Here is a 57,355-nt window from a genome sequence, read left to right as displayed (position 1 = left end):
CCACCAGGCACGGCGCATGTTCGCTGCCGTGGGCAACCACGTGCAGGCGCTGCACCGCAGTCGCATTGGCGGGCTGTCGCTGGGCGACCTGCCGGAAGGCGAATGGCGCGTGCTGGACGCCGCCGACCTGGAAACCCTGTTCAACGTGCCATGACCGTGATCGCTGCGCTGCCGTTCCTGCCCGAGGCGGTCATCTTCGACATGGATGGCCTGATGATCGACAGCGAGCGGGTATCCATCGCCTGCTGGTCGCAGGCCGCACGCGAGCTGCAACTGCCGTTTGCAGATGACTTCTGGCTGGGGCTGGTCGGGCTGGGCGACCGCGATTGCGAACAGCTGCTGCTGCAGCACGTCAACGCCGACCAGGTGGCCGCGTTGTACGCGCGGTGCCACGACCTGTACGAAGCGCGCACCCAGCAGGGCCTGCCGCTGCGCCCGGGCATCATGGAACTCCTGCAGCTGCTGCAGGCGCATGGCATTCCGCGCGCGGTGGCCACCAGCACCCGGCAGCCGCGCGCGTCGCGCAAGCTGGCCGCGGCTGGTTTGCTGCCGTACTTCGATCACGTGGTCACCAGCGACCAGGTGTCCCACCCCAAACCGGCGCCGGACATCTACCTGCTCGCCGCGCAGAAGCTGGGCAAGGACCCGTCACGCTGCCTCGCGCTGGAAGACTCCCCGGCCGGCACCCGCGCCGCAGTCGCCGCCGGCATGACCGCGATCCAGGTGCCCGACCTGGTTCACCCGGACGAAGCGCTGCGCGCGCTCGGTCACCGCATAGTCGATTCCCTGCACGACGCCCACGCATTGCTGCTGCCGCTGTTGCCTCGCTGAGACCCCTTACGAACCATCGATGCACGTACCCCGGTAGGGTCGCATCCCGATCGACCGCACGTGATGGTGATCGGTGCATTGGGGCATGACCTTGAAACGAAGACACAAAAAACCCGGCACGTGGCCGGGTTTTCTGTTCACGCGGAATAGCGGCCGTTACACCCGGCCAAACACCAGCGCTGCGTTGGTGCCACCAAACCCAAAGCTGTTGGACATCACCGTGTTCAGCTGCACGTCCTGGCTCTCGCGCACGATCGGGAACCCTTCCACCGCCGGGTCCAGTTCACCGATGTTGGCCGAACCAGCCATGAAGCCGTCGCGCATCATCAGCAGGCAGTAGATCGCTTCATGCACGCTCGCTGCGCCCAGCGAGTGTCCCGACAGCGCCTTGGTCGAGGACAGCGGCGGGATCGATTCGCCGAACACTTCGCGCACTGCCTTCAACTCGGTGACATCGCCCAGCGGGGTCGAGGTGCCGTGCGTGTTGAGGTAGTCGATCGGGCCGCTCACGTCCTTCATCGCCATGTGCATGCAGCGCACCGCGCCCTCACCGGACGGGGCAACCATGTCGGCACCGTCGGAGGTCACGCCGTAGCCGATCAGTTCGGCGTAGATGCGTGCACCACGCGCCACCGCGTGGTCGTAATCTTCCAGCACCAGCATGCCGCCGCCACCGGCAATGACGAAGCCGTCGCGGTCCTTGTCGTACGGACGCGACGCGGTGGCCGGGGTGTCGTTGAAACGGGTGGACAGCGCGCCCATCGCATCGAACATCACGCTCATCGACCAGTGCAGGTCTTCACCGCCACCAGCAAACATCACGTCCTGCGCACCGTGGCGGATAAGGTCCGCCGCCGCGCCGATGCAATGCGCCGAGGTCGCGCACGCGGCAGACAGCGAATAGCTCAGGCCCTTGATCTGGAATGCGGTCGCCAGGCATGCCGACACGGTCGAGCACATCGTGCGCGGCACCATGTACGGACCCACCTTGCGCACGCCACGCGCGCGCAGGATGTCGGCCGATTCCACCTGCCACTGGCTGGAGCCGCCGCCGGAACCGGCAATCAGGCCGGTGCGCGGATTCACCACCTGCGACTCCTCCAGGCCGGCGTCGGCGATGGCGTCGCGCATGGCGATGTAGGCGTAGGCAGAGGCATCGCTCATGAAACGCTTCAGCTTGCGATCGATCTGCGCGTCCAGGTCCAGCTCGATGTTGCCGCCCACGTGGCTGCGCAGGCCGGCTTCGGCGTGGTCGGGCAGGCTGCGGATGCCGGGACGGCCCTCACGCAGTGCAGAGGACACCGTGTCCAGATCGTTGCCCAGGCACGAAGTGATGCCCATTCCGGTAATGACGACGCGACGCATCAGAAGTTCTCGGTAGAAGTGAACAGACCTACGCGGAGGTCCTTTGCGGTATAGATTTCGCGGCCATCGACCAGCATGCGCGCATCGGACTGCGCCATGACCAGCTTGCGGTTGATGACGCGGGTGATGTCGATTTCGTAGGTGACAAGCTTGGCTTCCGGCAGCACCTGGCCGGTGAACTTCACTTCACCGCTGCCCAGTGCGCGACCACGGCCGGGCGCGCCCAGCCAGGTGAGGTAGAAGCCGGTGAGCTGCCACATCGCGTCCAGGCCCAGGCAGCCCGGCATCACCGGGTCGCCGATGAAATGGCAGCCGAAGAACCACAGGTCGGGGCGGATATCCAGCTCAGCACGCACGTAGCCCTTGCCGTGTGGACCGCCTTCATCGCGGATGTCGGTGATGCGGTCGAACATCAGCATCGGATCGTTGGGCAGGCGACCGCTGCCCGGCCCGAACAGTTCGCCACGGGCACTGGCCAGCAGCTGTTCGCGCGAGAACGCGTGGAGACGAGTCATGGAAAACGCAATCCTGAGGAAGGTGACATCGAGTGGCGCCGGCCCGGAGGCGGCGGATTGTTGCCAATGAAAGTGCCCAAGAGTGCAGCGTATTTTTCATTCAATCAAACGTTTTAACCGTACGCCGGCGTAGTGTTTTCAGCTTGAAAAACGCATGTTGTTGTTATGAAAAGACCATACTCAGGCGTGTGGCTGTAATCTGTTCATATCTCTACTTCCGCCCCAGGCCCTGAGCCACCGCCGTGTCCGCACAACGCAAGATCATCCACGTCGACATGGACGCGTTCTACGCGTCGGTGGAGCAGCGCGACGATCCGTCGCTGCGCGGCAAGCCGGTGGTGGTGGCGTGGAAGGGTGCGCGCTCGGTGGTCTGCGCGGCGTCCTACGAGGCGCGCGTGTTCGGGATCCGCTCGGCGATGCCGGCGCTGCGCGCGGAACGGCTCTGCCCGGACGCGGTGTTCGTGCCGCCCGATTTCGTGCGCTACAAGGCGGTATCGCGCCAGGTGCGCGAGATCTTCCTGCGCCACACCGACCTGGTGGAGCCGCTGTCGCTGGACGAGGCCTACCTGGACGTGACGGTGCACAAGGGCGGCATGACCGTGGCCACCGAGATCGCCCAGCAGATCCGCGCGCAGATCCGTGAGGAAACCCAGCTGACCGCATCGGCGGGCATCGCGCCGAACAAGTTCCTGGCGAAGATCGCCTCGGACTGGCGCAAGCCGGATGGCCAGTTCGTGGTGCCACCGCACCGGATCGAACAGTTCCTCACGCCGCTGCCGGTGAAGCGCGTGCCGGGCGTGGGCAAAGTGATGGAGGGCAAGCTGGCCGAGCTCGGCATCGTCACCGTGGGCGACCTGCGCGCGCTGCCGCTGGAGCTGCTGGAAGCGCGCTTCGGCAGTTACGGTGGCAGCCTGTACCGGCGTGCGCGGGGGATCGACGAGCGGCCGGTGGAGCCGGACCAGCAGGTGCAGTCGATCTCCTCCGAGGACACCTTCGCCGAGGATCTGCCGCTGGAGGCGCTGGAGCCGGCGATCGTGGAGCTGGCGGGGAAGACCTGGCAGGCCACCCGCAAAACCGACCGGGTGGGGCACACCGTAGTGCTGAAGTTGAAGACGTCGCAGTTCCGCATCATCACCCGCAGCTTCACGCCGGAGTCGCCGCCGGAGACGCTGGAGGAACTGCGCGATATCGCGCTGGCACTGCGCGCGCGGGTGGATCTGCCGGCGGAGACGCGCTATCGGCTGGTGGGCGTTGGGTTGGGTGGGTTCCGCGAGCGTGAAGGCGTGATGCAGCTGGGGTTGTTTGATCCGCTTAACGGGTGAGCGCTGGCGTGCGTGGCGGGGCGGTGCTGCTGCGATTCGGGGTCATGCCTTCGCCGGTGTGATCACCGTTATCGGCGGTCGATCGGGATGCGACCCTACCGCCAGAGTTTGCCGGGCGTTGCAGGCGAGCGGAGTCGTTCGGACGCGGCGGGATATCCCCGGTAGGGTCGCATCCCAATCGACCGCCGGTGGCAGGGCAACGCGCGGTAGGGCATGACCCCCAATCGAATCCGCACGTTGCCCCACCGACCTCAATACGCCACGGTCGCCACCTGCTTCACATACTGCGGCGACTCGATCTCGCTGACGAACGCATCAGCGTAATCGGCGTAGCTGATCCGGCTGTGCCCGTCGGCGCCGACCAGGAACTGTTTTGCCTGCGTGCGGAAGCCGCCCTTCTGCGGCCCCGGGCCGATTTCGGCGGCCGGCGAATAGAACGTCCAATCCAGGTCATCCACCTTCTGCAGCAGGTTGAACGCTTCGCGCGCGGCCAGCGCCACCGGCTTGTACGCGTCCGGGAAGCCCTCGGTGTCTACCAACTGCACGCCCGGCGCCACTTCCAGGGTGCCGGCGCCGCCGACCATCAGGAAGCGCGGCACGCCGGCTTGGCGGGCGGCCTTGACCAGTTCCGCGGTCACCGTGGTGACGCTGGACGGGTCGTCCCCCGGGCGCGGACCGAACGCGCTGGCCAGCACATCGTGGCCGGCGATGGCGGCTGCAAGGGCGTCGGTGTCGTCCAGCGCGGCCACGGCCAACTGGGCGCCGTCCAGCTCGCTGGGCAGGTCCGTCTTACGGCGCACGATGGCGGTGACCTGATGGCCACGAGCCAAGGCCTGGCGGGTGATTTCACGGCCGATGTTGCCGGTGGCACCGACGAGAGCGATCTTCATGGGGCGACGTCCGTAGGGGGGGGAAGGCCAGCTTATGCCTCGACGTTCAGTGAAACACCCCCCGCGATGGACCGATTCGTTGCACGGGTGCGCACTTACAATGCATGTTCCCCACGCAAGGCTCCCCCGTGTCCTATCCCTATCCGCTGGTCATCTTCGACCTCGATGGCACGCTCGTCGACAGCGCCGCCGATATCGCCGAAGCGCTCAACCGCACACTGGAAGACTGGCAGCTGCCCCGCGTGCCTGAAGCAACTGTGCTCACCTGGATCGGCGACGGCGTGCGCCGTCTGGTGGAACAGGCCTTCACTGCCGCCCACAGCGATATCGACCTTGCGAAGGTCATGCCCGGTTTCATGCGCCACTACGAAGCCTGCCTGCTGCGCAGCCCGCGCCTGTTCGACGGGGTGGTGCCGGCGTTGCAGGCACTGCAGGCGCGCAACGTTCCGCTGGCGATCTGCACCAACAAACCCGTGGCCATGGTCGGCCCGCTGCTCGCGCACCTGGGCGTGCAGGACTTTTTCGCGAAGGTGCTCGGCGGGGACTCGCTGCCCGAGCGCAAGCCCAGTGGCGAGCCGCTGCGGCACATCGCGGCCGCCTTCGACGTTGCGCCCGAAGCGGCGCTGATGGTCGGCGATTCGATCACCGATTACCGCGCGGCCGTCGATGCGCGCATGCCTGTCGCACTGGTGCGCTACGGCTACCCGCGCGGCCTGGACCTGGAAAATGTTGAAGCAGTAGCGGTGATGGACAACCTGCAGGAACTGCTTCGCTTGACGTAGTGCCGGCCTCTGGCCGGCACCTCACGATGCCGGCCATTGCGAACCGCCTTACTTCGGCTGGTACCGCACGCTCAACCGATACTCACGGCCCGGCTGGTTGAACCACGCCACCGTCTCGTACTCACGGTCGAACACGTTGCTCACCCGACCCAGCACCGACCAGTCGCGGCTGATCGCGTATTCCAGGCGCAGGTCCACCGTTCCGTATCCGGCCAGGCGCACCGTGTTGTCGGCGTTGTCATAGCGCTTGCCCGACCCGGTCGCGGTCACACCGGCGCGGAAGCCGCCGAAGCTGCGGTCGATATCCAGCCGCGCGGTGTCCTGTGCGCGACGCGCCAGCCAGTTGTCGAACTGCGCGCTGCCGTCGGTGCGGTTGCGCGGGTCGGTGTGGCTGAGCTGGGCGTTGAAATCGAAGCCGGCCAAGGTGATGAAGCCGGTCAGCTCGGCGCCGCGAATACGCGCCTTTTCCACCTGCGACATCATGAAGGTGGTGGCGTCGTAGGTGATCAGGTCGTCGATGCGGGTCTCATACACATCCAGCCCCCAACGCCATCCGGCGCCCTGCTGGGCAATGCCGAGGTTGGCGCTCTTCGACTTCTCCGGGTCCAGCCCCGGCACACCGCTCCACGGGTCATACAGGTCGCTGAAGGTCGGCGCCTTGAACGCGGTGCCGTAGCTCGCGTTCAAACGGAAGCCGCGCGCCAGGTCCATGCCCCAGCCCAGGCTGCCGGTGGTGTGGTTGCCGAACTGCTCGTTGTCGTCGTTGCGCAGGCTGGCCTGCAGCTGGTGCGCGCCGAAGCGGGCCTGGTACTGCACGAACACGCCGGTGTTGTCGCGGCTGTCGACCAGATAACCCGCGCTGCTGCCGTCCAGGTTGTCCTGGCTCCAGTCCACGCCGGCGCTGAGCAGCTGGCCTTCGGCGATGCCCACATCGGCCTGCACCGAAGCGCTGTCGCGATGGGTCTGCGCCGCGCCCAGCCAGGTGCTGTCGTTGTAGTTGTCCGACTCGTTGTCGGCGCGGCCGACGTTGGCGGTCAGGGTGAAGCGCTCGCTCGGGGTGTAGCGGACCTTGCCGCCGAGTACCTGCTGCAGCGTTTCCGAATAGTTGTAGTACCCGTCGTAGTGGTTCTCGCCTTCGGCGCGCAGCGCGGTGCCTTCCACCTGCAGCGTGTCGGTCAGCGAGTACCCACCGCGCAGGCTCATCGACAGGTTGCGGTAGCCATCACGGTCGGGTTCGTCCGCGCCGCAGCCGGCGAAGGTGGCCGCGTCGCCACGGCAGGCGTTGATGCCGTCGGTGTGCTGGTAGGCGATGTCGGTGCCGAACCAGCCGCGCGCGCCGGTGCCGCCGAAGCCGCCACTGGCTTCACGCAGGCCGTTGCTGCCACCGCCCAGCTGCAGGTGTGGGGCGAAGTCGCCGGCGTTGCGGCGGGTGAAGATCTGGATCACGCCACCGATGGCGTCCGCACCGTACAGGCTGGACTGCGGGCCGCGCACGATCTCCACGCGTTCGATCTGCGCCAGCGGCAGGTCCTGCAGCATGGCCAGGCCCAGGTCGCCGGTGTTGATGCGCACGCCGTCGACCAGCACCAGGGTGTGGGCCGAGTTGGTCCCGCGCAGGAACAGCGAGCTCTGCTTGCCCAGCCCGCCGCTGTTGTTGAGGTTGATGCCGGCACGGCCGCGCAGCAGGTCCTGCAGCGAAGGCGCCTGGCTGCGCTCGATTTCGGCGCGGTCGATCACCTGCGCCGGCGAGATGCTGTCGTGCAGGGCGATCGGGGTGCGGGTGGCGGTGACCAGGATCGGGTCCAGCGCGGCGGCATCGTCCTGTGCGGCGGCGAGCAGCGGCAATGCCGCGAGCACGGCAAGGGAAAGCGTTTGGATCTGCAGCTTCATCGTTGACTCCATGCACCGCGCACGCCCGCGCGGCAAGATTGGGGGCGGTGGTCAACGGAAGACACGCGACGGTGGGCAGCGCGCACGGCACCGCTTGCCGCCGCCATGCCCGCCGCATCGCAACCAGTCGTCTTCCAGGCCGGTCTCCGGGCTTGCGGGCCGATGGCGGACCATCGCACCAGGCGCCTTCCCATGCATGAGCACAGTGGCGTATTGCCTGGTGTTCCACGCTTACCGTTGCGGGGGCAGCGCCGGAGTGGCGGCAGGCAGGACCTGTTGCGTCACCGGCTTCCCGTTTCAACCTGCCGGCATGCGCCGCAGGTCACCTGAAAGTGCGCGCAGTGTAGAGCAAACCTTCGCGCCCGGCCCAGTGCAGTGGCGCGACCGGTTAGAATGCGCCTCGCTTTTTGCACGGGTTGCCGCACCAATGATCCTGGACCTGATCCGGCACGCCGCCACCGGTCGTGACGACCACCTGGATGGACGCACCGATCCGGCGCTGGAAGCTGGCAGCACCGAGGCGCTGTGCACGCGCTATGCCGACCTGGCCTGGGAGCGTGTGCTGTGCTCGCCGCGCCAGCGTGCCGTGGGTACCGCCGAGGCGCTGGCACTGCCGCGTGGCCTGGACGTGGAGCCTGACGAGGAATGGGAAGAGCTGGATTTCGGCGACTGGGACGGTCAACCGCTGGACGCACTGCCGATGCAGGCGCTGTCGGCCTTCCATCTGGACCCGCATGCCAACCCGCCGCCGCATGGTGAAAGCTGGGGCCATTTCGAGCGCCGCATCGCGCGTGCGCTGCACCGCCTGCTCGACGAACCCGATGCCGTACCGACCGTGGTGGTCAGCCATGGCGGCCCGCTGCGCATGGTGCTTTTGCAGGTGTGTGGCCTGCCGATGGCGATGTGCTGGGCGCTGCGCATCGACCACGGCACGCGCGTGCGGCTGCGCATCGAACGCGAAGGCGACGAACTCTGGGGCGAACTGTTGGAACTGGAGCAATCCGCGTAGCGACACGCCACGCGTGTCCCACGTACCGTCAAACCCGTTCGTCGTCCCCACCAGCAAACGACGCATCATCCCCATCGTCATCACTGACCACGGTCCGCTCATACACCGGCCCGGATGCCGGCGGCGCCTTCTTCAACGGGTTGTCGGCAATAATCGCCTCGTACTCGGCGACCAGTGCAGTACGCCGCGCTTCCGGCAATTCCTGCCAGTGGCAGTCCTGCAGCGCCCCCTCCAGCGAATACAGCAGGTTGAGGCTGGGCTTGAACCCCGCGCGGCGCACTTTTACGAACGCGCCCACCGCACCGGTCGCGGCCAGGTCCTCGGCGGTGCGCAGACCGACCTGGCGCAGCCAGGCTGCACTCTTGGGGCCGATGTTACGCAGCTTGACGCTCATCCCAGCGCCTCGACGAATACCGCGGCAATCGCCTCCAGGCCCGCCTGGTCGTCCGCATCGAAGCGCGACAGCACCGGGCTGTCCAGGTCGAACACGCCGATCAGGGTGTCGCCCTTGACCAGCGGCACCACCAGTTCCGACCGCGACGCCGAATCGCAGGCGATGTGGCCCGGAAACGCGTCCACGTCCTCGATGCGCTGGGTCACGCGCTGCGTGGCGGCGGCGCCGCACACGCCCTTGTCGAGCGGAATGCGCACGCAGGCCGGCAGGCCCTGGAACGGGCCGACCACCAGTTCGGTGCCGTCGTACAGGTAGAAGCCCACCCAGTTCAGCTGCGGCAGGGCGTGGTAGACCAGCGCGGACAGGTTGGCGGCATTGGCGATGCGGTCGCGTTCGCCGTGCACCAGGGCGCGGGCCTGGGCCAGCAGCTGGCCGTACTGTTCCGGCTTGCTGCCGGTGAGCGTGGAGGTATCGAACATGGCCGCAGTCTAGCAAGCGGGGCCCGGCACCGGACCGCCTGGTCGCGAAACGCTGCGGTGCCGTGATAATGCAGGCCCCTGTTCATCGGTCCGGCCATGTCCCCGTCCGCGCTCCCGCCTGCCTTTTACGTCACCGGCACCGATACCGGCATCGGCAAGACCTTCAGCAGCTGTGCCCTGCTGCACGCCCTGCGCCAGCGCGGCCACCGTGCGGTGGGCATGAAGCCGGTCGCCAGTGGCTGTGAGCTGACCCCGGAGGGCCTGCGCAACGAAGACGCCACCGCGCTTCTGGCCGCCAGCCAGCCCACCCCGGACTACGCCGACCTCAACCCGTACGCGCTCCCGCTGCCACTGGCGCCCGAGCTGGCTGCCGCTGCAGCCGGGGTGAGCCTGTCGCTGGCGCCGATCGAGGCCGCCTTCGCCCGGCTGCGCGCCCAGGCCGATACGGTGGTGGTGGAAGGCGTGGGCGGCTGGCTGGCGCCGCTGTCGACCACGCTGGACCAGTCGCACCTGGTGCACGCGTTGCAGCTGCCGGTGGTGATGGTGGTGGGCCTGCGCCTGGGCTGCCTGAACCACGCGCGGCTGACCGCGCAGGCCATCGCCGCCAGCGGCGCGTCCTGCATCGGCTGGATCGCCAACGAGGTCGACCCGCAGATGGAGTGCATCGACGACAACGTAGGCCTGCTGCGCGCACGCCTGCCGCTGCCGTTCTGGGGGCGCCTGCCGTACGCGCCGGGCGCGGACCCGGCGCAGCTGGCGAGGCACCTGCTGGGCTGACGTGGCGGCGCGCTCAGCGCGCCGACAGCGTCGACACCAGCCGTGGCTTCTCGCGGTACAGCTGCGGGTACATGCGCTGCAATGCCGCCACCTTGGGCTGGTCGTTGATGCGGATGTACAGCGACTCCGGGTGCAGGGTGAGGTAGTTCTGGTGGTAGCCCTCGGCGGCCTGGAACGGCTTGCCGCCATCGACCGTGGTCACCACCGGCGCCGCATACGCACGTGCCTGCTGCAGCTGCGCGATGTAGGCCTTGGTGGCATCGCGCTGCGCGGCATCGTCGGCATACACCGCCGAGCGGTACTGGGTGCCGCGGTCCGGGCCCTGGCGGTTGAGCTGGGTCGGGTCGTGCACCACCGAGAAGAACACCTGCATCAACTGGCCATAGCTGACCTGGCTGGGGTCGTAAGTCACCTGTACCGCTTCGGCATGGCCGGTGCCACCGCCGCTGACCCGCGCATAGTTGGCATCGGCCCGGCTGCCGCCGATGTAACCGGACACCGCGTTGTCCACGCCCTTGATGTGCTGGAACACGCCCTGCACGCCCCAGAAGCAGCCCCCGGCGAACACCACCTGCGCGCGTTTGCCCGGCAGCTTCAGATCCGCCGCGCCACTCGGTGCCGGCACCGCGACCACCTTTTCGGCGCCCGCGGCATACGCGGGACGGTCCAGGCTCAGCACGGCGGTGACCGTGAGTGCGGCGATCACGGCGGCGATACCACCGGCTACCAGTTTGTCTACGGAAAGTCGCATGGGTCTCTCCCGGTTCAACCGAAGGTGAAGGCGTAGGCGTGCACGCCGGGGTCAAGGAATTCGATCTCGAACGTGCGTTCGCCGACATCGCCGTCCTGGCGGATCAACTGGTACAGGCGGTGTTCCTTCACCACGCCGCTGCCATCGGCACTGCTGTCGCCACCGGCAGCCGCGCCGGGTGCGTGACCATCCAGGCGCACGCGGAATTGCACCGGCTTGCCATCCGCACCCGGGGCCAGCACCAGGTGCAGGTCACGCGCGTGGAAGCGGAACGCGATGCGGCCGCCGGCGCGCTGCAGCTGCGCGTCCTCGTCGCCCACCGTCCAGTTCCCGGCCAGTGCCCACTGGTTCAGGGCCAGCGACGTCGGCACGGTGTAATCCGCGGCCTGGTCGTTGCGCTGGCCACCCGGCGAGGCGAAATTCTCCGCACGGCCATGGCCCAGGTAGGTCTCCGGCGATTTCAGGTTGCGCATATCGGCCTGGCGCTCCACGCCTTCGCGCGGGGATGCGGCCGCCATGGCCATTGCCTGCGCCGGTTCGTCGGGCAGGGGCGCACCGTTCTCGCGCAGCAGCTGCCGGATGATCTGTTCGGACTGTTTGTAATTGCCTTCGCCGAAATGGTGCGCGCGGATCTGGCCCTTGCCGTCGATGAAGTAATGCGCCGGCCAGTAGCGGTTGTTGAAGCCGCGCCAGATCGCGAAATCGTTGTCGATCGCCACCGGGTAGGTGATCTTCAGCTCGTCCACTGCGCCCATCACGTTGCGCAGGTTGCGTTCAAAGGCGAACTCCGGCGCGTGCACGCCGATCACCACCAGGCCCTGGTCGCGGTAGCGCTGTTCCCACTCGCGCACGTAGGGCAGGGCGCGCAGGCAGTTGATGCAGGAGTAGGTCCAGAAATCGACCAGCACCACCTTGCCGCGCAGCCCTTCGGCAGTCAGCGGCGGGCTGTTGAGCCAGCCGGTGGCACCGGCAAGCGAAGGCAGGGTGCCTTCCACCGGCAACGGCGCACCGGGATCGGCCGCGCGCATCATCATCGCCTGGCCGGCCTGCGGGGTCTGGCCGGGCAGGGTATCGAGCAGGCCCTGCTCCAGCTTTGCGGTGCTGACCGTGGAAAGACGGGTCAGCACGCCGGTATCCCAGCCCATCGCAATTGCGACCACCGCCAACAGCGCGGCCACGCCGAGTCCACGGCGGATCCATTCACCGACGCCCAGACGCTGCTTGAGCGCCGTGAACACCCGCCCGCCGATCCAGATCGCCAGCGCCAGGGAGGTCGCTGCGCCCAGTGCATAAGCGAGCAGCAGGCCGCTGGTGCCCACGCTGGCGCCCTGCAGCGCCGCGCCGGTCAGGATCAGCCCGAGGATCGGTCCGGCGCAGGGCGCCCACAGCAGGCCGGTGGCCACGCCGATCAGCAGCGAGGTGCCGACCCCGCCACGCCCGGCATCGCTGGCCTTGTCGGCCGACGCGCTGAGCCGCGCGCCCAGTCGCTGGAACGGGGACAGCATCCGGTCGGCCAGCGCCGGCCACAGCAGTGCGATGGCGAACAGTGCCATCACCACCAGGGCGATCCAGCGCCCCACCTGGTTGGCCTGCGCCACCCACTGGCTGCCCACGGCCGCCAGGCTGGCCACCACCGCGAACATCAGCGCCATGCCGACCAGCAGTGGCAGCCCGCTGCGCAGGAACGGACGGTCCGAGCGCGCGAACACGAACGGCAGCACCGGCAGGATGCACGGGCTGAGGATGGTCAAAACGCCGCCAAGATAGGCCAGTACAAGCAGGATCATCATTGAGTCCTTGTAAACGGATGGATCGCGAATCCCCGGCGCTACGTCCGGTTCGGAATCCGCACGCGCGCTTCTTCATCAGCCGCGACGAAGTTCATCGCCACGCCGTTCATGCAGTACCGCAACCCGGTCGGGCGCGGGCCGTCGTCGAACACATGGCCCAGGTGCCCGCCGCAACGGCGGCAGTGCGCCTCCACCCGCAACATGCCCAGCGTGGTATCGCGGTCTTCGGCCACCGCGTTGTGCAGCGGCGCCCAGAAGCTCGGCCAGCCGGTACCGCTGTCGAACTTGGTGGAGGAGGAGAACAGCTCCAGCCCGCACCCGGCACAGGCGAACGTACCGCGCCGGTGTTCCTTGTTGAGCGGGCTGCTGAACGGACGCTCGGTGCTCTGCCGGCGCAGTACCGAATACTGCGCAGGGGTGAGCTGCTCGCGCCATTGCGCGTCGGTGCGCATCACTTCAAAGCGGCGCGAGGGCGCCGGGGCAGCCGGGGCGCTGGCACTGCAGGCGGTGAGCCCGAACAGCCCGGCGGCGGCGCCCAGGGCGCCCATGCCAAGCACTCTGCGACGGGTGAACTGCATGGCCGATCTCCAGCTCTGGATACGATGGGGCCATGCTGCGCCCGGGCCGATCAACGAATCCTCACGCAGGGTTAAATTTTCCGTGACACATTCAGGTCCGGATCCGACCACAATGCGGCTACCTTCCCGCCACTCCCCCGCGTGCCGATGAGCAGTGCAAAACAGGTCCTGATCGTCGAGGACGACGTCCACATCGCCAACCTGCTGCGCATGCACCTGCGCGACGAGGGCTACGAGGTCACCCACGCCGCTACCGGCGACGAGGGCCTGGCCCTGCTCGAAGCGCAGCCGTGGAGCGCGCTGGTGCTGGACCTGATGCTGCCCGGCGTGGACGGCCTGGAGATCTGCCGGCGCGCACGCGGCATGGCGCGCTATACCCCGATCATCATCACCAGCGCCCGCGCCAGCGAAGTGCACCGCATCCTCGGCCTGGAGCTGGGCGCGGACGATTACCTGGCCAAGCCGTTTTCGATGCTGGAACTGGTGGCGCGGGTGAAGGCGCTGCTGCGCCGGGTCGAGGCGATGGCGCAGAACGCGCGCATCGACGCCGGCGAACTGGCGGTGGCCGGTCTGCGCATCGACCCGGTCGCGCGCACCGCGCAGGTCGAAGGCCGCGCGCTGGAGCTGACCCCGCGCGAATTCGACCTGCTGTACTTCTTCGCCCGGCATCCCGGCCAGGTGTTTTCGCGCATGGACCTGCTCAACCAGGTCTGGGGCTACCAGCACGACGGCTACGAGCACACCGTGAACACCCACATCAACCGCCTGCGCAACAAGATCGAGCGCGACCCCGCTTCGCCGCAGCGCATCCAGACGGTCTGGGGTCGCGGCTACAAGCTGGTCGACGGCAGCGAGGCGGCGTCGGCATGATCCGGCTGAGTCTTTCGCAGCGGTTGTCGGTGGCGTTCTTCGCGCTGCTGCTGGTGTGCTGCGGCGCGTTGATGGCGATCCAGATGCGCAGCACCCGCGTGCACGAACAGGAAACCGTGCAGCGGCTCTCGCGCGGGTTGGCCGAACACATCGCGCGCAGTGGCGAACTGATGGACGGCGGCGGCATGCGCAGTGGCGAGGTGCGCGAGCTGTTCGGCAAGCTGATGGCGGTGAACCCGAGCGTGGAGGTGTACCTGCTCGACGACCAGGGCCGCATCCTCGGCCACGACGCGCCCAGCGGCCACCTCAAGCGCAACCGCGTGGACCTGGCGCCGGTGCAGGCGCTGCTGCGCGATGAACCGCTGCCGATCCTCGGCGATGACCCGCGCAGTGAAACCGGCCGCAAGGTGTTCAACGCCGCACCGCTGTTCGTGCAGGGGCGCCAGGCCGGCTACATCTACGTGGTGCTGGTGGGCGAGCAGCGCGAGGCACTGGCGGCCAACATCGCGGCCAACGCCTCGGTGCGCACCACGCTGTGGTCATTGGCGATCGTGGCGGTGATCGGGTTGCTGGCCGGCGCGGTGGCGTTCCGCTGGGTCACCCGTCCGCTGCGCCTGCTGACCCGGCGCGTGCAGTCCTTCGACGTGGACGCGGCCGCGCCGGCGCAGCCGGTACCGCCCACGCCGCTGCGCGCCGGTGAGCGCGACGAACTGGCGATCCTGCAGCACAGCTTCGGGCACATGGGCCAGCGCCTCAACGAGCAGTGGCAGCAGCTGCGCCAGCAGGACCTGCAGCGCCGCGAGCTGGTCGCCAACATCTCGCACGACCTGCGTACCCCGCTGTCGTCGCTGCATGGCTACCTGGAAACGCTGGCGTTGAAGGACGCCACCCTCAGTCCGGAGGAGCGCCAGCGTTACCTCGCCATCGCGCTGTCGCAGAGCCACAAGGTCGGCCGCTTGGCGCAGGCGCTGTTCGAGCTGGCGCGGCTGGAGCACGGCGGGGTGGTGCTGGACCGCCAGGCATTCTCGCTGCCGGACCTGGTGCAGGACGTGTTCCAGAAATTCGAACTGGCCGCACAGGCGCGGCGGCAGACGTTGTCTGCCGACATTCCGCCGGGCCTGCCGCCAGTGGACGCCGATCTGGCGCTGATCGAACGGGTGCTCACCAACCTGCTCGACAACGCGATCCGGCACACCCCGGAAGGGGGACGGATCACGGTGACGCTGCAGGCGGTGCAGGGCGAGGTCCAGGTCAGCGTGGCCGATACCGGCCCGGGCATTCCGGTGGCGCGGCGCGACGACCTGTTCCACACCCCGCCGGCGCTGGGCAGCGACCGCCCGGACAGCGGCGGGCTGGGCCTGCTGATCGTGCATCGCATCCTGCAGCTGCACGGGCGTGAGATCCGGTTGATGGAGAGCCGCGAGGGCGCGCTGTTCGTGTTCACCCTGCCGCGTGCATGACCGTGGTCATGGCGACCACCGGCACTGGGGGCGCGGTCCGCAACGGGTTGCAATGAAGCCTGCCGAAGCGCGAGGAATGACTGATGATCAGTGCCCCGAATTGCCGCCGCCTGGTCCTGTCCGCGCTGGGCCTGATGGCGTTGGCCTGCAACGCCGTCGCGGCCGATACCTGCCCTGACACCGCCGCCCTCGAACCGGCACGCGCGGTGGTGCGCGACCTGCAGCGGATCACCACCCCCAACGGCATCCAGGAGCACTACGCCACCCCCATCGGCGGGCTGCGCCAATGGCTGACCATCCGCGGCGACGACCGCGCCAACCCGGTGATCCTTTTCGTGCATGGCGGCCCGGCCAGCCCGGTCACCCCGAGCATGTGGCAGTTCCAGCGTCCGCTGGAGGAATACTTCACCGTGGTCGACTGGGACCAGCGCGGTGCCGGAAAGACGTATGCCGAGTCGCCGCCGGAACAGGTCGCACCGACCCTGACCATCGAGCGTTACGTCGACGATGCCATCGAAGTAGCCGAGCACCTGCGCACCCATCTGGGCCAGCCAAAAGTGATCCTGATGGCGCACAGCTGGGGCACCATCGTGGCGATGCAGGCGGCGCTGAAGCGGCCGGACCTGTTCCATGCCTACGTGGGCATCGGCCAGATCATCAACCAGCTGGAGAACGAGAAGATCAGCTTCGACTACGGGCTGGCACAGGCGAAAGCGCACGGGAACAGCAAGGCAGTGGCGGAGCTGGAAGCCATTGCGCCGTATCCGGGCAATACCCCGATCACGCGCGAACGCATCATCACCGCACGCACCTGGCCGCAGTACTACGGCGGCTTGACTGCGTACCGCGATGATTCGAAGTATTACTTCGGCGCGGCGAAACTGTCGCCCGACTACACGGACGCGGATCGCTGCAACATCGACAAGGGCAGCGTGCTGTCACTGGGGCCGCTGCTGCCGCAGATGTTGAAGGTGGATTTCAACCCGGTGAAGCGTTTCTCGATCCCGGTGGTGATGCTCATGGGCCGCCACGATTACACCACCCCGACCGCACCCACCGATCGGTGGTTGAAGAACGTGCAGGCGCCCTTCAAGCAGGGCGTGTGGTTCGAGCATTCCGCGCACATGGTGCCGTGGGAGGAACCGGGCAAGACGTTGATGACGCTCGTGCAGGTGGTGAGGCCGCTGGCGATGGACGCATCGCCTCGTTGATATCCGGCGCAAAAAAAAGACCCGACAGAGGGAGGGTTCTGTCGGGTCCTGGTCTGCGTGGGGGGAGGGACCCACGCAAATTCCGTTTGATGCAATGCAGCATACGCCGATCTTGGTGCATTGCAACAACTAATTTCTGAACCGGCGGGTGCTCAAACTATTCCGTTAAGGAACAACGGGTTGGCGCTCAACCGCGATACCGGCAGCCCGAGGTGCAGGTCTCATGCACCGTCACCTCGCTCAGCGCCGGCAGGCTGGGCTTGAGCTCGTTCCAGATCCACCGCGCCAGCACCTCGCTGGTCGGGTTCTCCAGGCCGGGGATGTCATTGAGGTAGTGGTGGTCCAGGCGGTCGTAGATCGGCTTGAAGGCCGCTTTGACGTCGCCGAAATCCATGATCCAGCCGGTGTGCTCGCCCGGCTCGCCTTCGACCTTCAGTTCCACCCGGAACGAATGGCCGTGCAGGCGTGCGCACTTGTGGCCCGGCGGCACGTTGGGCAGGCGGTGGGCCGCTTCGAGGGTAAAGACTTTGAAAATTTCCATGTCGACATTGTAAGGCCATCCAACAAAAACATATCCATCCGGATGAAGAGATGTTACTTTTCGTTATATCCGCATGAAGCGATGTTATTGGCCCGTTAAGCCCTTGGCATGGACTACTGCGGAACTACTCGCTCACTACCCCTACCGAGTTCATGCCCAAGCACACCCTTCTTGTAGCGGCGCTTTCCGCCGCTCTGGCTACGCCTTTGCCCGCATTTGCCGTAGACGCCGCCACCGCTGACGCCGCCAGCGACAGCAAGACCCTCGCCGCCGTGCGCGTCACCGGCTCCAACATCAAGCGCACCGACACCGAAACCGCCAACCCGGTGCAGGTGATCGGCCGCCAGGAGATCGAAGCCACCGGCAAGGCCACCGTGGCCGACCTGCTGCGCTCCATCAGCGCCAACACCGGCAACGCCGCCAACGAAACCACCAACAATGGCTGGGCCTCGGGTTCGGCCGGCATCGGCCTGCGTGGGCTTTCACAGAAGAACACCCTGGTGCTGCTCAACGGTCGCCGCCTGGCCAACTACGGCTTCCCGGCCGGCGGCCTGTCCGACACCTTCGTCAACCTCAACGCACTGCCGATGGTCGCGGTGGAGCGCATCGAAGTGCTCAAGGATGGCGCCTCGGCCGTGTACGGCTCCGACGCCGTGGCCGGCGTGGTCAACATCATCACCCGGCAGAACTTCGAAGGCGCCGAGCTCGGCGGCAGTGTCGGCACCGCCGACCAGGGCGGGCTGGACGAACAGAACCTCAAGTTCATCGGCGGCATCGGCGACCTCGAAGCCGACGGCTACAACATCCTGGTGAGCCTGGAAGGCTACAACCGTGAACGCCTCGACCAGGACCAGCGCGACCTGACCAAGTCAGGCATCTACACCGACAAGCCCGGCGGCCGCTGGAACGGCTGGTCGGCCAAGGGCGCGCGCTTCCTGGTCAATGGCACCTCGGTGCCGATGCTCGACGCCAACGGGCAGTGCCCGGAAAACACCACGCTGGTGCCCAGCGCGCCGATCGACGGCCTGCCCGGCAACACCTGCGGTTACAACCTGGCGCCGTACACCACGCTGATTCCCTCGACCAAGCGCTACCAGGCGTACGTCAACGGCACCTTCAAGGTGAATGACAACGTCGAGGCCTTCGGCGAAGTGATCTACAGCGAGATCAAGGGCGTGTCCTGGTTCGGCAGCAGCCCGTTCTTCACCCTGGAAAGCGGCCGTTTCGCGCTCAACGCCGACACCGGGCTGGCCGAGCCGGTCTCGTCCAACCTGCCGGCGAGCAGCCCGTTCAATCCGTATGGGCGCGCGATCCCGATCGAATACACCTTCTTCAACCTGGGCCCCAGCTTCAAGACCAACCGCTCCACCGCCTACCGCGGCGTGGTCGGGCTGCGCGGCAGCCTGCAGGACTGGGACTGGGAAGTGGGCGCGTTCGGCGCGCGCAGCAGCGAGCGCGAAACCGTCTCCGGCGGCTTCGCCAACCGCTGGACCCTGGCCGACGCACTGGCCACCGGCAGCTACAACCTGCTCAACCCCTCGGCTACGCCGCAGGCGGTGATCGACAGCATCAACCTGAGCACGCTGCGCCCGGCCGAGTCGGTGCTGCAGGGCGTGGACGCCAAGATCTCCGGTGGCCTGGGCAGCACCTGGGCCGGCCCGATCGGCTTCGCTGCCGGCGTGGAATGGCGCCGCGAAAAGCTGGACTCCGAGAACCCGTGGCAGATCGATGCCGGCCTGCAGATCCGCCCGGCCATCGCCGAAGTGCATGGCGAGCGCAAGGTCACCGCCGCCTATGCCGAAGTCAACGTGCCGCTGGCCGAGCGCCTGGAACTCCAGGCCGCCGCGCGCGCCGACCATTACAGTGATTTCGGCGACGCGTTCTCGCCCAAGTTGAGCCTGCGCTGGCAGCCGTGGGACATCCTGCTCGTACGTGCGGCTGCTTCCAAGGGCTTCCGCGCACCGTCGCTGTCGGAGAACTCCAACAGCACCAGCATCGCCTACGGCAGCGTGATCGACCCACGCGACCCGGACGTGCCCGGCTCGCGGCAGAACCCGACCTTCTTCACCGTCGGCAACAGCGACCTCAAGCCCGAGCGCACCAAGAGCTACAACCTGGGCGTGGTGCTTTCCCCGTGGAGCAACACCAGCCTGAGCGTGGACTATTACCGCATCGAGCTGGAGAACCTGGTCGGCACCAACAACACCCAGACCCTGGTCACCAATGACGTGCCCGGTGCGGTCACCCGCGACGAGCGCGGCAAGCTGCTGGCGGTCTTCAACCGTTACCAGAACCTGAGCGAGCTGAAGACCTCCGGCTTCGACGTGGAACTGCGCCAGCGCTTCCCGACCGAGCGCGCCGGTGACTTCACCCTCTCCACCGCGTTCACCCACGTACGCGACTACCGCCGCCCGACCGTGGTCGGTGGCCCGCTGGTGGATTACGCCGGCAGCAACCTCGGCGCCACGCTTCCGGCCAACAAGGCCACCACCTCGCTGGACTGGACCTGGCGCGACTTCCGTACCGCGCTGACCTGGTACTACACCAGCGGCTATGACCAGAAGGCGAGCGCGGCCGCTACCTCGGTGCAGGACCGGGTGGATTCGTACAGCCAGTTCGACCTGTACCTGGCGTACACCGGGCTGGAGAAGTTGACCCTGTACGCGAAGATCCAGAACCTGGCCGACGAGGAACCGCCCTACGACGCCTCGTTCCCGGGCATCCGTGCGCCGTACGACTTCAGCCAGTACGACCTGCGCGGTCGCTACTTCACTGTGGGTTTCGATTACCGCTTCTGATCTGGGGGTTGCTGTGTCCTTGTACCGTGGTGTGTCACGTCCCATCGCCTGGCTGTTGGGTTCGTTGTGGTTGCTCGCAGCGCCGGCGTTCGCACAGAGCGCGTATTTCTTCCCGAAGGCCGGCGATTTTGATCCGGCCATTCCCACCCCGCAGCAGTTCCTGGGCTATGAGATCGGCAGTCGCTACACGCGGCACGACCAGCTGGTGGCCTACTTCGACGAGCTGGCCAAACACTCGGACAAGATCAAGGTCGAGCGGATCGGCAGCAGCTATGAAGGGCGGCCGCTGCTGATCGCCACGGTGACCTCGGCGCAGAACCAGCAGCAGCTGGACACCCTGCGCCGCCAGCACGTGACCCTGGCCGACCCGGCGCAGCCGCTGTCGGCGGCGGGCAACAGCCCGGTGGTGGTGTGGTTGGGTTACAGCGTGCATGGCAATGAAACCTCCAGCGGCGAAGCCGCGCTGCTCACCGCGTACTACCTGGTGGCCAACCGCAGTGCGGAAACCGCGCAGTGGCTGGACCGCGCGGTGGTGCTGTTCGATCCGGCACAGAACCCGGACGGGCGTGACCGCGCGGCGAGCTGGCACAACGCCTATGCCTCTTCGCCGGCCTCTTCCGACCCGGCCGACAAGGAGCACGTGGAGCCGTTCCCGCAGGGGCGCACCAACCATTACTTCACCGACCTCAACCGCGACTGGCTGGCGCTGACCCAGCAGGACACGCGGCCGAAGATCGCGTACTTCCACCAGTGGTATCCCAACGTCCAGATCGACTTCCACGAGATGGGCAAGGACAGCACCTACTACTTCGAACCTTCGCCGGCGAGCATGCACAGCCCGCTGCTGCCGGCCTCGTCGTATGAGTGGAACAAGACCCTGGCCAAGTACCACGCGCAGTCGCTGGATGCGTTGGGTTCGCTGTACTACACCGGGGAAAACTTCGACAACTTCTCGCCGGTCTATGGCTCGACCTATCCGGACTTCCATGGCGCGGTAGGCGTCACGGTGGAGCAGGCCAGCTCGCGCGGGCGCGTGCAGGAATCGGTCAACGGCCTGCTGACCTTCCCGTTCACCATCCGCAATCAGGTCGCCACCGGGCTTGGCACCGTTCGCGGTGCGGTCACCGAGCGCGACGGCTTGTTGAAGCTGCAGAAGGAGTTCTTCCAGTCCGCGCTGAAGCAGGCCAACCAGCAGCCGGTGAAGGCGTTCGTGTTCGGCGACGCGCACGACCCGGGCCTGACCCGGCGCCTGCTCGACCTGCTGCTGCAGCACCGGATCACCGTGCAGGCATTGACCTCTTCCGTGACCGTCGACGGCCAGCGCTTCGACCCGGGCAGTGCGTACGTGGTGCCCACTGCGCAGCCGCAGTTCCGCCTGGTCCATTCGATCTTCGCCGAGACGCCGCCGATCAAAGGCGATGTGTTCTACGGCAGCACCTCCTACGCAATCGCGCCGGCCTACGGACTGGCCTTTGCCGGCAGCCGCAGCCGGGTGGATGCGGGCGAGCGCATCACTGCACTGCCGCCCGAACGCGGCGGCGTGAGCGGCGGCCAGGCGGGCTACGCCTACGTGTTCGACTGGCGCGACTACAACGCCAGCCGCGCGCTGTATGCGCTGCAGGCCAAGGGCGTGGTGACCCGTGCCGCGTTCCAGCCGTTCACGGCAGCGACCGCAGGCGGCGAGCAGGCCTTCACGCGCGGCAGCGTGGTGATTCCGGTGGCCGGGCAGACGCTGGCCGGCGACGCATTGCTGGCGGCGGTCGACGAGGTTGCGCGCGGCAGTGGCGTGCAGGTGCACGCGCTGGCCAGTGGGCAGAGCCGCGGCGGCATCGACCTGGGCAGTGACAGCGTCAAGGCGCTGCGCAAGCCGGCGGTAGCGCTGGTGATGGGCGAGGGCGTGAGTGCCACTGAAATCGGCTCGGCCTGGTTCGTGCTCGACCAGCAGGTGCAGCTACCGGCCAGCAAGCTGGACCCGGCACAGCTGGGCAAGGTCAACCTGGACCGGTACACCACCATCGTGCTGTCGGGTGGCACCTACGGCGGCGTGGACGCAGCTGCGGTGGCCGCGCTGAAGCGCTGGATCAATGCCGGCGGTTCGCTGGTGACCTACGGCAGTGCGGCCAAGTGGGCCATCGAGCAGAAGCTCAGCGATGAAGTGCTGGGTGCCGAAGAGAAGGAGCCCGACGGCGCCCGACGTGCCTTCGGCGACCAGCGCGATATCGCTGCCATCGAGCGTGTCAGCGGCAACATCCTCAGCGCCGACGTGGATACCAGCCACCCGCTGGGCTTCGGTCTGCCGCGAACGCAGCTTGCGGTGAACAAGGAAAACGGCATCAGCTTCAAGCCCAGCCGCAATGCGTTCTCCACCGTGGTGCGGATCGATGAGACGCCTCGGGTGAACGGGTATCTGTCGGAGAGCAACCGCACGCGCGTGGCTGGTGCCGCCTGGTTGCTGGTCTCGCCGCAGGGGCAGGGCAACGTGGTGCTGTTCGCGGACGATCCGGCGCACCGCAAGTACTGGCATGGTACCGAACGGTTGCTGTTGAACGCGGTGTTCTTCGGGAATCTGTTGAACCCGACCAAGCCGCGAGGGTAATGGGGCGACGCCCGGTGTGACGTTCCGTGGGACACGCGTGGCGTGTCCCACGGAACCCGTCAGAAAACCAACCAAACCGCCAATCACACGCAATGTGAAAAGTCCGTATTGCGAATCATTCGCAATACGCATACGATGTCGCCCGCCGGCCATCCCGCCGGCGCGAGCATCCGCCATGTCCCTCCGCCCTGTTGTTGCCTTCCTGCTGGCCGCGCTGGCGTTGCCCGCTGCCGCCCATACGCCGTACCTGGCTCCGGCCAGCTTCGAGGTCCGCCCCGACAGCGTGGTGACCCTGGACGCCTCGTTCGCCGAAACCTTCTTCGTACCCGAAGTGGTGTTCGACAACAGCGAGTTCGTGGTGACCTTGCCCGACGGCAGCACCCGCGCGCCGGACACCGTGCAGCGCCTGAAAACCCGCGCCGTCATCGAAACCACGCTGCCGGGCCAGACCGGCACCTACCGCTTCAGCACCGGCAACCGCCTCGGCGCGGTGTTCCGTACCTGGGACCTCAACGGCAAGCCCGGCTCCAGCCGCGACCCGGCCGTGCCGCTGCCCGCCGGCGCCAAGCTCACCAGCCACTACCAGAGCCTGTCGCGGTCGGAGGTGTACCTGACCGCCGGCGGCCCGACCACCGCTGCGCTCCAGCCGTACGGCACCGGCCTGGAACTGGTGCCGGTCACCCATCCCAGCGACCTCTATCGCGGTGAGCATTTCGACTTCCTCGTGCAGTACGACGGCAAACCGCTGCCGAACCAGAAGGTGGAAATGCACCGCGCACTCGGCGATGGCGCCCGCCAGCCCGCGCCGGAGACGCTGACCACCGACGCGCAGGGCAAGGCGCGCTTCGCGCTCGCCCAGGCCGGCAGCTACCTGGCGCTGATCCGTTACCGCGGCCCCGCCCCGGCCGGTGCGGCCGCACCGATGTACGGCAACAACTACACGCTTTCCTTCCGCGTGCTCGAACCGTAACCACCTACCTTCCAGGGGGAACACCATGAAGAACACCTTGCTCACCGCGGCCCTGCTGGCCGTGGTGCTGGCTCCGGCTGCGCACGCGCAGGCCCAGACCACCACCGCGCCCGCGCCTGCGACCGCCTCGCCGACAGCGGCCGCGTTCCTGAGCCAGTTTGCCGAAGAAGGCAGCGACAGCGTCAGCTGGGCCCAGTTCGAAGCCTTCCGCAAGGCGCGCTACGCCGCCACCGACAGCAACAACAACGGCAGCGTGGAGGAACAGGAATACGTGGACGAATACCTGCAGCGCTTCGACGTGCGCCTGGCCACCGCGCGCGCCGGCCACCTGAAGCAGACCGACACCCGCTTCAAGGCGCTGGACCGCGACAAGGACGGCGCGATCAGCCGCGCGGAGTACGACGCGGCCGGTGAACGTACCTGGGCCGGCTACCAGAAATCGCAGGAGGCCACGCGCGAAAGCGCTGCCGCCACCACGCGCGACCCGCTGAAGATGCCCACCTCGCATACCGCCAATGGCATGCTGGAGCTGTACGACGCCAACAAGGATGGCGTGGTCGACCGTGCCGAATTCGACACGGCGCGCGTGGCTACCTTCACCGCTACCGATGCCGACGGCAACGGAACGCTGAGCCTCGCTGAATACACCACCGAGTTCGAGACCCGCCTGGACCAGCAGCGCACCCGCTTGCGTGCCGATGCCGAGCGCCAGGCGCGCGTGCGTTTCGCCGCGCTGGACACCGACAAGGACGATCGCATGACCTTCGCGGAGTACCAGACCTCGGGCAAGCGCATGTTCAACCGTGCCGACAGCAACGGCGACGGCGTGGTGGATGCGCGCGATCCGGAGCCCAAGGCCGGCGCTCATTCGGCCAACGGCAACCGCTGATCCGCACCGTAGTGCCGGCCGCTGGCCGGCGCCACGCACCGCCTTACGCATACCGGTAGCGTCGGCCGTTGGCCGACCCACGTACCGCCTGGGCCGGCCAACGGCCGGCGCTACCAGACTCAGCACACGTATCTCACGCCCCCAAGCCCCGCACGGTCGACCGGACCGCCGCAGCCAGGAACGGCCAACACCGCCTTTCCCTTCTTTCCTGCGGAGCTTTCCCCAATGAAGTCGTCCCTCTCCCTGCTCACGCTGGCGGTAGCCGCGTGCCTGGCTGCCCCTGCCCACGCCGAGGCCCCGGCCGACGCCAGCACCCTCGACACCGTACGCGTCGAAGCCGAACGCGCCCAGCGCGCCAAGTCCGCCAACCAGAACGTCACCGTCCTGACTGCCGCCGACCTCGACGCTGAAATGGCGAACACCATGGAAGAAGCGATCCGCTACATCCCCGGTGTCAGCATCGTCGACATGGGCCGCTTCGGCGATAACGGCTTCAACATCCGCGGCCTGGAAAGCGACCGCGTCGCGATCACGGTGGATGGCCTGAGCCTGGGCGAGTCGGTGGAAACCGCGCGCTCCTACGAATTCTTCCGCGGCGGCCGCGGCGACGTGGACATCGACACGCTCAAGAGCCTGGCGGTGGTGAAGGGTGCCGACTCGATCAGCGCGGGCAGCGGCGCTCTCGGCGGCGCGGTCGTGTTCACCACCAAGGACCCGGCCGACTATCTCAACCCGGCAGGCAACGACACCCACTTCGGCCTCAAGGCGGGCTACTCCGGCGCCAACGACGAAACCATGGGCACGCTGACCTTCGCCAACCGCAGCGGCATCGTCGAGTCGATGCTGGTCTACACGCGCCGCGAAGGCCACGAATCCGAGTCGTACTACGACACCACCCACGACCGCACCGGCGTCGGCCGCCGCACCCCCGACCCGGTCGACAGCACCCGCGACAACCTGCTTGGCAAGCTCGACCTGCAGTTGAACGAAGCCAACACCCTTGGTTTCATGTACGAGCGCGGTCGTGCCACCAACGACGTGGACAACCTCTCGCGCGTGTACGCACCGGGCTACCTTACCCGTCAGGGCCACGACACCAATGACCGCGACCGTTACGGCGTGCACTACCAGTGGCTGGCCGAAAATGCCGTGTTCGACACCCTGGAAGCGCAGCTGGACCGCCAGGTCACCGAAAGCCGCGGCATCACCACCATCACCGCCGGCAGCGGCTGCCCGGGTGGCGCGATCCCGTGCCTGCGCAGCGAGAACCGCTCCACCGAGCAGACCCTGGACCGCGCCGCGCTCGACTTCACCAAGGCCTTCAGCACCGGCGGCGCGCAGCACGACCTGGTGTACGGCATGGCCTGGCAGCAGCGCGACGTGGACTTCACCGCCGTGGACACGCGCTGGAATGCGGCCGGCGCCATTGCGTCGGTAGAGGTTGACCCGCGCCAGGTGCCCAAGACCGACGTGGACAACTGGAACGTGTACCTGCGCGACAGCGTGCGCCTGTTCGACGAGCGCCTGACCCTGAGCGCAGGCGCGCGCTATGACCGCTACGACTATTCGCCGCAGGTGGACAGCACCTTCGTCGACCGCACCGGGACCGTACGTGATGTCTCGTTCGCGTCGCCCAGCTGGCAGGTTGGTGCGGAATTCCGCTTCCTGCCCGAGCACTCGCTGTGGGCGCAGGTCGGTCGTGGGTTCCGCGCCCCGTCGGTCGCCGACATGTATTCGCCGACCAGCACCACCACCCTGATCAACGCACAGACCGGGCAGCCGCTGGTGTTCAACGACACCGTCGCCAACCCGGACCTGTCGTCGGAGAAGAGCCTGAACGTCGAGCTGGGCTATCGCTGGAGCACCGACACTGCGCAGTTCGGCCTCTCGGTGTTCCGCGACCGCTACGACAACTTCATCGAGTACAGCACGCTGACCCAGCAGATTCCGGGCGGCTTCCGTACCACCGTGCGCGGCCCGATCCTGTACGAACGCGCCTACACCATGCCCACCAACGCAGGGCAGGTGACGGTGAAAGGCGTCGAGCTGGAAGGGCGCGTGCAGTTCAACGACGCGTGGTCGGCGCGCCTGGCCGCGTCGTACAGCGAAGGCAAGAAGCAGAACGGCGACCCGCTGGAAAGCATCGTGCCGGCCAGCGCGGTGCTGGGCGTGCGCTATGCGCCGTCGTCGGTATGGAATGTGACCGCAGCGGTGACCCACGCAGCGGCCAAGCACGCCGACGACGCCTACACCACCGCTGCCAATGGCACGGTCAGCACCCCGGCATGGCTGGACAAGGCCGACGGCTACACCGTGCTGGACCTGTTCGGCAGCTGGAACATCAGCGCGCAGTGGCGGATCAGCGCGGGCATCTACAACCTGACCGACCGCGAGTACTACCTGTGGCAGCGCGTGCGCGGCGTGTACCAGGGCAGCAACACGCTGTACGGGTACGTCAATGACGAAGGCATCGGGCGTTACAGCGAGCCGGGGCGGAATGCTCGCGTGACGGTGGCGTTCAACTGGTAACAAAAAAGGGCGACGCTATGCGTCGCCCTTTTCAATGTCGCGCTACCGGCCTGAATCAACCGGCGCGATGACCACCACCGCCCGGACCGCGTCCGCCACCGCCACGGCGCTGGCCCGACGGCGCACCGCCACGCGGCGCACCGTTACCGGCGCCACGGCTCGCACCGCGGCCGGCACCATCACGCTGGCCACCACCGCTCTTGGCACCGGCATGCGCATGACGCGGCGCTTCACCGTGCGGACGGCGTGCGTGCTTGCGCGGCGAACGATCGCCACCCGGCACTTCCGCCTTGCCCGGGGCGCTGTTGCCCCAGCGGATCGGGGTCTGCGGCTCGAAGCCCGGCACGTCGCGGATGTCCATGTCCTTGTCGAGCAGACGCACGATCTGGCGCAGCAGCTTGGCTTCGTCCTGCGCCACCAGCGAAATCGCCTGGCCGGTCGAACCATTGCGGCCGGTACGGCCGATACGGTGCACGTAGTCTTCCGGCACCATCGGCAGGTCGTAGTTGATGACCTTCGGCAGTTCGTTGATGTCGATACCGCGCGCAGCGATGTCGGTGGCCACCAGCACGGTCACGCGACCGGCCTTGAAGTCGCCCAGCGCACGCAGGCGCTGGCCCTGGCTCTTGTTGCCGTGGATGGCGGCGGTCTTGATGCCGGCCTTGTCCAGGAACATCGCCAGCTTGTCGCAGCCGTGCTTGGTACGGCCGAACACCAGGGTCTGCTCGCGGCTGTCCTGCGCCAGCAGGTGCAGCAGCAGTTCGCGCTTGCGCGCGCCATCGACCGGGTGCACGCGGTGCGTGATGGTTTCGGCCACGGTGTTTTTCGGGGTCACCTGGATCTGCGCCGGGTCGCGCATGAACTCCAGCGCCAGCTGCTTGATGCTCTCTTCGAAGGTCGCCGAGAACAGCAGGGTCTGGCGGTTCTGGCGCGGCAGCTTGGCCAGGATCTTCTTGATCGACGGCAGGAAGCCCATGTCGAGCATGCGGTCGGCTTCGTCCAGCACCAGGATCTCGATGCCCGAGAGGTCGACGCTGCGACGCTCCAGGTGGTCGATCAGGCGGCCCGGGCAGGCCACCAGCAGGTCGACGCCACGGCGCAGCACGTCGAACTGGTTGCCCATGCCGACGCCGCCGTAGATGCAGGCGCTCGGAATGCGCAGGTACTTGCTGTAGCTGCGCAGGCTGTCATGCACCTGGGTGGCCAGTTCACGGGTCGGGGCCAGCACCAGCGCACGCGGCTTGCGCGGGCCGTTCACGGCCTGCGGGTTGGTGCCCAGGTGCTGCAGCAGCGGCAGGCCGAACGCCGCGGTCTTGCCGGTACCGGTCTGTGCACCGGCCAGCAGGTCGCGACCTTCCAGCGCCAGCGGGATCGCCTGCTCCTGGATCGGGGTCGGGTTTTCATAGCCCTGCTCGGACAACGCGCGCAGCAGGAACGGGGCAAGGCCCAGATTTTCAAAAGACATCGGGTGGAAGCTCCAAAGACAAAGTAACGCGTGGCCGAATGGCCATGCGCAAGGCAGATCGAGTTGATCGGCTTACTCGGAGCGTTCCCGTGAACCGCGCTGCGAGAATTGTGTTCAGCCGGCGCGGTGCGCAGACTGGAATGCATGACGAATGGCGTCGGAGTGGGGGCGGGCGAGGGATCGATGATCCGGATCGCCGGCGATCCCGAAGGGAAACGGACGGCCGCTGCAGACCCGCTTATTGTAAAGGAACTGGGACGCCCATACCAAATGCCCCGTTCAGGTACATCCACGCCCTGCGTGGATGCGCTTCGGCGGGGTCCTGGGGATTGCACCCTTCACCGGCGTATCAACGGCGGCTCCGGTATCTTCCATGGTGGCTTGTGTCGCATTGCAGCGTTCAGCATTGCGGGCTATTTGGTTACACTCGAAACCTATTTTCTGCGATCCCGGATACCCACCCATGAAGCTTGGTTCTTTGAAGGAAGGCGGCCGCGACGGCACCCTGATCGTCGTCTCGCGTGACCTGCGCCACGGCGTGCGCGCCACCGGCATTGCCGCCACCCTGCAGCAGGCCCTGGAAGACTGGAGCCACATCGCGCCGCGCCTGAACGCCGTGTACGAATCGCTCAACGCCGGCGACGCCGATGGCGTGTTCGACCTTGACCCGCAGGCACTGGCCGCGCCGATGCCGCGTGCCTATGAATTCGTCGATGGCAGCGCCTACCTGCCGCATGTCGAGCGCGTGCGTCGTGCCCGTGGCGCTGAAGTGCCGGAAAGCTTCTACACCGATCCGCTGATGTACCAGGCCACCAGCGCCGGCTTCCACGGCCCGCGCGACGCGGTCAAGGTGGTCAGCGAGGACTACGGCATCGACCTGGAAGCGGAGATCGTGGTGATCACCGACGACGTGCCGATGGCCGCCACCCCGGAGCAGGCGGCGGGCCATATCCAGCTGGTCGGCCTGGTCAACGATGTCTCGCTGCGCAACCTGATCCCGGGCGAGCTGGCCAAGGGCTTCGGCTTCCTGCAGTCCAAGCCGCGCTCGGCGCTGTCGCCGGTGTTCGTCACCCCCGACGAGCTGGGCGAGGCCTGGCAGGACAGCAAGGTGCACCTGCCGCTGGTGACCCACATCAACGGCGCCTGGTTCGGTGCCCCGGAAGCCGGCGTGGACATGCAGTTCAACTTCGCCCAGCTGGTCGCACATGCGGCCAGGACCCGCCCGCTGGGCGCCGGCGCCATCGTCGGCTCGGGCACCATCGCCAACGAAGACACCAGCAAGGGCGCCTCGTGCTTCGCCGAACAGCGCACCGTGGAAACCCTGCGCGATGGCAAGCCGAGCACGCCCTTCATGTCGTTCGGCGACGTGGTCCGGATCGAAATGTTCGACGCGGCCGGTGAGAGCATCTTCGGTGCGATCGAGCAGCGCATCGAACAGGCGACACGGCCCTGAACATCACGGCCGACCGCATCGAGCTGTTCAGCTACTGGCGCTCCAGCGCGGCCTACCGCGTGCGAATTGGCTTGAACCTCAAAGGCCTGGCGCACCAGATCACCCCGGTGCACCTGGTCCGCGATGGCGGCCAGCAGCACAGCGAAGGCTATGCCGCGCTCAACCCGCAGGAGCTGGTGCCGACCCTGGTGCATGGCGAAAGCGTGGTGCGGCAGTCGATGGCGATCCTGGAGTACCTCGACGAGGTGTTCCCGGAGCCGGCGCTGCTGCCGGACGACGCGCTGGGCCGGGCCCGGGTCCGCGCGCTGGCCCAGCTGGTGGCCTGCGATATCCACCCGCTCAACAACCTGCGCATCATGCAGTTTTTCAGCGATACCTGGCATGTGCCGCAGCCCGAGCGCGACGACTGGACCAGGCACTGGATGCAGGTGGGTTTCGATGCGATGGAGCGCATGCTGGTCGAATCGGTGGAGACCGGGCGCTTCTGCCACGGCGACACTCCGACCCTGGCCGACTGCTGCCTGGTGCCGCAGCTGTTCAACGCCAGGCGGTTCAACGTGGACCTGACGCCGTACCCGACGCTGGTAAGGATCGAAGAGGCGTGCCTGGCGCTGGAAGCGTTCGACGCCGCGCGGCCGGAAAATCAGGCCGACGCGGCGAGCTGAAACGGCGTACCCACCAACGGTGGGTACCCCAGATCAGAACCCGTGCGTTATCGCCGCCGGCGTCGCCGCCGAATAATCCGCGTACGGGTCGTGCTCGGCGCCACCTTCTGACAGGCGGAACTTCAACGCCAGTCCATCGCGCGAATCTGCCGCGCGCAGCGCTTCTTCCTGCTCGATGATGCCGTTCTTGGCCATCCGGAACAGGCACTGGTCGAAGCTCTCCATGCCTTCTTCCAGCGAGGCTTCCATTGCCGCCTTGATCTCGTGCACCTGGCCGCGGCGCAGCAGGTCGCGGATCATCGGCGTGTTGATCAGCACCTCGGTGGCCGGCAGGCGACGGCCTTCCTTGTTCTTCACCAGGCGCTGGCTGATCACCGCACGCAGGTTCAGCGCGAGGTTCATCAGCACGTTCTTGTGCGCGCTTTCCGGGAAGAAGTTGAGGATGCGCTCGATGGTCTGGTCGGCGTTGTTGGAGTGCAGGGTGGCCAGGCACAGGTGGCCGGTCTCGGCGAAAGCGATGGCGGCCTCCATCGTTTCCGCGTCCAGGATCTCGCCGATCAGGATCACGTCCGGCGCTTCACGCATGGCGTTCTTCAGCGCGTTGTGGAAGGCATGGGTGTCCAGCCCGACCTCGCGCTGGTTGACGATCGACATCTTGTGCTTGTGCAGGTACTCGATCGGGTCCTCGATGGTGAGGATGTGACCGGTGGTGGTGCTGTTGCGGTGGTCGATCATCGACGCCAGCGAGGTGGACTTGCCGGAACCGGTGGACCCCACCACCAGCACCAGCCCGCGCGGGGTCATGATGACGTCCTTCAGCACCTGCGGCAGGTTCAGCTCCTCGATGCTCGGGATGCGGCTGCGGATGGCACGGATGACCATGCCGACCTCGCCCCGCTGCTTGAACACATTGACGCGGAAGCGCCCGGCATCGGGCAGGGCGATGGCCATGTTGAGCTCCAGCTCGCGCTCGAACTGCGGCACCTGGCCTTCGTCCATCAGCGAGTAGGCGATCTTCTTGACCATGCCCGGCGGCAGGCCGGTGTTGCCCAGCGGATAAAGCTTCCCCTCGATCTTGATGTAGACCGGTGCTCCGGTGGTCAGGAACATGTCCGAAGCGTTCTTTTCGGTCATCAGCTTCAGGAAGTAGCCGATATCCATTGCGAATTTTCCCCAACGAAACGGCCGACGCCCGTTGCCAGCACGGTGTCGGCTTGACGACAATGGCCGTGAACCGACAACCGGTACGGCCTCCCCAATGAAACGACTTAGCTTCGCACGAATGCGCCATGGCCTGTATGTGATGGCGTTTGCATTCGCACTGTCTGCCCCCGCCTGGGCGCAGGACGGCGCACTGGAACTGGCCCAGGCCCGGCAGGCGGTCGACAAGGCCACCCAGGCCGACGCCGACCAGTACGCCCCGGACCTGATCGGGCTGGCCCGGCAGGGGCTGGAGCAGGCCCAGCGTGCTGCCGGCGACCGCCGCGAGCGCAAGAATGCCCCGGCGATCGCCCTGCGCGCCGCCGCCGATGCCGACCTGGCCCGCGTCCGCAGCGAGGAAGCCACCGTCACCGCGCAGCTGCAGCTGCGCCGCAACGAGGTCAACCAGCTGCAACGCCAGCTGTCGACCGGGGAGGATCGCCGGTGAAGCCGATGACTGCCGCAACCCTGGCTGCGCTGCTGGCGCTGCCGACCCTGGCCATGGCCGCCGAGAACCCGATGGTGGCGCAGCTGAGCCAGCGCCTGATGGCCATCCAGGCCAATCCCGACACCGCTGAGCTGGGCGCCTTTGAGCGCATGCAGGCCCAGCAGGCCATCGCCACCCTGGACAAGGCCAAGCGCCGCGACCAGGAGCTGGCCACCTACCTGGCCGAGCGCCGGGTGGAGATTGCCGAGACCGCCGTGCGTACCGCACTGGCCGCGCGTGAGGTCGATCGCCTCGATCGCACCCGCAGTGACCTGCTGATCGAGGCCAGCCGCCGCGACGCCGCCCGCGCCCGCCAGGAAGCCGAGCAGCTGCGCATGCAGGCGCAGATGCAGGCCGAAGAGGCCGAGCGCCTGCGCCAGGCCGCCGAGGCCGAGACCCTGGCCCGCCAGGACGCCGAGAACGCCCTGACCAGCGTGGCCGGCAAGCAGCAGCAGCGCCTCAGCGCCGCCCAGCAGAACGCCGCCAAGCTGGCCCGCGAGGAAGCCGAGCTGGTCTCGGGCAACAAGCTGCCGGGCTCGAAGTTCGACAACCGGGGCGAGGTCTTCACCTTCCCGGGCGACGCCTTCGCCAGCGGCAAGGGCACGCTGTCCGGCGGCGCCAAGGGCCAGGCCAAGGCACTGGCCGAATACCTCAACATCGGCAAGAAGGGCCGGGTAAGGATCGAAGCCTATGACGCCGCGGCCGGGGTAGGGCAGCAGCGTGCCGAGGCACTGCGCGACGCGCTGGTCGGGGCAGGCGTCAGCGCCAGCCGCTTCCAGGTGGCGGGCAAGAAGGCGGCGGCGACCAAGGCCCGTTCGGCTGAGGTCATCATCGCCCCCTGACGGTTTCAACCCCTTGTTTTCGTTACTTTTTCGTTGTTCCGCGTGTTCAGCCTGAACCCCGACTGGGCACCGCCAGCGATTTCAAACGAAACCCTTGAACCCACCCTTCGGCAAGCGTAGGGTCGATTGTCCGGGTAGCCTTCCGCGACCCGGACGATTGGAGGGCCGGGCCGATGTACCGAGGGCACGAACCAGAGCAGTCTGCAGTCCGGAATGGCCGGGCTGGGCGCATGGGTTCGCCTGCGGTCGCGGTTGACGCCGGTGCTCCGCCCGAAGATACGCCCCGTGCCTTACCGGCCGGGGCGTTCTTGTTTGTGCTGTAGACGCTATAGGAGGTTCATCATGTTTGAAGGTCAGCCCCAGAGTGAAATCGACGCCCGCCGCCAGCGGGACCCGGAATTCAAGGCGCTTTACGAACGGCACCAGAAGTTGAACAAAAAGTGTATGGATGCCGAGTTGGGCGTACTTCCGATAGACAGTTCCACCCTGGGACAGATGAAGCGTGAGAAGCTGCTCGCCAAGCAGAAGCTGGAACGGCTGTACTCCTCCCCCCTGAACTAAGCCGTATGCGCGCCGGCCCGGCCGGGCGCTGACACCCAACCGCCGCGGGCGGTGTCCGTCTCCTCGTCGACGGGCACCGTCCGCGTCGCTCTTTTGGGGTGAACAAACACGCATGGCGTGTCTTTACCTTCTATCGGATAATCGGGGGTCCGGCCGCCCTGCGGCGCGAATCGATGTGACCCGATGGCAATCCACTCCTCCGTGCTCGAACTCATTGGCAAGACCCCGATCGTCAAGGCCCAGCGCCTGGATACCGGTGTCTGCGAGCTGTACCTGAAGCTCGAAAGCGCCAATCCCGGAGGATCCATCAAGGACCGCATCGGCCTGTCCATGATCGAAGCGGCTGAAAAGCGCGGCGATCTCAAGCCGGGCGCGACACTGGTGGAAGGCACCGCCGGCAACACCGGCCTCGGCCTGGCCCTGGTCGCCCAGCAGAAGGGCTACAAGCTCATCCTGGTGGTGCCGGACAAGATGAGCCGCGAGAAGATCTTCAACCTCAAGGCCATGGGCGCCGAAGTGCGCCTGACCCGTTCGGACGTGGCCAAGGGCCACCCCGAGTACTACCAGGACATGGCCCAGCGCGTGGCCGAGGAAACCCCCGGCGCGTACTTCATCAACCAGTTCGGCAACCCGGACAACCCGGCCGCGCACGAGTTCGGCACCGGCCCGGAGATCCTCGAGCAGATGGATGGCGACCTGGATGCCATCGTGTTCGGTTGCGGCAGCTCCGGCACCATGACCGGCCTGTCGCGCGCCTTCGCCAAGCTTTCGCCGAAGATCGAGCTGGTCCTGGCCGACCCGGTGGGTTCGATCCTGGCCGAGTACATCAACGACGGCAATCTGAACGACAAGTCCGGCAGCTGGCTGGTCGAAGGCATCGGCGAGGACTTCCTGCCCTCGATCGCCGATTTCACCCGGGTCACCAAGGCCTACGCCATCACCGACGCCGAAAGCTTCCACACCGCGCGCGAGCTGCTGGGCAAGGAAGGCGTGCTCGGCGGTTCGTCCACCGGCACCCTGCTGGCGGCCGCGCTGAAGTACTGCAAAGAGCAGACCACCCCGAAGAAGGTGCTGGTGCTGGTGCCCGACACCGGTAACAAGTACCTGTCGAAGATGTACAACGACTACTGGATGCTGGACAACGGCTTCCTGGAGCGCCCGCAGACCGGCGACCTGCGCGACCTGATCCTGCGCCCGTACGGCCAGCGCGACACTGTGGTGATCGGCCCGAACGACCTGCTGACCACCGCTTACCAGCGCATGAAGCTGTACGACGTTTCCCAGCTGCCGGTGATGGACGGCGACCAGCTGGTCGGCATCGTCGACGAAAGCGACGTGCTGCTCCATGTGTATGGCGATGAATCGCGCTTCCGCGACAAGGTCGCCACCGCCATGGTCAGCAAGCTGGACCGGCTGGACGTGAAGTCGCCGATCGAGGCGCTGCTGCCGGTGTTCGACCGGGGGCAGGTGGCCATCATCATGGATGGAGGCGCCTTCCTCGGCCTGATTACCCGGATCGACCTGCTGAACTACCTGCGCCGTCGGGTGCAATGACGGCCTGATAGCCGATGATCCGAACACAATGCGCGTTTATCGCAGTCAACGATCGATTAAGCTGGCGCTGATAGACTTTCGCTCCTTTTAGTGGGAGCCCCATTGGGGCTTCCTATCCTTGGGAACTTCAATGTCCGACCCTGCATCTACCGGGCACAGCACCCGCTCGCTTGCTCTGGCCACCCTGGCCATCCACGGCGGGCAGTCGCCCGACCCGAGCACCGGCGCGGTGATGCCGCCGATCTACGCGACCTCCACCTACGCCCAGTCCAGCCCGGGCGAGCACCAGGGCTTTGAGTATTCGCGTACCCATAACCCGACCCGCTTCGCCTACGAGCGCTGCGTGGCCTCGCTGGAAGGCGGCACGCGCGGTTACGCGTTCGCCTCCGGCATGGCCGCCACCTCCACCGTGATGGAGCTGCTGGACGCCGGCAGCCATGTGGTGGCGATGGACGACATCTATGGCGGCACCTTCCGTCTGTTCGAACGCGTGCGCAAGCGCACCGCCGGCCTGCAGTTCGGCTTCGTCGACCTGACCGACCTGGCGGCGTTCGAGGCGGCGATCACCTCGCAGACGAAGATGGTCTGGATCGAAACCCCGACCAACCCGATGCTGAAGATCGTGGACATTGCCGCGGTCGCCACCATCGCCAAGCGCCATGGCCTGATCGTGGTGGTGGACAACACGTTTGCCTCGCCGATGCTGCAGCGTCCGCTGGAGCTGGGTGCGGACCTGGTGCTGCACTCGGCCACCAAATACCTCAATGGCCACTCGGACATGGTCGGCGGCATGGTCGTGGTCGGCGACAACGCCGAACTGGCCGAACAGATGGCCTTCCTGCAGAACTCCATTGGCGGCGTACAGGGGCCGTTCGACAGTTTCCTGGCCCTGCGTGGCCTGAAGACCCTGCCGCTGCGCATGAAGGCCCACTGCGCCAACGCGCTGGCCCTGGCCCAGTGGCTGGAAAAGCACCCGGCTGTCGAGAAGGTGATCTACCCCGGCCTGCAGAGCCACCCGCAGCATGAGCTGGCCACGCGCCAGATGAACGGCTACGGCGGCATCGTCTCGATCGTGCTGAAGGGCGGGTTCGAGGCAGCAAAGCGGTTCTGCGAGAAGACGGAGCTGTTCACCCTGGCCGAGTCGCTGGGTGGGGTGGAGAGCCTGGTGAATCACCCGGCGGTGATGACCCATGCGTCCATTCCGGTGGAACGCCGTGAGCAGCTGGGCATCAGCGATGCGCTGGTGCGGTTGAGCGTGGGGGTCGAAGAGCTGGGGGATCTCCAGGTGGATCTGGAGCTTTCGCTCAAGGATCTGGGCTGATTGTGGTGAGCGTTGAGCGCTCAGACAAAGCCGCTCGCGCAGCGGCGCCTGGCGCTGCTGCGCTGAACCTCCTGACCTGGGTGCGTCGCCAGGCTTGGCTGCGACCTGTATATCGCATGGCCCCGGAATCACTGCGCGTGCGAATTGCGGACCTGTTGAAAGCACGGTCCCGGGCGCGACTGCGATTTCCCCGGACCGCGACCTGGTCGCGTCCGATCCCGGTGCTGAGTGATCGCCTCGGTAATACTGTGGTTGAAAGCTCTGGTGGTCCGGGACTGGATGTTTACGGCTTCATTCGCGGACAGTTCGGCTTGGGTGAGAGCGTCCGCCTGTACTCGCGAGCGCTGCTTTCTGCAGGCTGCGACGTTGCGCTGCATGATGTTGACCTTGGCTTGCCCCACGGATGGAGCGATCACAGTCTGGATGCTTTCATTCGCGAAGAGGCGCTCCACCAGACCAGCATCATCTTCATCAATCCAGATTGGCTGGGGCCAGCTCTCGATAAGATCGGCCGGGATCGGCTGGCGGGCAAGTACATCATCGGCTGCTGGTTCTGGGAGCTTGAGAGCATCCCTGCTTCCTGGCTGGGCGCGCTTGCCGAGGTCGATGCGATCATGGTCGCGTCCACCTTCATCGAGGGCGCTTTCCGCAGCGTGACCGACAAGCCCATCATCCGGGTGCCGATTCCATTGTCAGACGTACCCGACAGCGGGCTGCAGCGATCGGACTTCGGGCTCGACGAAGAGTGCTTCACTTTCCTGACGTCGTTCGACTTCAACTCGTCGCCCGCGAGAAAGAACCCGCTGGCGACGATCGCTGCATTCCGTGCTGCATTCCCTGTCGAGCGCAACGATGTGAGGCTGGTAATCAAGTCAAGCAACGGCCATCGGCACGACGAAGCTGTACGTAACCTCATCGCTGCGGCCCACGGTGACTCACGCATCGTCATCCGTGATGAGGTGATCGACCGGGCGCACGTGCGTGCCTTGCAGCGCTGCTGTGACGCGTATGTCTCACTGCATCGTGCCGAAGGTTTTGGCCTGGGCCTCGCCGAGTGCATGGAGCTCGGCAAGCCGGTGATAGCAACGCGATGGTCTGGAAACCTGGAATACATGGACGAAACAAACTCGTTCCTGGTCGATTACTCGCTGGTGCCGGTCCAGCAGGGCGAGTACCTGGACGCTGCGGGGGCCCTGTGGGCGGAAGCAGATATCGAAGCTGCGGCTACTGCCATGAGGGAGCTGGCCGACTCACCTGGGCTCGCGCGGCGCATTGGATTGAAGGCGCAGCAGGACGTGCGTCGCAAGTTGGCACCGGCGAGTGCTGCAGACGCCCTGGTTCGCCAACTTGCGGGCCTCAATGGCGCCCCAGACGCACCTGACAGTCGCCCGGAGGGGCAGTAAACCATGGATATTCTAAAGGCGGTATGGGCATACAGGGGCTTCATCCTGTCGGCCATCCGCAACGACTTCAAGACACGCTTCGCGCAGAGCAAGTTGGGCGTGCTGTGGATGATTATCCATCCATTGATGCAGGTGCTCATCTTCGCCACGATCCTGTCCGAAGTCCTGTCTGCAAAGCTTCCCGGCATCGATAACAAGTACGGCTACGCGCTGTACCTCATGTCCGGCACCCTGTGCTGGACGCTGTTTGCCGAATCCGTTTCGCGTAGCGTCAACCTGTTCATCGAAAACGGCAACCTGATGAAAAAGGTGGCGTTCCCGCGCATCTGCCTGCCCTTCATTGCCGCCGGTTCGATGGCGATCAACAACATCCTGCTCCTCGTTGCGATCTTCCTGGTGTTCGCGGTGCTGGGCCATCTCCCCGGTGAGTCGGTGATCTGGTTGCCCGCCCTGATGCTGCTCACGCTGGGGTTGTCGATGTCGCTGGGACTGCTGTTGGGGGTGTTCAACGTGTTCATGCGCGATATCGGGCAGATCGTGCCAGTAGTCCTGCAGGCCATGTTCTGGTTGACCCCGATCGTCTACAACGTGGAGATCCTGCCGGCTGACGTGCGTGATGTGTTCAAGCTCAATCCCTTGTTCCCCCTGGTAACGGCCTACCACGACGTGCTGCTCTATGAGAGGGCGCCCGACTGGATCTCCCTGCTGCCGCTGATGATCGCCACCGTGGTATTGGCCATCATGTCGCTGGTGGTGTTCCGCCGTGCCAGTCAGGAAATGGTGGACGCCCTATGAGCAGCGCAATGCGGATCGAGAACGTTGGCAAGTCGTACCGCGTGTGGGGCAGTGAGTGGCTCCGCGTGGCCAGCTGGTTTGGCCTGCCGGTGCGGCCCAAGGAAGAGCACTGGGTGCTGCGTGACGTGTCGTTCACCATCGCGCCCGGCGAATCGGTAGGTATCGTGGGCCGCAATGGTGCCGGCAAGAGCACCCTGCTCAAGATGATCACTGGGACAACCCAGCCCACCGAGGGGCGCATCACCCGCGGCGGTCGCATCGCGGCCATTCTCGAACTGGGCATGGGCTTCAATGTTGAACTGACCGGCCGCCAGAACGCCTATCATTCTGCGGGCCTGCTTGGTTACTCGCAGCATGAGATCGAGTCGGTCATGCCGGCGATCGAGGCGTTCGCCGAAGTCGGCGAATACTTCGACGAGCCCGTGCGGACTTACTCGAGTGGCATGCAGGTCCGGGTTGCCTTTGCGGTCGCCACCGCCTTCCGGCCTGACGTCCTCATCGTCGACGAAGCACTGTCGGTGGGCGATGCCTATTTTCAGGCCAAGTGCTACAAGCGCGTGCAGGAATTCACCGCACTCGGGACCACCTTGATCCTGGTCAGTCATGCGATCGGGGACATCGTCAAGCACTGCGACCGGGTCATTTTCATCAAGGACGGCGGGGTCTTCGCCGACGGCTCGGCTCAGGAGATTTCCAACCTGTACCTGGACGAGCTGTTTGGCAAAAAGTCCGCCTCGCTGCAGGAGACTCCCGATGCGGCGTCCGTTGGAATGGAGGCCGGCAGCGCAGACGTTTTCCATACGCGCCCGTATTACAATGCCGGCGAGCACCGCTGGGGGCAGGGTGGGGCGCGGATCGTCGATTACCTGGTCGCAAGCGAGGGGTTGGACTTCCCTGCGCGCCTCGACAGCGGCGCCAGGACAGCTTTCTACGTCAAGATCGCCTTCGATCAGGATTTCGACAGCGTTGTGCCTGGGTTCCTCGTCAAAACGCTTGAGGGGCTGTTCCTGTATGGCACCAATTCCTTCCTCGCCAGCGAGGGGCGGGCGGGCATTGCCGTGAAGGCGGGCGAGGTGATTGTCTGCAAGTTCACCATGCCTCTCGATCTCAACGAAGCCAATTACCTGGTTTCATTGGGCGTTTCCAGTGGCGATCCACTGGCTGAATTGACGCCGCTGGACAGGCGTTACGATTCCATTATGTTGGATGTCGCCAGAGGCATGCAATTTTGGGGGATGATGGACCTTAAGGCCGATTTTGAGATTGTAGGAGCATCGCCATGATGCGCCTGGAATCCAATTCAAACTCAAAGAGCAAAGTGTCATGAGCGAGTCGTGGAGCGTGGGCGCATTGGTTGCTGCCCTGCCGGAGAAGTACCAGCCAATCTTCGCCCACCCGGAGTTGTCCGATGGCAGCTCACGGGACTGCCAGGACAGATTCGCGCTCATTCGCGAATGCGCGCGCCGCCTCCAGGATGAAGTAGGGCGCCCATTGCGGGTGCTCGATCTTGGTTGCGCGCAAGGGTTCTTCTCCCTCAGCCTGGCTGCTGATGGGCACTCTGTGCATGGGGTGGATTTCCTCGACCTGAACGTGCACGTTTGCGAAGCGCTCGCCCAGGAACACCCTGCTTTCAGTGCCACCTTTGAGCACGGTACGGTCGAGGAGGTAATTGAACGGCTCCAGCCAGGCGAGTTCGACCTGGTCCTGGGCCTCAGCGTCTTCCATCACCTTGTGCACGCGCGTGGCATCGTGGCGGTCGCCGAGCTGTGCCGGAAGCTCTCGGAATCCATCGGTGCAGGGATATTCGAGCTGGCGCTACGCGAGGAGCCGCTGCACTGGGCGCCATCCTTGCCGCAGGACCCTGCCGAGCTGCTGGCCAGCTTTGCCTTCACCCGCTTGTTGTCGCGACAGGCGACTCATTTGTCGACAGTCTCGCGACCCCTCATTTATGCCAGTAGCCGCTTCTGGTATGCAGGCGACGCGGTGGGTGAGTTCACTTCGTGGTCGGGCGAGTCGCATGCCCATGGTCGCGGGACACACCAGCAGAGCCGTCGCTATTACTTTGGCGAAAAAGCATTTGTGAAGAAGATGACGCTGGGCATGGGGGGGCGCGCCGAGATCAATCTTCAAGAATTCCAGAATGAGTCGGAGTTCCTGCGCAATCCACCCGCCTCGTACCCGGCTCCGCGTCTGCTTCTTGCGTTGAATGATGCTTCGGATCTGTACCTGGTACGGGAAAGGATGGAAGGGCGGCTGCTCTCCGAGTTGATCGACGATCGCTCGACGTATGACGCTGACCAGGTGATCTCCGAACTGCTGAACCAGCTGGTGCTGCTCGAGCGGGAAGGGCTTTACCATAACGACGTCCGTTGCTGGAACGTGCTCATATCGCCGGATGGTCACGCGACCCTGATCGACTATGGTGCCATCTCCGCAAACGCGTCCGATTGCTCGTGGTTGGGCGACCTCTTGCTGTCGTTCCTCATCACTACGCGCGAGATAATCGAACGACGCATCGTGCCCTCGAACCCAGAGCGAGAGCCCGCGCTGAGTTTCGCAACCCTGCCTCCTCGCTACCGCAACGCGTTCATCGCGTTGTTCAGCCAGGAGCAGGCGCGCTGGACCTTTGCAGACCTGAGCAACTATCTCGCACGGGCGGAAGATATCGCTACGCCCGCACCTGATTGGACGGCTATCTATCAGCATCTCCAGGCTGCCCTTATCAGCTACAACACGCGCCTTTCGGCACTGTATGCGCAAACGGAGCATGATCGCGTTGAGCTTGCCGCGCGCGGAGCCGCGCTTGAGCGGCTCCGTGAGGCTGCCACGCAAGCCCAGGAAGACCTGGCCAAGCTAAAGATCGACAAGGAGTCTGCCGATAGTCATGTGATGGACCTTGAGGGAAAGAGCGCGCAGCTGGTGGAGTGGGCCAAGGATCTCGAGGTCCGGGCGATCAGGGCGGCAGAGTTGGAGGCGCTTGGTGTCGCCAACGCGGTCCGCATTGCAGAACTGTCCGCTGCGGGCGCGGCCTCTGCGACGCAGATCAAGGATCTGGAAGAGGAGCTTGAGAGGCGGCGAGAGGCTCAGGACTTGGCAGAAAAGCTTGCTGGCGATGTTGATCGGTTGACTGACGAGCGCGCCGTACTGCAGCTCAAGCTCTCGCAGCAGACCCAGCGCATCGATAAACTCGATCAGGCGAGCGTGAATGACCGCAGCACGATAAAGCAGCTCAAGGCGGAACTTTCACAGGGAGCGCAGACGATGGGTACCTCACTCGCCCGCGTTCGCGAACTGGAGTCGATTGTTGCGACGCTGGAGAGCCAGCTGGCCGACGTCTACCAGAGCCGGTCCTGGCGCTTGACTGCCCCGGTGCGATGGTTCACCGCACGCTTCATGAAGCCGGGCGGAAGGATTCGACGGCTGTTCCGCGGTTCAGGACCGCGTGAGATCGAGCCGGTTCAGGATGGAGCGCAGCCTAGTGCTGCCGATGCAGTGGTTGAAAAGAGGCTGGCAGCGCTTGACCAGCTCGGTAGCCGGATCCGAAAGTCGAAGCAATGACTTATGGAAAGACATTCGTAGTGGTAAGGACATCCTTGAAGAGGTTTTGGCCGTGAAGAGAGTGGTAGTTCTTGGTGCGCAGGTTCCATTTGTGCGGGGTGGCGCGGAACTCCTCAATGAGGAGCTGGTCCGGCAGATCAACCTATGGGGGAAGGAGCGCCAGGTCGTAGCAGAACTGGTGCAGATTCCCTACAAGTGGTACCCGGAGACCGAAATTCTGTCTTCGATGCTCGCGTGGCGTCTGCTGGACCTCAACGAGAGCAACGGTCAGAAAGTGGATCTGTGCATATGCACCAAATATCCCACTTACGCGGCAAATCATGCCAACAAGGTCCTTTGGCTGGTGCACCAGCACCGGGTGCTTTACGACCTTCAAGGCACCACCTTCGACCAGCCTACCCTCAGCACGCGCGAGCGTGCGGTGCGCGATGCGCTTCGGGCATCAGATCGGGAGCTGCTGGCGGAAATGGAGCCTCGGTTTACCATTTCGCAGACTGTGACCGATAGATTGGAGCGCTTCTCCGGCCTGTCATCTGAAGTGCTTTATCCGCCATCCAAGCTCGCACCCTTCATTCGGTCGGGCCAGTATGGGGACTACATACTTTGCATTGGTCGTCTGGAATCCATGAAGCGGCCTGATCTGCTGATCCGCGCCGCACAGCGCGTGCCGCATGCCAAAGTGGTCATTGTCGGAACCGGAGCTGGTGACTATGCTCGTTCCCTGGCACCGCTTGTCCGCGAGTTGGGTTTGGAGGACAGGGTAAAGCTGGCGGGATTCGTCGAGGACGAGGAGCTGCTTGACCTCATCGCCGATTGCAGAGCGGTCTTCTATTCTCCAGTAGACGAAGATTATGGCTTTGCGACGTTGGAGAGTTTCGCAGCGCACAAGCCGGTGATAACTGTAGATGACAGTGGCGAAGTGGGGCGCATCGTTGAGTCCACGGGTAGTGGGTGGGTGAGCACTCCGACGCCAGACGCAATCGCCGGAAGCCTGAGAGACTGCTATCGGATGGACGCAGCGGAGCTGCGCGCCCTTGCCGAAGCCGGCTACCGCCTTAGTACAACCATCACTTGGGAGCGCGTGATCAGCCAATTGGTGGAGAATAGACTGTGAGAACGGCGTTTCGCATCGCAATGGTCGGTCCCCTGCCGCCGGAGCGTTCGGGCATTGCGGAGTATTCCGCCGGGCTTGTCGACCTGCTGCGAGGGGCCGGCCTCACTGTAAGTACATATGCGTCTAGCGACGTCGAGCACCGCGGTATGAGTACGGTCGTCGGCGAGCTGGAAGCAATGGATGTTGTGGTGTACCAGGTGGGGAACCATCCTGGCTACCATGGATGGATGCTTCCGCTCATGGCTCAGGTTCCAGGTATTGTCCACCTGCATGACCTTGTCCTGCACCATATGGCGGCAGGGGTGCTCCATGGTGAGCATCGCCTCGTCGGAGGCGACTACCCGGCGATGCTGGAGAAATGGCATTCAAGTTCGGAGGTCAAGCGAGCATCGCTGGCACTGCGACGCGGCACCCCGATCTGGGACCTGGACGAAGTCCTGGATTTTCCCATGCACCAGGTGGCCACCAAGCTCGCGACGGAAGTCGTGGTTCACTCCGAGTACTCGGCGGGACGAATCGCCGAGGCATTTCCTTGGCTACCCATCACCGTGATACCCCAGCTGTACCCCGTGGCAGTGCCCTACAGGTCCCGCAAGCGACTCGAAACCATCGCGATACTTGGTGGCGGGCAGATCAATCGCCGCTTCGACTGGATCGTCCAGGCGTTGTCCGAAATCGATTCAGATCTTGACCATTGCGTCACGCTTGAGGTTGCCGGCGAAGTGGTGCCCGAAGCGCAACGTCAACTGGATACCATCGCCGCGCTTGGGCACGTCACGCTGGTGAACCACGGCCACGTCAGCGACGAAACCTTCCGGGACGTAATGGGGCGTGCAGACCTGATGATTGCACTGCGCCAACCCACCATGGGTGAGGCATCGGCGGTCGTTTCCAAGGCCTTGCAGGCTGGCCTGCCAACCATTGTGTCCAATCACGGTTGGTACGCCGAACTTCCCGATTGCGTTCGGAAGATTGCTCCGACCGACGGATGTCCTGCGGAGCTGGCTCGCATACTCAGTAGCCTTGCTAAAGATCCCGGTGCCTTTGCGCAATGGGCGGAAGAGTGTGCCGACCAGGCCCGTGCACCGTCCTTCGATCCTGTGGCTGCCAGCGAGAAGTACGCTGGACTACTGCGCAACAACAGTGTGCTATCCGGATTCCGTGACCATATCGCAGGTGCAATCGGCAGCCTGAAGGTTGATATCGATTCACCGCTGTCGAGTGAGCTGCAACGGATCGATGTGCGTGCGACCATGCGCCCCGACCGCTGGTTGAGTACTGCGGTGGCCGCACTGGGAGACCAGAAGCTGGACTCCCATGCACGTATCGTTGGTGAAACGGTGGGTCCTTATCCATACAGCGAACCGCTTCCCGAGGGAGCCTTCCGCGGGAAGGCCGCGGTCGTGTCGCATGGTGACACCGCTGTACCGCCTGCAAGCGTGTTGACTGTGCAGGTGGAACTCACCAACGAAAGTGACTTGCAGTGGTTCAGTCCCATTGGTAATGCCATCAGGCCCTTTGGTATCTACCTTGGGCACTACTGGTCCACCGCGGATATGACGCTCCCGCCGATTGAACAGCCTCGCACCTGGATCGATGAGCCGGTTGATGGGGATTCCTCTGGCGTACACGTCATGACGGTGCAGGCTCCCGCTGAACCTGGCAACTATTGCTTGGAGATCGACCTGGTTCAAGAATCGGTCTGCTGGTTCAAAGGGCGGGGGTTCATTCCGGCCCGTCTCCAAATACATGTACAGTCTGCCCAGCCTTGAAAGTCGCACTCATCCAATTCAGGTTCCCACGCATGAACAAGATTTCCAAAGTTCAACTGTCCTTTCTCGTGGTAGCGATGGCTGCCGTCCTCACGGTTTCCGGCTGCTCCGAATCGCCCAACCAAGCCAACTCTGATGCGGCGGCGCCTCCTGCGCCGACGCCGCAGGCAACTACGCCGGGAATGACCGCGGCTCTGACTCCCGAACAGGCAGGAGCGCAATATCATCTTCAGACCGAGCCTACCCTGGCTCAGGATGGTCAGGTGATCCGCGCCGTAGTCTCGATCACCAACAGTGGCAAGGTGGCGGTCAATTCGCGGGGTACGCTTCCGGTCAACCTGGGTGTGTCCGTGATCGATGCTTCCGGTGCGATGGTGACGCGTGATTTCGTGCGCGCATCGTTGCCCCTCGATGGTATTCCGGTCGGCGGGTCAGCAGATGTCGTGGCAGAAGTTCCATCCAAGGACGTCATAGGCAAGGGGCTGCGCTTCGGAATGGTACAAGAAGGGGTCGCGTGGTACAGCGATCTCAACGTGCCTGCACTTGATTACGGTGTACTGACGGCCTGTGAAGATCAGGGCAGGCAGACGATCTGTGGCAAGGACGGCAAGCCGCTGGCAACAGCTGCGGCGCAATGATTAGTTGACAAGGACCGGGGCATCCAAGCCCCGAGATCGGATCCAATTCGTAACCATAGAGAATGCTTTAATGAAGACTGCGTTGATCACCGGGATTTCCGGTCAAGATGGTGCATACCTGGCTGAACTTCTTCTTGAGAAGGGCTACCGTGTGTATGGCACGTACCGCCGCACCAGCTCCGTCAATTTCTGGCGGATCGAAGAGTTGGGAATTGCTGCGCATCCCAACCTGCACCTGATCGAGTACGACCTGACGGACCTGGGCTCGAGCATCCGCATGCTCGAGAGCACGCAGGCTACCGAGGTCTACAACTTGGCAGCCCAGAGTTTTGTTGGCGTATCCTTCGATCAGCCGACGACTACTGCGCATATCACCGGCATCGGTCCGGTGCATCTTCTCGAAGCGATTCGCGTCGTGAACAGGGACATCCGTTTCTACCAGGCCTCCACCTCCGAAATGTTCGGCAAGGTACAGGCGGTCCCGCAGATCGAAAGCACACCTTTCTATCCGCGAAGCCCCTACGGCGTAGCCAAGCTGTATGCGCACTGGATGACGGTGAACTACCGCGAGAGCTACGACATCTTCGGCTCCAGCGGCATTCTGTTCAACCACGAGAGTCCGCTGCGTGGCCGAGAGTTCGTGACCCGCAAGATCACCGACTCGGTGGCCAAGATCAAGCTTGGCATGCTCGACTGCCTGGAACTGGGCAACCTCGACGCCAAGCGCGACTGGGGCTTTGCCAAGGAGTACGTGGAAGGTATGTGGCGGATGCTGCAGGCGGATGAGCCGGACACATTTGTGCTTGCAACCAATCGCACCGAAACCGTTCGCGACTTCGTGAACATGGCGTTCAAGGGTGCTGGAATTGATGTCGAATTCCGTGGAAGCGACCAGGACGAAATTGCGGTCGATACCGTTACTGGCAAGACTGTCATGAAGATCAACTCGAAGTTCCACCGCCCGGCGGAGGTTGACCTGCTCATTGGCAATCCAGAGAAGGCTGAGCGTGTGTTGGGTTGGCGGCCGCAGACCACGCTGGAGGAGCTGTGCCAGATGATGGTCAATGCGGATCTGCGGAGGAATGAGCGTGGTGCTTCCTTCTGATCTGAACGGAAAGCGCGTACTGGTCACGGGAGCGTCCGGTTTCACCGGACGCTACGTGACGGACGAGCTCAAGCGGCAGGGCTGTGAGGTCATTGGCTTGGGTGCGGCGCACCCGGTTCCGCCATGGGCTGCTGGTCTTGCCGTTGCTGACCTTTATCAGAGCGCGGATCTGTGTGATCTGGGCAGTCTACGTCGCGTGCTGGAAGCCACTCGGCCTGACGTCATCGTTCACCTCGCGGCGCTGGCGTTCGTTGCGCACGGTCGGGCCGAGGATTTTTACCAGGTCAACCTTGTCGGTACGCGAAACCTGCTTCAAGCGATCGACGACGCGGGCCTCGTACCCAGCCGCTTGCTTGTCGCCAGTAGTGCGAATGTTTACGGTAATTCTTCCGAAGGCCGTCTGGACGAGTCTGTCGCGCCCGCGCCCGCCAACGATTACGCGATCAGTAAACTGGGAATGGAGCACGTGGTCCGGCTTTGGCAGGATCGTCTTCCGATCACGCTGGCCAGGCCCTTCAACTATACAGGGCGCGGCCAGGCTGATAATTTCCTCATTCCCAAGATCGTCTCTCACTTCCGCAGCCGGGCGTCGAACATCGAGCTTGGTAACCTGGACGTAGCCAGGGATTTCGGTGATGTTCGGGCAGTGGCAGCCGCGTATCGCGGTCTACTAGGGTCGGAGGCAGCGGTGGGCCGCACGGTGAACGTGTGTTCCGGCATCGCTTTCTCTTTGAGTGAAGTAATTGAACTCTGTAGCGAGCTCACCGGACACACTCTCACGGTATCGGTGAATCCCGCATTCGTCCGCGCTAATGAAGTGAAAACTCTGTCAGGTGACAACTCACTACTGAAGCAGTTGGTCAACGACTGGTCCTGCCCACCGCTGCGTTCAACGCTCGAGTGGATGCTTGCAGCGCCGTCATCCTGAGGCAAAACTCACGAGGCCTCGAGCGCAGTTCGCTGGAGACGTCAGGTAAGTGGGCGGCGGGTCAATGCCGCCCACTCGCCCTCGACCCAGGTCATAGCGCCGGAAGCGGAGTGCCGTCGCTGCCGCAGAGTCCAGAATCGCCGCCGCAGCGCTGGAACGGGCCAACCACTGCGGTGTCCTGATCGTAGGTGAACCCAAACCAGGCAACTCCTTCCTGGAGCGCGTCGAACTCAACCTTGTGTCCGATTACGAAGGCTGCCGGCAGAGTGACTTCTACCAGGCCCGTCTGCGTGGGAGGGATGTCTTCAGAGAACGCGGCGCGTGTTTCTTCGCCGCGCTTGTCGGGCAGGCCATTGTCGCTGGCCAGCTTCTGCACGACACCCATCGTTACAGGGTTGCGCCCTGTGACAGGAAGAGTAACTGGACCATTATTGGTAAGTGCAACGGTGACGCGCAGTTGATCCGTCGCGGCATCGTAGCTGGGACCTTTGGCTACCTTTACTTCAATGTTTACCAACTCAGCCTTCAGGGGGGCGTTGACTGGGTCTTGGCCAGCCGAGGCTGGCTGCGCCCCGGCAGCAGCGTCTTCATTCTTCCCTGAAGAACACGCGGACAGTGCAATTGCTCCGGCAACAAACCAGGCCATTCGGGTTAGTGATGCTGTGCGTGGTTTCATGATGACTCCAGGAGAGTGACAAGCAGGTTATGGTTTTGGCGAGAACTTTATCCAATCAACCGCCATACCAATTCCGAAGAAATGCCCGTCTACGGGGATATGCATCACCGCCTCGTTCGAGCCATGGATCATCAGCCCGGCCGGGATTGACGCGCGGAAGTCCTTGTCGCTGGTCCAGGTGAGTGGAATTCTGTCTGAGCCATTGATGGAGATGGTCAGCGTATTCCGATCAGTGCCTGGAGCAATGCTGACGATGCGGCCTTCGACTTCGTATGGCGTGTTTCGCGGAGCAAGCTCGAATCTAAGGGAGGCGTCTGGCAGGTTGGACCAGGCGAATGAGCGCTTCATGAACCTGCCGCTGGTCTGCCATTCACCATCGCGCCAGCCTACCCCATGCACGGGTACGTCCAGATTCCACCAACGTGCAACGTCCCATCTGAAGCTGTCAGATGTTGCGCTGCTCTTGAACTGGTTGAACCCCAGCGCCCAAGCACGATCCGCGATGATCCCTCGATAGCGTCGTGACAAGGGGTCGTCACCATGCAGATACGCGACGTCGTGCGCCGGTGATGTCTCTGCCGGGATCCGGACGATCGCGGTGTCTTCGTCCTTGCTCTCGATACGAAGCTTGGGTTCGCGCGCTTCTTCTCCCGGAGCGCTCGCTGCCGGGCCATCTACGAATGCCCAGCCGCCGGGAATCTTCACGCAGCGCCCAGGCCGGCCGAAGCGATCAATCTTCTGCCACGCGTTGCTCGGGGAAGTGCACGTTTGTACCGAATTGACGGGCGTTCCGTATATATAGGTCAGCGCATGGAACATATTGTCGCGCAACAGCCAGAAGCTGCTGATCCGTTGGCTGCCGTCGAGAATGACGACGTTGCTTGTCGGCGCGATGGACGGAAGCGTCTCGACGATTTCACCAAGAACCTTGCGCTCGCCGTCAGAGATCTGCTGGTAATGATGAAACTGGAACATCTGCGTACTCAGGCCGAGTGCAATCAAGCCCGTTCCGGTGGCGATGATCCAGCGGCTGCTCCTGCCATGGAACACCAGCCAAAGCAACGCGACGGTAGTAAGCGCGGCTCCGAAAGTAGAGAACAGGAAAATGCGCTGCGAGATCGCCAAGTGCGCGGGCGATGACAGGAACGGTAGATAGCCGAGTCCCGTCATGACCAAGCCGACCAGGATGACGCGAAGCGCAAACCCGCGGGAAGGCGATTCCGGTTGTGCCTCGCCCGCTACGCGCGAAGCCCGGGAGGACGCCGCAAGAACAAGTGCGATGACCACGGCGCAGGCGAACAGATAAAGATAGGTCCGGTACTCCTCGATCAGGATCATGATCGCATCGGACCAGCCAGCGAAGATGGACCTCCCCATGCCGATGTACAGGAATGTCGCAACGCGTTCCTTCAGTGCATCGAAATTGGTTGCCTGGCCGCCGAGGACATTGCTTTGATAGGTGGCGCCGTGCCTGAGGACGGTGTAGATGTAAATCAGGCATGCCATCACGGCCACCGCCCATGCCAGCGTCACCGGGAGTTGCGCGAACGTGACCCGAATCGTCCGGCGCAGTCCTTCCCGCGCCCACAACAGCAGGTAAGGGAACGGGACGAAGATGAGTGCCACCTCATAAATCTGGATCGAGATGGCAAGGGAAAGCGAAGACAGTATCGCGAGTGCCAGTGCTCCGCGTTGCCCGGATTCCCGGCGATCATAGGCATATACCAGCCCCGCGACACCGGCCATTCCCAATGCGACAGCCCAGTTGATGTGGAAGGAGCGGAACGACAGCTGCATCGTGTCTGCCGGGAACACGATCACCAGCAGCCCCAGGATTACAGCGCTGAGTCGCGAACGCAGAAGCCAGTACCCCATGAATGCGCCTGCTACTCCCTTTCCGATCAGCGCACCGATCTGCAGGAGATGCATGCCGATGAACGAGTCCGGTGTCAGCAGATAAGCGACGGCATTGGGGGCCGCAGTCAAGGGACGCAGTCGATGGCTGGCCAAGGGGCTGTCCTCGCCCGCAAAGAAAAACACGCCGTGCCGCGTGAACTGGCTGAGGATGTCCCATTCCTCGATATGACCGACCATGCCGAAGCCAAAGGGGAGCCAGAGCAGGCAAACAACGATGGTTGACGCAGCGGCAAACAGCCCTGCGGCCCTCATCGTGTCACGTCTGTCAGCGGAAGATATCATCGGTAAATCCTTGTTCCCCGGCGGCAATTGCCGGGAGTGGTTGACTTCAGCGCGAGGGTCGGGTGGTTTCGCTGTCCGGACCGGGACGGAACACCCAGAAGTTCATTACGACGAAAACTACGACAGGGACGACGAGTGCCGAGAACACGATTCCCCAGCGGTAGTCCTGATGAAAGAAATCGGTGATGAGCTTCATGCCAACGGTGGACAGCGTCAGGTTAAAGGCGTGCAATGCGACGAATCGGAGGCCTTCCCGACTGATATGCCCTTGGGACACGAACGTAAAATTTCGATGGGCGAAAAAGTTGGGCGGCACCAGCACGAGGTAGCACAGCACCGTGGCCCACGTGGGATTCATCTTGAGTTGACTGACCGACAGCCAGGTAAGCAGGCTGAAGGCAAGCGTACTCAGTCCCCCCACGACGCAGAAGCGAAGGAACTTGATTGCCAGAGTTCGATCCAGCACTACGGTTCATCCCCTCTGAGTGGCGCAGCGTTCAGTACCGTGCCACGCACGTACTGGGGCCGATTGCTTACATTCAACAGCACCCTGCCAACGTATTCGCCCACCACGCCCAGGGCGAGCAGCTGAATACCTCCCATGATGAGCACCGCAACAATCAGCGATGTCCAGCCTACGGCGGTCTGTGGCCAGATAATCTTCTGAACGACGAGTATTGCTGCCGCCACGAAGCCAAGTCCCGATGCCGCGACGCCCATCAACGAGGCTACGCGCAGCGGTTTGATGGAGAAGCTTGTTGCCATCTGCATCCAAAGCGAAATCGACTTGGACAGGCTATAGCCGGACCTGCCGTCGTCGCGATCATGGTGCTCGGCTTGAAGCGTGGCGATGTTCGATGTGCTCTGGACGATCAGCCCGTCGAGATAGACGAACGGACCCTCGTATCGCAGCATCTCATCGCGGATGTCTCGGATGAAGCCGCGGAACGGCGAAAGGTACAGCCCCTTCGGCTTGCGCAACAGCCAGGACGCGACTTGATCATTGAACCGGCTGCCCATTCGTTTCCACAGGGCGTGACGGCGACGCTGGAACTGCACGTAGCAGACGTCTGCTCCTTGATCGAGAACTTCCACAATGCGGGCGATGTCATCGGGCGAGTGCTGCAGGTCGTCATCCATCGTGATGATGTAGCGACCGGCGCAAACTCCCAGCCCCGCCATGATGGCATTGTGCTGCCCCGCATTCTTCCGCAGGCGCACACCCTTCAGCCAAGGACGGGTCGCGCAGAGTTCCGAGATAACCTTCCACGAGTCATCGGGACTGCAATCGTAGACGAGCACCACCTCGTAGCTGCGCCCCAACTGATTCAAGGCTTGTTCCAGCCGCTCGGCAAGGCGGGGAAGAATGGGCGCGCTTCCATAGACCGGTATTACGACCGACAGATCAATCATGGTCGGCTCCATAGTATTTATGCAGCAGGCGCCGGGTGTAACCGGGCGAGATGTCAATTCCCACCCGGGATGCATAGTTGCTGAAAGTAGTTGGGTCCGGCGTCGCGCCACCGCCACGGTCCACCAACGTGTAGGTGGCGCGCTGGCCCAGCGTTTCTTCGACCAACACCAGCAGTTGCTGCAGGGTCACGGCCTCAGGTGGCGCCAAGTCGAGGGTCCGATCCAGCTCAAGTCCGTTGTCGAGCAGGCGCAGGGTGATGGCCGCAATGTGGTCGACATCGATCAGGCACCGGACGGCATGAGACCAGATGCTCAGCGGCTGCGCAGCACGGATGTGCGCGACCAGATGATTGACCAGGGTGTGCGGATTATCCGTATTTCCCACCACTTGTGGCAGACGCAGGATGAGGTGGTTACCGCGCGCCTGGATCAACGCTTCCATCCTCCGCTTGTGCACCGCATACGGCGTCGTTGCCCGGTCCTCGTCGGTCACACTGCAGGTGCTGAAGTACACGAAGCGTCCGGTGCAACGTTGCAACGCTTCGGCCAGCATGTCCGCCTCCCGTTGGAACTGGACGGGATCGGACTCCTGGGAGTTGGAAACCCCCGAAGCGAACACGGTCGCGCCCAACGCGGCTATTTGCCCGGCATCGAAGGAACGGGCCAGCAACCCGCGCCCAAAGATCGCAACCTGGGCGGAGGGGGGGGACGCTTGCGCGGAATGTGGTGCTGGCGCGGTCACTCAGCTGCGCCCGTATTGGTCTTCGAAACGCACGATGTCATCCTCGCCCAGGTAGCTGCCCGATTGCACCTCAATCAGCTCCAGCGGCAGCTTGCCCGGATTCTTGAGCCTGTGGGTCACGCCCAGGGGAATATAGGTGCTCTGGTTCTCGGTCAGCAGGATCACTTCCTCGCCACGGGTCACCTCGGCGGTACCGCTGACCACGATCCAGTGCTCGGCGCGGTGGTGGTGCATCTGCAGGCTCAGCGTCGCGCCCGGCTTGACCGTAATGCGCTTGACCTGGAAGCGGGCGCCGTTGTCGATTGAGTCGTAGGCACCCCACGGACGGTACACCTTGCGGTGGGCGGCGGCTTCGCTGCGGCCATCACGCTTGATCTGGCCGACGATCTCCTTGACGTCCTGGACGCGGTCCTTGTGGCCAACGAACACGGCATCGTCGGTCTCCACCACCACCACGTCCTGCAGGCCCACCATCGCAATCAGGCGGTTGCCATAGGCGTAGCTGTTGCGGCAGTCGAGGGCGATGACATCGCCGTGGCAGGCGTTGCCGTCGGCGTCCTTGTCCGAGACTTCCCACAGGGCAGACCACGAGCCCACGTCGTTCCAGCCCGCATCGAGCGGGACCACAGCCGCATCGGCGGTCTTTTCCATCACCGCATAGTCGATGGAATCGTTCGGGCTGGCGGCGAACGCCTCGGCGTCCAGGCGGATGAAGTCGCTGTCGCGCGACGCCTTGTCCAGCGCGGTGCGGCAGGCCGCCAGGATCGCCGGCTGCAACGCTTCCAGTTCCTGCAGGTATCGCGAGGCCTTGAACAGGAACATACCGCTGTTCCAGAAGTACTCGCCGGAGGCGACATATTGCTCGGCGGTCGCCAGGTCGGGCTTCTCCACGAAGCGGTCGACCGCGCGCACGCCCACACCTGCTTGTGCCTTGATGTACCCGTAGCCGGTTTCCGGCGCGGTCGGCACGATACCGAAGGTGACCAGCTTGCCGGCTTCGGCGGCGATCGCGGCCTGCTGCACGGCGGCATGGAACGCCGCTTCATTGCGCACTACGTGGTCGGACGGCAGCACCAGCAGCAGCGCATCGTCACCGGCAGCCAGCGCCTGCAGCGCCGCGATGGCGATGGCCGGCGCGGTGTTGCGGCCAATGGGTTCCAGGATCAGGGCCTGCGGCGAGACGTTGCACTCGCGCAGCTGCTCGGCCGCCATGAAGCGGTGTTCCTGGTTGGCCACTACGATCGGCGGCGCGCCGGCGATGGCGGCGACGCGGTTCCAGGTCGCCTGCAGCATCGTGACATCGCCCACCAGTGGCAGGAACTGCTTGGGATAGGCCTCACGCGACAGCGGCCAGAGGCGGGTACCGGAACCACCGGAAAGAATGACGGGAAGAATGGGCAACATGAAGTTCGTCCTGAATCAGTGTTGGGGAGCCTGCCCGCCGATCAGGGCGGTCAGCTCTTCGGTACGGGCGCGAAGCAGTTCGGCGTCGCCACGCGTTTCGACGTTCAGCCGGAGCAGCGGTTCGGTGTTGGAGCTGCGCAGGTTGAACCGCCAGGTGGCGAATTCAACGCTGACACCGTCGGTATGGTCGAGTTCCGGCGACTGGTCCGCGTAGTGGGCCATGACGCGGGCAACCGTGGCCTTCGCGTCGTCGACGCGGAAGTTGATCTCGCCGCTGCATGGGAAGGCCTGCATGCGGTCGGCCACCAGGTCGCCCAGCGAGGTGCCGGTCTGCGAAACCAGCTCGGCGATCAGCAGCCACGGAATCATGCCGGAATCGCAGTAGGCGAAGTCGCGGAAATAGTGGTGTGCGCTCATCTCGCCGCCATAAATCGCGTCTTCGGCGCGCATGCGCTCCTTGATGAACGCATGGCCGGTCTTGCTCATGATCGGCACGCCACCGGCCTGTTCCACCATTTCCACGGTGTTCCAGGTCAGGCGCGGGTCGTGGATGATCTTGCCACCCGGCTGGTGCTTGAGAAGTGCCACGGCAAGCAGGCCGACGAGGTAATAGCCTTCGATGAACTCGCCTTGGCTGTCGAAGAAGAAGCAGCGGTCGAAATCGCCGTCCCAGGCGATGCCGAAGTCGGCGCCGTGCATGCGCACCGCATCGGCGGTGGCGGCGCGATTCTCCGGTAGCAGCGGGTTGGGAATGCCGTTCGGGAACGAGCCATCGGGTTCATGTTGGATACGGATGAACTCGAACGGCAGGTGTGGCGCCAGCTCGTCGATCACCAGCCCGGCGCCACCGTTGCCGGCATTGACCACGATCTTCAGGGGCTTGAGCTGGGAAACGTCGACGTACCCCAGCAGATGCTGGATGTAGGCAGTCTTATCGGTATCGCTGCGCACCGTGCCGGTGCCTGAGGGCAGCGCGTCGTCGCCAGCGGCGAAATCGCGCACGTCGAACAGGCCGGTATCGCCGCTGATCGGCCGCGCATGTTCGCGGACCAGTTTCATGCCGTTGTATCCCATCGGATTATGGCTGGCGGTCACCATCACGCCGCCGGCGGCCTGCCGGTGGAAGGTCTGGAAGTAGACTTCCTCGGTGCCGCACAGACCGATATCGATCACATCGCGGCCCGAGGCGGTGAAGCCCTTCTCCAGCGCTGCCTGCAGTTCGGGGCTGCTCAGGCGGATGTCGCGTCCCAGGACGACCGGGCCGGCTCCCAGCAGGGACGCGGTGCCGACGCCAATGCGCTCGGCCAGGGCAACGTCCAGTTCTTCCGGGACGCGGCCGCGAATGTCGTATGCCTTGAAGCAGGGGAGCGTCATCAATGCAGTCCTTACAGGGTTGACCGCCGATTATAGCGACACCATTCTGATGAACGTGTCGCTTTTTTCGAGCGGAGGGCCTTCCTGGGCCCTGCAAAAAATGGGCCGCGCAACGGCGTGGCGCGGCCCGATGGTTCAGGAACGGCTCAAAGGGCCGCTTCCAGCTCCGGCAGCAGGGTGAACAGGTCTCCCACCAGCCCGATATCGGCAATCTCGAAGATCGGCGAGTCCGGGTCCTTGTTGATCGCCACGATGGTGCCGGCGTCCTTGATCCCGGTCAGGTGCTGGATGGCACCGCTGATCCCCACCGCCACGTACAGCTCCGGGGCGATGATCTTGCCGGTCTGGCCGACCTGCAGGTCGCTGGGCACGTAGCCGGCATCCACCGCTGCGCGCGAGGCGCCCACGGCCGCACCCAGCTTGTCGGCCAGCTGGAAGATCACCTTGAAGTTCTCCTCCGAACCGACGCCACGGCCACCGGAAACCACGCGTTTGGCGCTCTGCAGGTCCGGGCGGTCGGTGGCGCCGGCGGCCAGGCCGATGAAGCGGGTGTGGGTCGGCAGGGCGGCGTCCACGCTGGCCGCTTCAACCGGGGCGTTGCCGCCCTGGGCCGCTTCCGGCCAGGAGGCGGCGCGCACCGTGGCGACCACGATCTGGTCGGCCGGCACGTCCACGGTGATGATGGCGTTGCCCGCGTAGATCGGGCGCTTGAAGCTGTGGCTGCCTTCCACGCTCATCAGGTCGGAGACCTGGTTCACGCCGAGCAGGGCGGCCACGCACGGCATCAGGTCCTTGCCGAAGGTGGTCGACGGGCCGAACACATGGGTGTAGCCCTTGGCGAGCTGTGCGATCTGCGGCGCCAGCACCTGGGCCAGGGCCTGGGCATTGGCGGCGTTGGCCACGGTCAGCACCTTGGCCACGCCGGCCAGCTGGGCGGCCTGGGCCGCGGCCGCGGCCGGGTCGGCGGCCAGCACCAGCACGTCGATGCTGGCGCCGCTGATGGCGGCGGCCGCGCTCACGGTCTTGGCGGTGGCGGCGTTGAGCTTGCCGTCATGGTGTTCGGCAACTACGAGGATCTTGGTCATTACAGCAACCCCTTCTGCTTGAGTGCGGCAACCAGTTCGGCTGCGTCCTTGACCATCACACCCTTGCTGCGCTTGGACGGCGCGGCATAGTGGGTGGTGTTGAAGGTGTCGGCGGCTTCCACGCCCAGGTCGGCCAGCTGCAGGCTTTCGAGCGGCTTGGCCTTGGCCTTCATGATGTCCGGCAGCTTGATGAAGCGCGGTTCGTTCAGGCGCAGGTCGGTGGTGACCACGGCCGGCAGATCGACTTCCAGCGTTTCCAGGCCGGCGTCGACCTCGCGGGTCACGGTGGCTTTGCCGTCGGCAATCTCAAGCTTGCTGGCGAAGGTCGCCTGCGGGCGGCCCCACAGCGTGGCCAGCATCTGGC

50 protein-coding genes, 1 pseudogene and 1 riboswitch (1 of these 52 cut by a window edge) are annotated in these 57,355 nt (G+C 64.9%); of the genes and pseudogenes, 30 read left to right on the top strand and 21 right to left on the bottom strand.

The window, feature by feature from the left end; genetic code table 11:
- Together RYM47_RS09500 and RYM47_RS09495 are read left to right on the top strand one after the other, a co-directional pair.
- Positions 1-154, top strand: the final stretch of a protein-coding gene (locus RYM47_RS09500; RefSeq protein ID WP_315387457.1) for a pseudouridine synthase. 551 nt of this gene lie to the left of the window's left edge; only the last 154 of its 705 coding nucleotides appear in the window; the start codon falls outside the window, past its left edge; it ends in the stop codon at positions 152-154.
- Complete coding sequence (locus RYM47_RS09495; RefSeq protein ID WP_315387456.1) at positions 151-831, top strand: HAD family phosphatase; 681 nt, start codon at positions 151-153, stop codon at positions 829-831. The genes RYM47_RS09500 and RYM47_RS09495 overlap by 4 nt, the downstream gene beginning before the upstream one ends.
- Before the next feature lie 156 nt (positions 832-987).
- Here the strand turns inward: RYM47_RS09495 and fabB are convergent, their stop codons facing one another.
- Both fabB and fabA read right to left on the bottom strand, forming a co-directional pair.
- On the bottom strand, positions 988-2,196 hold the full coding sequence (gene fabB, locus RYM47_RS09490) for a beta-ketoacyl-ACP synthase I (protein ID WP_315387454.1): 1,209 nt from the start codon (positions 2,194-2,196) through the stop codon (positions 988-990).
- Positions 2,196-2,711, bottom strand: a complete 516-nt coding sequence (gene fabA / locus RYM47_RS09485) for a 3-hydroxyacyl-[acyl-carrier-protein] dehydratase FabA (RefSeq protein WP_315387453.1) — start codon at positions 2,709-2,711, stop codon at positions 2,196-2,198. Before fabA ends, fabB begins: the two co-directional genes overlap by 1 nt.
- A gap of 242 nt (positions 2,712-2,953) precedes the next feature.
- Here fabA and dinB point away from each other — a divergent pair, with 242 nt between their 5' ends.
- On the top strand, positions 2,954-4,033 hold the full coding sequence (gene dinB, locus RYM47_RS09480; protein ID WP_315387452.1) for a DNA polymerase IV: 1,080 nt from the start codon (positions 2,954-2,956) through the stop codon (positions 4,031-4,033).
- A 251-nt stretch (positions 4,034-4,284) separates the two neighbouring features.
- On the opposite strand, the gene RYM47_RS09475 is transcribed toward dinB, so the two are convergent.
- Complete coding sequence (locus RYM47_RS09475) at positions 4,285-4,923, bottom strand: NAD(P)H-binding protein (protein WP_315387450.1); 639 nt, start codon at positions 4,921-4,923, stop codon at positions 4,285-4,287.
- Between the two features lie 128 nt (positions 4,924-5,051).
- On the opposite strand from RYM47_RS09475, the gene gph reads away from it, so the two are divergent.
- Positions 5,052-5,705: a phosphoglycolate phosphatase gene (gene gph, locus RYM47_RS09470; protein WP_315387449.1), complete on the top strand. Its 654-nt coding sequence runs from the start codon at positions 5,052-5,054 to the stop codon at positions 5,703-5,705.
- A 48-nt stretch (positions 5,706-5,753) separates the two neighbouring features.
- Here the strand turns inward: gph and btuB are convergent, their stop codons facing one another.
- Complete coding sequence (gene btuB / locus RYM47_RS09465; protein WP_315387448.1) at positions 5,754-7,595, bottom strand: TonB-dependent vitamin B12 receptor; 1,842 nt, start codon at positions 7,593-7,595, stop codon at positions 5,754-5,756.
- Between the two features lie 119 nt (positions 7,596-7,714).
- Positions 7,715-7,940: riboswitch (cobalamin riboswitch) on the bottom strand.
- A gap of 82 nt (positions 7,941-8,022) precedes the next feature.
- Here btuB and RYM47_RS09460 point away from each other — a divergent pair.
- A complete protein-coding gene (locus RYM47_RS09460) occupies positions 8,023-8,604 on the top strand; it encodes a histidine phosphatase family protein (protein WP_315387446.1) in 582 nt (193 codons plus the stop codon).
- A gap of 28 nt (positions 8,605-8,632) precedes the next feature.
- Here RYM47_RS09460 and RYM47_RS09455 read toward each other — a convergent pair whose 3' ends face one another.
- Entirely contained in the window at positions 8,633-8,998 is a 366-nt protein-coding gene (locus tag RYM47_RS09455; RefSeq protein WP_315387444.1) for a TfoX/Sxy family protein, read from the bottom strand.
- The gene (locus RYM47_RS09450; RefSeq protein ID WP_315387442.1) at positions 8,995-9,477 is read right to left on the bottom strand and encodes a GAF domain-containing protein; all 483 of its coding nucleotides are present in this window, start codon (positions 9,475-9,477) and stop codon (positions 8,995-8,997) included. Before RYM47_RS09450 ends, RYM47_RS09455 begins: the two co-directional genes overlap by 4 nt.
- 96 nt (positions 9,478-9,573) lie before the next feature.
- Here RYM47_RS09450 and bioD point away from each other — a divergent pair, with 96 nt between their 5' ends.
- On the top strand, positions 9,574-10,254 hold the full coding sequence (bioD, locus tag RYM47_RS09445) for a dethiobiotin synthase (protein ID WP_315387441.1): 681 nt from the start codon (positions 9,574-9,576) through the stop codon (positions 10,252-10,254).
- Between the two features lie 13 nt (positions 10,255-10,267).
- On the opposite strand, the gene msrA is transcribed toward bioD, so the two are convergent.
- Genes msrA through msrB form a run of 3 tightly spaced genes read right to left on the bottom strand, consistent with a single transcriptional unit; the run spans position 10,268 to position 13,373 of the window.
- A complete protein-coding gene (msrA, locus tag RYM47_RS09440; RefSeq protein WP_315387439.1) occupies positions 10,268-11,005 on the bottom strand; it encodes a peptide-methionine (S)-S-oxide reductase MsrA in 738 nt (245 codons plus the stop codon).
- 14 nt (positions 11,006-11,019) lie between these two features.
- On the bottom strand, positions 11,020-12,792 hold the full coding sequence (locus RYM47_RS09435; protein ID WP_315387438.1) for a cytochrome c biogenesis protein DipZ: 1,773 nt from the start codon (positions 12,790-12,792) through the stop codon (positions 11,020-11,022).
- 41 nt (positions 12,793-12,833) lie between these two features.
- Positions 12,834-13,373, bottom strand: a complete 540-nt coding sequence (msrB, locus tag RYM47_RS09430; RefSeq protein ID WP_315387437.1) for a peptide-methionine (R)-S-oxide reductase MsrB — start codon at positions 13,371-13,373, stop codon at positions 12,834-12,836.
- Between the two features lie 147 nt (positions 13,374-13,520).
- Here msrB and RYM47_RS09425 point away from each other — a divergent pair, with 147 nt between their 5' ends.
- The 3 genes from RYM47_RS09425 to RYM47_RS09415 all read left to right on the top strand — a co-directional run bounded on the left by RYM47_RS09425 (position 13,521) and on the right by RYM47_RS09415 (position 16,914).
- Positions 13,521-14,243 carry a response regulator transcription factor gene (locus RYM47_RS09425; RefSeq protein WP_311183742.1) on the top strand — a complete coding sequence of 241 codons (723 nt, stop codon included), beginning with the start codon at positions 13,521-13,523 and terminating at the stop codon, positions 14,241-14,243.
- Complete coding sequence (locus RYM47_RS09420; RefSeq protein WP_315387436.1) at positions 14,240-15,703, top strand: HAMP domain-containing sensor histidine kinase; 1,464 nt, start codon at positions 14,240-14,242, stop codon at positions 15,701-15,703. Before RYM47_RS09425 ends, RYM47_RS09420 begins: the two co-directional genes overlap by 4 nt.
- 83 nt (positions 15,704-15,786) lie before the next feature.
- Positions 15,787-16,914: an alpha/beta hydrolase gene (locus RYM47_RS09415; protein WP_315387435.1), complete on the top strand. Its 1,128-nt coding sequence runs from the start codon at positions 15,787-15,789 to the stop codon at positions 16,912-16,914.
- Positions 16,915-17,101: 187 nt separating this feature from the next.
- On the opposite strand, the gene queD is transcribed toward RYM47_RS09415, so the two are convergent.
- On the bottom strand, positions 17,102-17,455 hold the full coding sequence (gene queD, locus RYM47_RS09410) for a 6-carboxytetrahydropterin synthase QueD (protein ID WP_070207058.1): 354 nt from the start codon (positions 17,453-17,455) through the stop codon (positions 17,102-17,104).
- Between the two features lie 152 nt (positions 17,456-17,607).
- On the opposite strand from queD, the gene RYM47_RS09405 reads away from it, so the two are divergent.
- The 5 genes from RYM47_RS09405 (at position 17,608) to RYM47_RS09385 (ending at position 27,237) form a co-directional block, all read left to right on the top strand.
- Positions 17,608-20,253 (top strand): TonB-dependent receptor, encoded by a 2,646-nt coding sequence (locus RYM47_RS09405; RefSeq protein WP_315387434.1) that lies wholly within the window; start codon positions 17,608-17,610, stop codon positions 20,251-20,253.
- A 31-nt stretch (positions 20,254-20,284) separates the two neighbouring features.
- Positions 20,285-22,849, top strand: a complete 2,565-nt coding sequence (locus RYM47_RS09400; RefSeq protein WP_315387433.1) for a M14 family zinc carboxypeptidase — start codon at positions 20,285-20,287, stop codon at positions 22,847-22,849.
- Positions 22,850-23,024: 175 nt separating this feature from the next.
- A complete protein-coding gene (locus RYM47_RS09395) occupies positions 23,025-23,819 on the top strand; it encodes a DUF4198 domain-containing protein (protein ID WP_315387432.1) in 795 nt (264 codons plus the stop codon).
- A 25-nt stretch (positions 23,820-23,844) separates the two neighbouring features.
- On the top strand, positions 23,845-24,708 hold the full coding sequence (locus RYM47_RS09390) for an EF-hand domain-containing protein (RefSeq protein WP_315387431.1): 864 nt from the start codon (positions 23,845-23,847) through the stop codon (positions 24,706-24,708).
- A gap of 225 nt (positions 24,709-24,933) precedes the next feature.
- Positions 24,934-27,237, top strand: coding sequence for a TonB-dependent hemoglobin/transferrin/lactoferrin family receptor (locus RYM47_RS09385; RefSeq protein ID WP_315387429.1), 2,304 nt, complete (start codon positions 24,934-24,936; stop codon positions 27,235-27,237).
- Positions 27,238-27,292: 55 nt separating this feature from the next.
- Here the strand turns inward: RYM47_RS09385 and RYM47_RS09380 are convergent, their stop codons facing one another.
- Positions 27,293-28,702, bottom strand: coding sequence for a DEAD/DEAH box helicase (locus RYM47_RS09380; protein ID WP_102946517.1), 1,410 nt, complete (start codon positions 28,700-28,702; stop codon positions 27,293-27,295).
- A gap of 463 nt (positions 28,703-29,165) precedes the next feature.
- Here RYM47_RS09380 and RYM47_RS09375 point away from each other — a divergent pair, with 463 nt between their 5' ends.
- Together RYM47_RS09375 and maiA are read left to right on the top strand one after the other, a co-directional pair.
- Positions 29,166-30,155, top strand: coding sequence for a fumarylacetoacetate hydrolase family protein (locus RYM47_RS09375; protein ID WP_315387426.1), 990 nt, complete (start codon positions 29,166-29,168; stop codon positions 30,153-30,155).
- Positions 30,156-30,157: 2 nt separating this feature from the next.
- The gene (gene maiA, locus RYM47_RS09370; RefSeq protein WP_315387652.1) at positions 30,158-30,820 is read left to right on the top strand and encodes a maleylacetoacetate isomerase; all 663 of its coding nucleotides are present in this window, start codon (positions 30,158-30,160) and stop codon (positions 30,818-30,820) included.
- 33 nt (positions 30,821-30,853) lie between these two features.
- Here maiA and RYM47_RS09365 read toward each other — a convergent pair whose 3' ends face one another.
- On the bottom strand, positions 30,854-31,981 hold the full coding sequence (locus RYM47_RS09365) for a PilT/PilU family type 4a pilus ATPase (protein WP_315387425.1): 1,128 nt from the start codon (positions 31,979-31,981) through the stop codon (positions 30,854-30,856).
- A 121-nt stretch (positions 31,982-32,102) separates the two neighbouring features.
- Between RYM47_RS09365 and RYM47_RS09360 the strand changes: the two genes are divergently transcribed.
- From RYM47_RS09360 to RYM47_RS09295, 14 genes are all read left to right on the top strand, one after another.
- On the top strand, positions 32,103-32,468 hold the full coding sequence (locus RYM47_RS09360) for a DUF4398 domain-containing protein (RefSeq protein ID WP_010480631.1): 366 nt from the start codon (positions 32,103-32,105) through the stop codon (positions 32,466-32,468).
- The gene (locus tag RYM47_RS09355) at positions 32,465-33,349 is read left to right on the top strand and encodes a hypothetical protein (protein ID WP_315387424.1); all 885 of its coding nucleotides are present in this window, start codon (positions 32,465-32,467) and stop codon (positions 33,347-33,349) included. Before RYM47_RS09360 ends, RYM47_RS09355 begins: the two co-directional genes overlap by 4 nt.
- 342 nt (positions 33,350-33,691) lie before the next feature.
- Positions 33,692-33,910 (top strand): YdcH family protein, encoded by a 219-nt coding sequence (locus RYM47_RS09350; RefSeq protein WP_315387422.1) that lies wholly within the window; start codon positions 33,692-33,694, stop codon positions 33,908-33,910.
- Positions 33,911-34,093: 183 nt separating this feature from the next.
- The gene (locus RYM47_RS09345) at positions 34,094-35,464 is read left to right on the top strand and encodes a pyridoxal-phosphate dependent enzyme (RefSeq protein ID WP_315387421.1); all 1,371 of its coding nucleotides are present in this window, start codon (positions 34,094-34,096) and stop codon (positions 35,462-35,464) included.
- 130 nt (positions 35,465-35,594) lie between these two features.
- Complete coding sequence (locus RYM47_RS09340; protein WP_315387419.1) at positions 35,595-36,785, top strand: cystathionine gamma-synthase; 1,191 nt, start codon at positions 35,595-35,597, stop codon at positions 36,783-36,785.
- Positions 36,786-36,790: 5 nt separating this feature from the next.
- Positions 36,791-38,188: a glycosyltransferase family 4 protein gene (locus tag RYM47_RS09335; RefSeq protein WP_315387417.1), complete on the top strand. Its 1,398-nt coding sequence runs from the start codon at positions 36,791-36,793 to the stop codon at positions 38,186-38,188.
- A 3-nt stretch (positions 38,189-38,191) separates the two neighbouring features.
- On the top strand, positions 38,192-38,983 hold the full coding sequence (locus tag RYM47_RS09330; RefSeq protein ID WP_315387415.1) for an ABC transporter permease: 792 nt from the start codon (positions 38,192-38,194) through the stop codon (positions 38,981-38,983).
- Positions 38,980-40,266, top strand: a complete 1,287-nt coding sequence (locus RYM47_RS09325; protein ID WP_315387413.1) for an ABC transporter ATP-binding protein — start codon at positions 38,980-38,982, stop codon at positions 40,264-40,266. The genes RYM47_RS09330 and RYM47_RS09325 overlap by 4 nt, the downstream gene beginning before the upstream one ends.
- 40 nt (positions 40,267-40,306) lie before the next feature.
- Positions 40,307-42,541 carry a methyltransferase domain-containing protein gene (locus RYM47_RS09320; RefSeq protein WP_315387411.1) on the top strand — a complete coding sequence of 745 codons (2,235 nt, stop codon included), beginning with the start codon at positions 40,307-40,309 and terminating at the stop codon, positions 42,539-42,541.
- 52 nt (positions 42,542-42,593) lie between these two features.
- Positions 42,594-43,655, top strand: coding sequence for a glycosyltransferase (locus RYM47_RS09315; RefSeq protein WP_315387651.1), 1,062 nt, complete (start codon positions 42,594-42,596; stop codon positions 43,653-43,655).
- A gap of 146 nt (positions 43,656-43,801) precedes the next feature.
- A complete protein-coding gene (locus tag RYM47_RS09310; protein ID WP_315387409.1) occupies positions 43,802-45,427 on the top strand; it encodes a glycosyltransferase in 1,626 nt (541 codons plus the stop codon).
- A gap of 32 nt (positions 45,428-45,459) precedes the next feature.
- Complete coding sequence (locus tag RYM47_RS09305; protein ID WP_315387407.1) at positions 45,460-46,065, top strand: glycosyltransferase; 606 nt, start codon at positions 45,460-45,462, stop codon at positions 46,063-46,065.
- 70 nt (positions 46,066-46,135) lie between these two features.
- Entirely contained in the window at positions 46,136-47,170 is a 1,035-nt protein-coding gene (gene gmd / locus RYM47_RS09300; protein ID WP_315387406.1) for a GDP-mannose 4,6-dehydratase, read from the top strand.
- Entirely contained in the window at positions 47,148-48,098 is a 951-nt protein-coding gene (locus RYM47_RS09295) for a GDP-mannose 4,6-dehydratase (RefSeq protein WP_315387405.1), read from the top strand. Before gmd ends, RYM47_RS09295 begins: the two co-directional genes overlap by 23 nt.
- Positions 48,099-48,189: 91 nt before the next feature.
- On the opposite strand, the gene RYM47_RS09290 is transcribed toward RYM47_RS09295, so the two are convergent.
- From RYM47_RS09290 to RYM47_RS09250, 9 genes and pseudogenes are all read right to left on the bottom strand, one after another.
- Positions 48,190-48,774, bottom strand: a complete 585-nt coding sequence (locus RYM47_RS09290; RefSeq protein WP_315387404.1) for a hypothetical protein — start codon at positions 48,772-48,774, stop codon at positions 48,190-48,192.
- A 27-nt stretch (positions 48,775-48,801) separates the two neighbouring features.
- Positions 48,802-50,973 carry a hypothetical protein gene (locus RYM47_RS09285; protein ID WP_315387403.1) on the bottom strand — a complete coding sequence of 724 codons (2,172 nt, stop codon included), beginning with the start codon at positions 50,971-50,973 and terminating at the stop codon, positions 48,802-48,804.
- A 46-nt stretch (positions 50,974-51,019) separates the two neighbouring features.
- A complete protein-coding gene (locus RYM47_RS09280; RefSeq protein WP_315387402.1) occupies positions 51,020-51,439 on the bottom strand; it encodes a GtrA family protein in 420 nt (139 codons plus the stop codon).
- Positions 51,439-52,386, bottom strand: coding sequence for a glycosyltransferase (locus RYM47_RS09275; RefSeq protein WP_315387401.1), 948 nt, complete (start codon positions 52,384-52,386; stop codon positions 51,439-51,441). The genes RYM47_RS09280 and RYM47_RS09275 overlap by 1 nt, the downstream gene beginning before the upstream one ends.
- Entirely contained in the window at positions 52,379-52,939 is a 561-nt protein-coding gene (locus RYM47_RS09270) for an NAD-dependent epimerase/dehydratase family protein (protein ID WP_343229864.1), read from the bottom strand. The genes RYM47_RS09275 and RYM47_RS09270 overlap by 8 nt, the downstream gene beginning before the upstream one ends.
- A 189-nt stretch (positions 52,940-53,128) precedes the next feature.
- The gene (locus tag RYM47_RS09265; protein ID WP_315387400.1) at positions 53,129-54,532 is read right to left on the bottom strand and encodes a mannose-1-phosphate guanylyltransferase/mannose-6-phosphate isomerase; all 1,404 of its coding nucleotides are present in this window, start codon (positions 54,530-54,532) and stop codon (positions 53,129-53,131) included.
- 15 nt (positions 54,533-54,547) lie between these two features.
- Positions 54,548-55,906: a phosphomannomutase gene (locus RYM47_RS09260; protein WP_315387398.1), complete on the bottom strand. Its 1,359-nt coding sequence runs from the start codon at positions 55,904-55,906 to the stop codon at positions 54,548-54,550.
- Between the two features lie 146 nt (positions 55,907-56,052).
- Positions 56,053-56,991: an electron transfer flavoprotein subunit alpha/FixB family protein gene (locus RYM47_RS09255; RefSeq protein ID WP_315387396.1), complete on the bottom strand. Its 939-nt coding sequence runs from the start codon at positions 56,989-56,991 to the stop codon at positions 56,053-56,055.
- Positions 56,991-57,355: pseudogene (locus RYM47_RS09250) on the bottom strand (EtfB protein); the annotation flags it as partial. The pseudogene RYM47_RS09250 and the gene RYM47_RS09255, both read right to left, overlap by 1 nt.

It is taken from the genome of uncultured Stenotrophomonas sp., assembly GCF_963519125.1.
Lineage (GTDB): Bacteria > Pseudomonadota > Gammaproteobacteria > Xanthomonadales > Xanthomonadaceae > Stenotrophomonas.
The sequence above is the reverse complement of the archived record's forward strand: the minus strand, read 5'-3'. Positions and strand labels throughout refer to the sequence as shown.

What these genes read in the sequence shown, in the direction of transcription:
- RYM47_RS09495 (WP_315387456.1), top strand. Translation starts at nt 151, where the DNA reads ATGACCGTGATCGCTGCGCTGCCGTTCCTGCCCGAGGCGGTCATCTTC.
- fabB (WP_315387454.1), bottom strand. Translation starts at nt 2,196, where the DNA reads ATGCGTCGCGTCGTCATTACCGGAATGGGCATCACTTCGTGCCTGGGC.
- fabA (WP_315387453.1), bottom strand. Translation starts at nt 2,711, where the DNA reads ATGACTCGTCTCCACGCGTTCTCGCGCGAACAGCTGCTGGCCAGTGCC.
- RYM47_RS09475 (WP_315387450.1), bottom strand. Translation starts at nt 4,923, where the DNA reads ATGAAGATCGCTCTCGTCGGTGCCACCGGCAACATCGGCCGTGAAATC.
- btuB (WP_315387448.1), bottom strand. Translation starts at nt 7,595, where the DNA reads ATGAAGCTGCAGATCCAAACGCTTTCCCTTGCCGTGCTCGCGGCATTG.
- RYM47_RS09460 (WP_315387446.1), top strand. Translation starts at nt 8,023, where the DNA reads ATGATCCTGGACCTGATCCGGCACGCCGCCACCGGTCGTGACGACCAC.
- RYM47_RS09455 (WP_315387444.1), bottom strand. Translation starts at nt 8,998, where the DNA reads ATGAGCGTCAAGCTGCGTAACATCGGCCCCAAGAGTGCAGCCTGGCTG.
- RYM47_RS09450 (WP_315387442.1), bottom strand. Translation starts at nt 9,477, where the DNA reads ATGTTCGATACCTCCACGCTCACCGGCAGCAAGCCGGAACAGTACGGC.
- bioD (WP_315387441.1), top strand. Translation starts at nt 9,574, where the DNA reads ATGTCCCCGTCCGCGCTCCCGCCTGCCTTTTACGTCACCGGCACCGAT.
- msrA (WP_315387439.1), bottom strand. Translation starts at nt 11,005, where the DNA reads ATGCGACTTTCCGTAGACAAACTGGTAGCCGGTGGTATCGCCGCCGTG.
- RYM47_RS09435 (WP_315387438.1), bottom strand. Translation starts at nt 12,792, where the DNA reads ATGATCCTGCTTGTACTGGCCTATCTTGGCGGCGTTTTGACCATCCTC.
- msrB (WP_315387437.1), bottom strand. Translation starts at nt 13,373, where the DNA reads ATGCAGTTCACCCGTCGCAGAGTGCTTGGCATGGGCGCCCTGGGCGCC.
- RYM47_RS09425 (WP_311183742.1), top strand. Translation starts at nt 13,521, where the DNA reads ATGAGCAGTGCAAAACAGGTCCTGATCGTCGAGGACGACGTCCACATC.
- RYM47_RS09420 (WP_315387436.1), top strand. Translation starts at nt 14,240, where the DNA reads ATGATCCGGCTGAGTCTTTCGCAGCGGTTGTCGGTGGCGTTCTTCGCG.
- RYM47_RS09415 (WP_315387435.1), top strand. Translation starts at nt 15,787, where the DNA reads ATGATCAGTGCCCCGAATTGCCGCCGCCTGGTCCTGTCCGCGCTGGGC.
- queD (WP_070207058.1), bottom strand. Translation starts at nt 17,455, where the DNA reads ATGGAAATTTTCAAAGTCTTTACCCTCGAAGCGGCCCACCGCCTGCCC.
- RYM47_RS09405 (WP_315387434.1), top strand. Translation starts at nt 17,608, where the DNA reads ATGCCCAAGCACACCCTTCTTGTAGCGGCGCTTTCCGCCGCTCTGGCT.
- RYM47_RS09395 (WP_315387432.1), top strand. Translation starts at nt 23,025, where the DNA reads ATGTCCCTCCGCCCTGTTGTTGCCTTCCTGCTGGCCGCGCTGGCGTTG.
- RYM47_RS09390 (WP_315387431.1), top strand. Translation starts at nt 23,845, where the DNA reads ATGAAGAACACCTTGCTCACCGCGGCCCTGCTGGCCGTGGTGCTGGCT.
- RYM47_RS09385 (WP_315387429.1), top strand. Translation starts at nt 24,934, where the DNA reads ATGAAGTCGTCCCTCTCCCTGCTCACGCTGGCGGTAGCCGCGTGCCTG.
- RYM47_RS09380 (WP_102946517.1), bottom strand. Translation starts at nt 28,702, where the DNA reads ATGTCTTTTGAAAATCTGGGCCTTGCCCCGTTCCTGCTGCGCGCGTTG.
- RYM47_RS09375 (WP_315387426.1), top strand. Translation starts at nt 29,166, where the DNA reads ATGAAGCTTGGTTCTTTGAAGGAAGGCGGCCGCGACGGCACCCTGATC.
- RYM47_RS09365 (WP_315387425.1), bottom strand. Translation starts at nt 31,981, where the DNA reads ATGGATATCGGCTACTTCCTGAAGCTGATGACCGAAAAGAACGCTTCG.
- RYM47_RS09360 (WP_010480631.1), top strand. Translation starts at nt 32,103, where the DNA reads ATGCGCCATGGCCTGTATGTGATGGCGTTTGCATTCGCACTGTCTGCC.
- RYM47_RS09350 (WP_315387422.1), top strand. Translation starts at nt 33,692, where the DNA reads ATGTTTGAAGGTCAGCCCCAGAGTGAAATCGACGCCCGCCGCCAGCGG.
- RYM47_RS09345 (WP_315387421.1), top strand. Translation starts at nt 34,094, where the DNA reads ATGGCAATCCACTCCTCCGTGCTCGAACTCATTGGCAAGACCCCGATC.
- RYM47_RS09340 (WP_315387419.1), top strand. Translation starts at nt 35,595, where the DNA reads ATGTCCGACCCTGCATCTACCGGGCACAGCACCCGCTCGCTTGCTCTG.
- RYM47_RS09330 (WP_315387415.1), top strand. Translation starts at nt 38,192, where the DNA reads ATGGATATTCTAAAGGCGGTATGGGCATACAGGGGCTTCATCCTGTCG.
- RYM47_RS09325 (WP_315387413.1), top strand. Translation starts at nt 38,980, where the DNA reads ATGAGCAGCGCAATGCGGATCGAGAACGTTGGCAAGTCGTACCGCGTG.
- RYM47_RS09320 (WP_315387411.1), top strand. Translation starts at nt 40,307, where the DNA reads ATGAGCGAGTCGTGGAGCGTGGGCGCATTGGTTGCTGCCCTGCCGGAG.
- RYM47_RS09310 (WP_315387409.1), top strand. Translation starts at nt 43,802, where the DNA reads ATGAGTACGGTCGTCGGCGAGCTGGAAGCAATGGATGTTGTGGTGTAC.
- RYM47_RS09305 (WP_315387407.1), top strand. Translation starts at nt 45,460, where the DNA reads ATGAACAAGATTTCCAAAGTTCAACTGTCCTTTCTCGTGGTAGCGATG.
- gmd (WP_315387406.1), top strand. Translation starts at nt 46,136, where the DNA reads ATGAAGACTGCGTTGATCACCGGGATTTCCGGTCAAGATGGTGCATAC.
- RYM47_RS09295 (WP_315387405.1), top strand. Translation starts at nt 47,148, where the DNA reads ATGAGCGTGGTGCTTCCTTCTGATCTGAACGGAAAGCGCGTACTGGTC.
- RYM47_RS09290 (WP_315387404.1), bottom strand. Translation starts at nt 48,774, where the DNA reads ATGAAACCACGCACAGCATCACTAACCCGAATGGCCTGGTTTGTTGCC.
- RYM47_RS09285 (WP_315387403.1), bottom strand. Translation starts at nt 50,973, where the DNA reads ATGATATCTTCCGCTGACAGACGTGACACGATGAGGGCCGCAGGGCTG.
- RYM47_RS09275 (WP_315387401.1), bottom strand. Translation starts at nt 52,386, where the DNA reads ATGATTGATCTGTCGGTCGTAATACCGGTCTATGGAAGCGCGCCCATT.
- RYM47_RS09270 (WP_343229864.1), bottom strand. Translation starts at nt 52,939, where the DNA reads ATGCTGGCCGAAGCGTTGCAACGTTGCACCGGACGCTTCGTGTACTTC.
- RYM47_RS09265 (WP_315387400.1), bottom strand. Translation starts at nt 54,532, where the DNA reads ATGTTGCCCATTCTTCCCGTCATTCTTTCCGGTGGTTCCGGTACCCGC.
- RYM47_RS09260 (WP_315387398.1), bottom strand. Translation starts at nt 55,906, where the DNA reads ATGACGCTCCCCTGCTTCAAGGCATACGACATTCGCGGCCGCGTCCCG.
- RYM47_RS09255 (WP_315387396.1), bottom strand. Translation starts at nt 56,991, where the DNA reads ATGACCAAGATCCTCGTAGTTGCCGAACACCATGACGGCAAGCTCAAC.